Source organism: Streptomyces sp. NPDC037290 (assembly GCF_055603245.1).
This window is the reverse complement of record NZ_JBVJVZ010000003.1, coordinates 312579-368728: the sequence shown is the minus strand read 5'-3', so window position 1 is coordinate 368728 and position 56150 is coordinate 312579. Positions and strand designations below refer to the sequence as shown.

At 72.3% G+C, this 56150-nt stretch carries 51 protein-coding genes and 2 pseudogenes (1 of these 53 only partly in view); 24 read left to right on the top strand and 29 right to left on the bottom strand.

Translation table 11 applies throughout. The features are described from left to right. Positions 1–125: the start of an APC family permease gene (locus ACZ7HQ_RS12440; RefSeq protein ID WP_470987707.1), read on the bottom strand. 1516 nt of this gene lie to the left of the window's left edge; only the first 125 of its 1641 coding nucleotides appear in the window; it begins with the start codon at positions 123–125; its stop codon lies off the left edge, out of view. 123 nt (positions 126–248) lie between these two features. Further along, complete coding sequence (locus ACZ7HQ_RS12435) at positions 249–1262, bottom strand: trypsin-like serine peptidase (RefSeq protein WP_470987704.1); 1014 nt, start codon at positions 1260–1262, stop codon at positions 249–251. A gap of 213 nt (positions 1263–1475) precedes the next feature. Between ACZ7HQ_RS12435 and ACZ7HQ_RS12430 the strand changes: the two genes are divergently transcribed. Together ACZ7HQ_RS12430 and ACZ7HQ_RS12425 are read left to right on the top strand one after the other, a co-directional pair. Further along, the gene (locus ACZ7HQ_RS12430) at positions 1476–1685 is read left to right on the top strand and encodes a hypothetical protein (RefSeq protein ID WP_470987701.1); all 210 of its coding nucleotides are present in this window, start codon (positions 1476–1478) and stop codon (positions 1683–1685) included. 111 nt (positions 1686–1796) lie between these two features. Next, a complete protein-coding gene (locus tag ACZ7HQ_RS12425; RefSeq protein ID WP_470987699.1) occupies positions 1797–2093 on the top strand; it encodes a hypothetical protein in 297 nt (98 codons plus the stop codon). 40 nt (positions 2094–2133) lie between these two features. Here the strand turns inward: ACZ7HQ_RS12425 and ACZ7HQ_RS12420 are convergent, their stop codons facing one another. From ACZ7HQ_RS12420 to ACZ7HQ_RS12400, 5 genes are all read right to left on the bottom strand, one after another. After that, positions 2134–3417 (bottom strand): alpha/beta hydrolase, encoded by a 1284-nt coding sequence (locus ACZ7HQ_RS12420; protein WP_470987696.1) that lies wholly within the window; start codon positions 3415–3417, stop codon positions 2134–2136. A gap of 152 nt (positions 3418–3569) precedes the next feature. Further along, positions 3570–5567 (bottom strand): glycoside hydrolase, encoded by a 1998-nt coding sequence (locus ACZ7HQ_RS12415; RefSeq protein ID WP_470987693.1) that lies wholly within the window; start codon positions 5565–5567, stop codon positions 3570–3572. 204 nt (positions 5568–5771) lie between these two features. Further along, positions 5772–6323, bottom strand: coding sequence for a universal stress protein (locus ACZ7HQ_RS12410; protein ID WP_470987690.1), 552 nt, complete (start codon positions 6321–6323; stop codon positions 5772–5774). 90 nt (positions 6324–6413) lie between these two features. Further along, positions 6414–7673 (bottom strand): polysaccharide deacetylase family protein, encoded by a 1260-nt coding sequence (locus tag ACZ7HQ_RS12405; RefSeq protein WP_470987687.1) that lies wholly within the window; start codon positions 7671–7673, stop codon positions 6414–6416. A gap of 205 nt (positions 7674–7878) precedes the next feature. Continuing rightward, positions 7879–8700 (bottom strand): SDR family oxidoreductase, encoded by an 822-nt coding sequence (locus ACZ7HQ_RS12400; protein ID WP_470987685.1) that lies wholly within the window; start codon positions 8698–8700, stop codon positions 7879–7881. 82 nt (positions 8701–8782) lie between these two features. Here ACZ7HQ_RS12400 and ACZ7HQ_RS12395 point away from each other — a divergent pair, with 82 nt between their 5' ends. Then, complete coding sequence (locus tag ACZ7HQ_RS12395) at positions 8783–9391, top strand: TetR/AcrR family transcriptional regulator (RefSeq protein ID WP_470987682.1); 609 nt, start codon at positions 8783–8785, stop codon at positions 9389–9391. A 20-nt stretch (positions 9392–9411) separates the two neighbouring features. Here the strand turns inward: ACZ7HQ_RS12395 and ACZ7HQ_RS12390 are convergent, their stop codons facing one another. The 8 genes from ACZ7HQ_RS12390 to ACZ7HQ_RS12355 all read right to left on the bottom strand — a co-directional run bounded on the left by ACZ7HQ_RS12390 (position 9412) and on the right by ACZ7HQ_RS12355 (position 17450). Beyond that, the gene (locus tag ACZ7HQ_RS12390; protein WP_470987680.1) at positions 9412–10293 is read right to left on the bottom strand and encodes a DMT family transporter; all 882 of its coding nucleotides are present in this window, start codon (positions 10291–10293) and stop codon (positions 9412–9414) included. 144 nt (positions 10294–10437) lie between these two features. Continuing rightward, positions 10438–12186 (bottom strand): carbohydrate binding domain-containing protein, encoded by a 1749-nt coding sequence (locus tag ACZ7HQ_RS12385; protein ID WP_470987677.1) that lies wholly within the window; start codon positions 12184–12186, stop codon positions 10438–10440. A gap of 160 nt (positions 12187–12346) precedes the next feature. After that, positions 12347–12628, bottom strand: a complete 282-nt coding sequence (locus ACZ7HQ_RS12380) for a hypothetical protein (protein WP_470987674.1) — start codon at positions 12626–12628, stop codon at positions 12347–12349. 110 nt (positions 12629–12738) lie between these two features. Next, a complete protein-coding gene (locus ACZ7HQ_RS12375; protein ID WP_470988909.1) occupies positions 12739–13383 on the bottom strand; it encodes a maleylpyruvate isomerase N-terminal domain-containing protein in 645 nt (214 codons plus the stop codon). 67 nt (positions 13384–13450) lie between these two features. Further along, entirely contained in the window at positions 13451–14266 is an 816-nt protein-coding gene (locus ACZ7HQ_RS12370; protein ID WP_470987671.1) for an ABC transporter permease, read from the bottom strand. Positions 14267–14287: 21 nt separating this feature from the next. Continuing rightward, the gene (locus ACZ7HQ_RS12365) at positions 14288–15181 is read right to left on the bottom strand and encodes an ABC transporter permease (RefSeq protein ID WP_470987669.1); all 894 of its coding nucleotides are present in this window, start codon (positions 15179–15181) and stop codon (positions 14288–14290) included. 3 nt (positions 15182–15184) lie between these two features. After that, on the bottom strand, positions 15185–16381 hold the full coding sequence (locus ACZ7HQ_RS12360) for an ABC transporter substrate-binding protein (RefSeq protein ID WP_470987667.1): 1197 nt from the start codon (positions 16379–16381) through the stop codon (positions 15185–15187). A gap of 37 nt (positions 16382–16418) precedes the next feature. Then, positions 16419–17450 (bottom strand): ABC transporter ATP-binding protein, encoded by a 1032-nt coding sequence (locus ACZ7HQ_RS12355; protein ID WP_470987664.1) that lies wholly within the window; start codon positions 17448–17450, stop codon positions 16419–16421. A 119-nt stretch (positions 17451–17569) separates the two neighbouring features. On the opposite strand from ACZ7HQ_RS12355, the gene ACZ7HQ_RS12350 reads away from it, so the two are divergent. Next, positions 17570–18310 carry a FadR/GntR family transcriptional regulator gene (locus ACZ7HQ_RS12350; protein WP_470987661.1) on the top strand — a complete coding sequence of 247 codons (741 nt, stop codon included), beginning with the start codon at positions 17570–17572 and terminating at the stop codon, positions 18308–18310. A 37-nt stretch (positions 18311–18347) separates the two neighbouring features. After that, on the top strand, positions 18348–19109 hold the full coding sequence (locus tag ACZ7HQ_RS12345) for a PDC sensor domain-containing protein (protein WP_470987659.1): 762 nt from the start codon (positions 18348–18350) through the stop codon (positions 19107–19109). 93 nt (positions 19110–19202) lie between these two features. Here the strand turns inward: ACZ7HQ_RS12345 and ACZ7HQ_RS12340 are convergent, their stop codons facing one another. Next, positions 19203–19811 (bottom strand): flavin reductase family protein, encoded by a 609-nt coding sequence (locus ACZ7HQ_RS12340; RefSeq protein ID WP_470987656.1) that lies wholly within the window; start codon positions 19809–19811, stop codon positions 19203–19205. Between the two features lie 269 nt (positions 19812–20080). Here ACZ7HQ_RS12340 and ACZ7HQ_RS12335 point away from each other — a divergent pair, with 269 nt between their 5' ends. Further along, positions 20081–20863: an EamA family transporter gene (locus tag ACZ7HQ_RS12335; RefSeq protein ID WP_470987653.1), complete on the top strand. Its 783-nt coding sequence runs from the start codon at positions 20081–20083 to the stop codon at positions 20861–20863. A 96-nt stretch (positions 20864–20959) separates the two neighbouring features. On the opposite strand, the gene ACZ7HQ_RS12330 is transcribed toward ACZ7HQ_RS12335, so the two are convergent. Beyond that, positions 20960–21610, bottom strand: coding sequence for an FMN-dependent NADH-azoreductase (locus ACZ7HQ_RS12330; RefSeq protein ID WP_470987650.1), 651 nt, complete (start codon positions 21608–21610; stop codon positions 20960–20962). Between the two features lie 142 nt (positions 21611–21752). On the opposite strand from ACZ7HQ_RS12330, the gene ACZ7HQ_RS12325 reads away from it, so the two are divergent. Next, complete coding sequence (locus tag ACZ7HQ_RS12325; protein ID WP_470987647.1) at positions 21753–22121, top strand: winged helix-turn-helix transcriptional regulator; 369 nt, start codon at positions 21753–21755, stop codon at positions 22119–22121. An 18-nt stretch (positions 22122–22139) separates the two neighbouring features. Continuing rightward, positions 22140–22275: pseudogene (locus ACZ7HQ_RS12320) on the top strand (S41 family peptidase); the annotation flags it as partial. A gap of 6 nt (positions 22276–22281) precedes the next feature. Here the strand turns inward: ACZ7HQ_RS12320 and ACZ7HQ_RS12315 are convergent. Beyond that, positions 22282–23760, bottom strand: a complete 1479-nt coding sequence (locus ACZ7HQ_RS12315; protein WP_470987644.1) for a glutamate-cysteine ligase family protein — start codon at positions 23758–23760, stop codon at positions 22282–22284. 184 nt (positions 23761–23944) lie between these two features. Between ACZ7HQ_RS12315 and ACZ7HQ_RS12310 the strand changes: the two genes are divergently transcribed. After that, a complete protein-coding gene (locus ACZ7HQ_RS12310) occupies positions 23945–25042 on the top strand; it encodes a substrate-binding domain-containing protein (protein WP_470987641.1) in 1098 nt (365 codons plus the stop codon). Positions 25043–25095: 53 nt separating this feature from the next. Here ACZ7HQ_RS12310 and ACZ7HQ_RS12305 read toward each other — a convergent pair whose 3' ends face one another. The 4 genes from ACZ7HQ_RS12305 to ACZ7HQ_RS12290 form a co-directional block, all read right to left on the bottom strand. Then, positions 25096–25806, bottom strand: a complete 711-nt coding sequence (locus ACZ7HQ_RS12305; RefSeq protein WP_470987638.1) for a sulfite exporter TauE/SafE family protein — start codon at positions 25804–25806, stop codon at positions 25096–25098. Further along, on the bottom strand, positions 25803–27344 hold the full coding sequence (locus tag ACZ7HQ_RS12300) for an amidohydrolase family protein (RefSeq protein WP_470987635.1): 1542 nt from the start codon (positions 27342–27344) through the stop codon (positions 25803–25805). Before ACZ7HQ_RS12300 ends, ACZ7HQ_RS12305 begins: the two co-directional genes overlap by 4 nt. A 58-nt stretch (positions 27345–27402) precedes the next feature. Then, positions 27403–28749: a uracil-xanthine permease family protein gene (locus tag ACZ7HQ_RS12295; protein ID WP_470988907.1), complete on the bottom strand. Its 1347-nt coding sequence runs from the start codon at positions 28747–28749 to the stop codon at positions 27403–27405. A 377-nt stretch (positions 28750–29126) separates the two neighbouring features. After that, complete coding sequence (locus ACZ7HQ_RS12290) at positions 29127–29924, bottom strand: SAM-dependent methyltransferase (protein ID WP_470987632.1); 798 nt, start codon at positions 29922–29924, stop codon at positions 29127–29129. Positions 29925–30809: 885 nt separating this feature from the next. Here ACZ7HQ_RS12290 and ACZ7HQ_RS12285 point away from each other — a divergent pair. The 6 genes from ACZ7HQ_RS12285 (at position 30810) to ACZ7HQ_RS12260 (ending at position 39709) form a co-directional block, all read left to right on the top strand. After that, positions 30810–31514 carry an SDR family oxidoreductase gene (locus ACZ7HQ_RS12285; protein WP_470987630.1) on the top strand — a complete coding sequence of 235 codons (705 nt, stop codon included), beginning with the start codon at positions 30810–30812 and terminating at the stop codon, positions 31512–31514. A gap of 275 nt (positions 31515–31789) precedes the next feature. Beyond that, on the top strand, positions 31790–33670 hold the full coding sequence (locus tag ACZ7HQ_RS12280; RefSeq protein ID WP_470988905.1) for an ATP-binding cassette domain-containing protein: 1881 nt from the start codon (positions 31790–31792) through the stop codon (positions 33668–33670). Positions 33671–33869: 199 nt separating this feature from the next. Beyond that, on the top strand, positions 33870–34856 hold the full coding sequence (locus tag ACZ7HQ_RS12275) for an aldo/keto reductase (protein WP_470987628.1): 987 nt from the start codon (positions 33870–33872) through the stop codon (positions 34854–34856). Between the two features lie 150 nt (positions 34857–35006). Next, complete coding sequence (locus ACZ7HQ_RS12270; RefSeq protein WP_470987626.1) at positions 35007–35975, top strand: threo-3-hydroxy-L-aspartate ammonia-lyase; 969 nt, start codon at positions 35007–35009, stop codon at positions 35973–35975. A 275-nt stretch (positions 35976–36250) separates the two neighbouring features. Then, positions 36251–37843: a multicopper oxidase family protein gene (locus ACZ7HQ_RS12265; RefSeq protein ID WP_470987624.1), complete on the top strand. Its 1593-nt coding sequence runs from the start codon at positions 36251–36253 to the stop codon at positions 37841–37843. Between the two features lie 261 nt (positions 37844–38104). After that, positions 38105–39709, top strand: a complete 1605-nt coding sequence (locus ACZ7HQ_RS12260) for an ABC-F family ATP-binding cassette domain-containing protein (protein ID WP_470987622.1) — start codon at positions 38105–38107, stop codon at positions 39707–39709. A 22-nt stretch (positions 39710–39731) separates the two neighbouring features. Here the strand turns inward: ACZ7HQ_RS12260 and ACZ7HQ_RS12255 are convergent, their stop codons facing one another. Beyond that, positions 39732–40517, bottom strand: coding sequence for an SDR family NAD(P)-dependent oxidoreductase (locus tag ACZ7HQ_RS12255; RefSeq protein ID WP_470987619.1), 786 nt, complete (start codon positions 40515–40517; stop codon positions 39732–39734). A gap of 98 nt (positions 40518–40615) precedes the next feature. Between ACZ7HQ_RS12255 and ACZ7HQ_RS12250 the strand changes: the two genes are divergently transcribed. Together ACZ7HQ_RS12250 and ACZ7HQ_RS12245 are read left to right on the top strand one after the other, a co-directional pair. Next, a complete protein-coding gene (locus tag ACZ7HQ_RS12250; RefSeq protein WP_470987616.1) occupies positions 40616–41266 on the top strand; it encodes a TetR family transcriptional regulator in 651 nt (216 codons plus the stop codon). Between the two features lie 136 nt (positions 41267–41402). Then, a complete protein-coding gene (locus ACZ7HQ_RS12245; RefSeq protein WP_470987613.1) occupies positions 41403–42854 on the top strand; it encodes a WGR domain-containing protein in 1452 nt (483 codons plus the stop codon). Positions 42855–43036: 182 nt separating this feature from the next. Here ACZ7HQ_RS12245 and ACZ7HQ_RS12240 read toward each other — a convergent pair whose 3' ends face one another. Both ACZ7HQ_RS12240 and ACZ7HQ_RS12235 read right to left on the bottom strand, forming a co-directional pair. Then, entirely contained in the window at positions 43037–44620 is a 1584-nt protein-coding gene (locus tag ACZ7HQ_RS12240) for a glycerol-3-phosphate dehydrogenase/oxidase (RefSeq protein ID WP_470987611.1), read from the bottom strand. Next, the gene (locus ACZ7HQ_RS12235) at positions 44617–45216 is read right to left on the bottom strand and encodes a TetR/AcrR family transcriptional regulator (RefSeq protein ID WP_470987609.1); all 600 of its coding nucleotides are present in this window, start codon (positions 45214–45216) and stop codon (positions 44617–44619) included. The genes ACZ7HQ_RS12240 and ACZ7HQ_RS12235 overlap by 4 nt, the downstream gene beginning before the upstream one ends. Before the next feature lie 112 nt (positions 45217–45328). Between ACZ7HQ_RS12235 and ACZ7HQ_RS12230 the strand changes: the two genes are divergently transcribed. From ACZ7HQ_RS12230 to ACZ7HQ_RS12220, 3 genes are all read left to right on the top strand, one after another. Further along, the gene (locus ACZ7HQ_RS12230) at positions 45329–46921 is read left to right on the top strand and encodes an FAD-binding oxidoreductase (RefSeq protein WP_470987607.1); all 1593 of its coding nucleotides are present in this window, start codon (positions 45329–45331) and stop codon (positions 46919–46921) included. Between the two features lie 65 nt (positions 46922–46986). Further along, complete coding sequence (locus tag ACZ7HQ_RS12225) at positions 46987–47868, top strand: diacylglycerol kinase family protein (RefSeq protein WP_470987605.1); 882 nt, start codon at positions 46987–46989, stop codon at positions 47866–47868. 102 nt (positions 47869–47970) lie between these two features. Beyond that, positions 47971–48348, top strand: a complete 378-nt coding sequence (locus tag ACZ7HQ_RS12220; RefSeq protein ID WP_470987602.1) for an NUDIX hydrolase — start codon at positions 47971–47973, stop codon at positions 48346–48348. A gap of 18 nt (positions 48349–48366) precedes the next feature. Here the strand turns inward: ACZ7HQ_RS12220 and ACZ7HQ_RS12215 are convergent, their stop codons facing one another. Next, positions 48367–48738 (bottom strand): thioesterase family protein, encoded by a 372-nt coding sequence (locus ACZ7HQ_RS12215; RefSeq protein WP_470987600.1) that lies wholly within the window; start codon positions 48736–48738, stop codon positions 48367–48369. A gap of 370 nt (positions 48739–49108) precedes the next feature. On the opposite strand from ACZ7HQ_RS12215, the gene ACZ7HQ_RS12210 reads away from it, so the two are divergent. Continuing rightward, on the top strand, positions 49109–50053 hold the full coding sequence (locus ACZ7HQ_RS12210; RefSeq protein WP_470987598.1) for a Dyp-type peroxidase: 945 nt from the start codon (positions 49109–49111) through the stop codon (positions 50051–50053). A 125-nt stretch (positions 50054–50178) separates the two neighbouring features. Next, positions 50179–52677 carry an ATP-dependent Clp protease ATP-binding subunit gene (locus ACZ7HQ_RS12205; RefSeq protein ID WP_470987596.1) on the top strand — a complete coding sequence of 833 codons (2499 nt, stop codon included), beginning with the start codon at positions 50179–50181 and terminating at the stop codon, positions 52675–52677. 113 nt (positions 52678–52790) lie between these two features. Here ACZ7HQ_RS12205 and ACZ7HQ_RS12200 read toward each other — a convergent pair whose 3' ends face one another. Continuing rightward, the gene (locus ACZ7HQ_RS12200) at positions 52791–53261 is read right to left on the bottom strand and encodes a GreA/GreB family elongation factor (protein ID WP_470987594.1); all 471 of its coding nucleotides are present in this window, start codon (positions 53259–53261) and stop codon (positions 52791–52793) included. Between the two features lie 153 nt (positions 53262–53414). Between ACZ7HQ_RS12200 and ACZ7HQ_RS12195 the strand changes: the two genes are divergently transcribed. Next, complete coding sequence (locus tag ACZ7HQ_RS12195) at positions 53415–53492, top strand: 50S ribosomal protein bL37 (protein ID WP_373305753.1); 78 nt, start codon at positions 53415–53417, stop codon at positions 53490–53492. 10 nt (positions 53493–53502) lie between these two features. On the opposite strand, the pseudogene ACZ7HQ_RS12190 reads toward ACZ7HQ_RS12195, so the two are convergent. Together ACZ7HQ_RS12190 and ACZ7HQ_RS12185 are read right to left on the bottom strand one after the other, a co-directional pair. Beyond that, positions 53503–53988, bottom strand: a pseudogene (locus tag ACZ7HQ_RS12190) (aldo/keto reductase); the annotation flags it as partial. A gap of 286 nt (positions 53989–54274) precedes the next feature. Then, positions 54275–54889: a YdeI/OmpD-associated family protein gene (locus ACZ7HQ_RS12185; protein WP_470987592.1), complete on the bottom strand. Its 615-nt coding sequence runs from the start codon at positions 54887–54889 to the stop codon at positions 54275–54277. 95 nt (positions 54890–54984) lie between these two features. Between ACZ7HQ_RS12185 and ACZ7HQ_RS12180 the strand changes: the two genes are divergently transcribed. Beyond that, on the top strand, positions 54985–56046 hold the full coding sequence (locus ACZ7HQ_RS12180; RefSeq protein WP_470987589.1) for a YihY/virulence factor BrkB family protein: 1062 nt from the start codon (positions 54985–54987) through the stop codon (positions 56044–56046). Positions 56047–56150 lie beyond the last annotated feature (104 nt).

The following is a 56150-nucleotide window of genomic DNA, read 5'->3' as shown; positions in this document are numbered from 1 at the left end:
TGGGCACCGAACAGCCAGCCGGAACCGATGATGGAGCCTTCCGAGGCCCAGACGAGTCCGATGAAGCCGATCTCGCGCCGTAGCCCGGGTTTGTGGGCCTTGGGACCCGCTTCTGACACGGCCATGGTGTACACCCCCTCGCTAGGGTGATGTTCATCACTATCGTGCCACGGTGACACGGGCATGGCACCGAACGTGCACGCACGGGTTACGGCCGCCCCCGGCCCGCCCGTGAAGCCCGCGCTCGGTCAGGAAACATGGGGTGCGTGTGGTCCGGCCGGCGGGGCGCCGGTGACCGCCGCCCGGTACAGGGCCTCGGTGGCGGTGCCGAAGTAGGCGCTGTAGGAGATCTGCGGGGTGTTGCCGCCGGTGTGATAGCCGCCGATCACACCGATGACCGCCCAGCCGCCGGGCCGGGGTACGAGCATGGGGCCGCCGCTGGTGCCGCCCACGAAGGCGTCGCAGGCGATGCGCGGGAACGTACCGGGGTCCGCCGGGTCGTCGCTGTCCCACCTGGTCGTCCAGCTCCAGCACTCCAGGGGCTTCTCCGCCCCGGCCGGGTAGCCGATCATCCGCACCGGGGCGTGGTGGTAGCCGGTCCCGGTGAGCAGCCGAACCCCGCCGACCGCGTCCTCGATGCGTGTGCCGTCCTCGTTGGGCTCGGTGACCGCGAAGGCGAAGTCGTACCCGGCGCCCGTGTGTTCGCCCAGGTCGTAGTACTGCTGCGGGACATAGACGCCGTTGGTGCGCACCGGGAAGATCCCGAAGGGTTTGCCGGCGTCGTGGTACTGCGGGACGAAGGCCAGATGACGCGCGGGCTGGGTCCCGGCATACCCCTTCAGACAGTGGCCGGCGCTCAGGACCAGGTCGTGGCCGGGGCTGTGCACGACGGATCCGCTGCAGGTGCGGCCGGTACCGGCGGCGTCCGTCCAGAAGAAGGTGCCGGCCTGGGGGATGCCGTCGAAGCTCCGGCTCGGCGGGATGTACTCGCCCGGGCGGGGGCCGTCCACCGCCGGGCCGGCGCCGGGCGCGGTCGTACCGGGCTCGCTCCCCTTGACCGTGTCGGCGGGCAGGGCGTCCGCCATCCGGGCCGGGGTCCAGTAGGCGTCGAGCCGGTGGGCGAGCGGGTTCGGGCCGGCCGTGGGACTGCCGGCGGAGGCCGTCGTGCTGTCGGCGGATGCCGCGGTGGTGACGCCGGCACAGAGCAGCAGGGCTGCCGCGCAGACGGCGGCGTAGCGCGCGATCCTGGTCCCGGGTCCCATCGGTTCCCCTCAGAACGGCCACAACTGACGGCCCACCATAAGCCCGCGGCAGAGGACTGCACAGCGTCCGCTGCCGCAATTCGGCGTTTCGGCGGGAGCCAACCTCTCACTCAGCCCTGTGCGTTCAGGGCATGGGGCGCAGTCGGGGGAAGGGGCGGCACCTGGCGGCGTTCGCAGGTGGGCCGCGCCGGCCGGAAACCCCTCGGGACACTCATGGGTGCCAAGGCCGTCGATGACCGGTTCCTGCCGGAGGCGCGGTGCCTGCTGTGGCACACCGACCCGCCGTCGGCGGCCGTCGGCGACCGCCGCGGCCTCCTCGACGCCGGCGTGATCACGCGGCTTTTCCGGTGGCGCACCGGCGAGATCCCGGCCGTGTTCCGGGCACGGGCCCGCGGCATGACTGAGGCGCGACCCCCTGGGTAGACGCCCCTACCGGCCATGGGAGGCGGTTCGGCGGCCCCCGCCACGGGGGACGGGACCGCCGGTCATGGACCGCCCACGCACGGTCATGGGCCCTACCGGAAGGAGAAGGCCATGAGGAAGCTGATACGGAACGGGGGTGCGGCCGGCGCCGCCACCATGGTGGTCGCGGGTGTCCTCCTCGCCACCGGCGGCTCGGCGGCGGCCGCTCCCAGGCCGACCGCACACGGTGCCGCCGGTACGGCGGCGGTGCACGCCGGTCCTCGCACGCCCTGCCGCAGCGCCCAACGGGCCGATCCCTGGGTCGCCGGCCAGCTGGCGTGGTTCGACCCTGCGGCTCGGCATCGTCTGGCGGTGTACGACCCGTGGGTCAAGGACCAGCTGGCGCGCTTCGCATCTCCCTCCTGTTAGTGCCGGTGCCACTGCCCCTCTCACCCGCAGGGCCCGGTGATCACTTCACGAACACCATGTCCGGATACCTCTTGGACGGGCCCTCCAGCAGCCGTCCGCTGCGGCCGCGCAGCCAGTGGTCGAAGTAGGCGGCGACATAGGCCTCGTTGGTGCGTATCGCGGTGGCCGGGTCGATGGTGCCGATGTCGTCGGTCCGCTCGCAGGGCGGCAGGTGAAGCTGTGGCACGAGCGCCTCGGCGTCGGTGAAGGAGGCGTGCTCCGAGCCGAGCAGGGTGAGCTGACGGTTCCACCCCGGGGTGTGGGTGCGGAACGCCTGCCAGCCGGGCCCGGTGTCGGTGTCGCCGTCCTTGCCCATGAGCAGGAGCGGCCGGTCGAGGCCGTGCTGGGCGACCGGCATCAGCGAGCCGTCGTAGTTGGTCAGGTTGCCGTCCATGTCGATGCCGGCGGTGATCCGGTGGTCGGCGTCCATCGCCAGCGCGGCCGCGGCGCCGCCCATCGAGTGGCCGAACATGCCGACCCCGGCCAGATCCAGCGCCCCGGCAAGGCCTTCCGGCAGTGGCTGTGCGTCCGCGTCGGGATTGCGGCCGCGGTTCAGCTCCTGGAGCTGGTCCAGGACGAAGCCGGTGTCGGTGACCCGGACGGCCAGCGCCTTGCGCAGGAAGGCGTCGACACCGTCCGACGGTAGCGACAAGGTGGCCAGGGAGCCGTCCGGGAACTGGACCTCGGGCGACTCGTAGGTGTTGTCGATGGTGACGACCGCATAGCCGCGGGCGGCCAGAGCGGCCGCCAACGCGGTGCCCCAGGTGCGTGGTTCGCCCAGTCCCGGGGAGTACAGCACCACCGGCAGCCTCCCGCCGTGCCCGGCGGCCACGGGAGCGCTCCGAGCGACGTGGGTGACGGTGTGCGCCCAGTCCGCGCGGCCGGCCGGGACGTGCAACCCGAGGTACCCGTTCGCCGTGACCTCGTCGAAGTGGGCTGCCGCCGCCGGCAGCATGTACGGGGCGGCAGGACGCCCGGCCGTGTGTGTCGTGGGGTAGTACACACTGACCATCACCTCGCGCCTGTTCTGCTCGGAGTGCCAGGGGTCGGACCGTGAGCGGTCCACCAGGTGAAGGTCCACCTCGCCGACCCGGTACGGGCCGGTCGGGGTGGGAAGGGTGAGCGGACGGGAGGGCGATGACGTGGCCGGGCCGGTGGGGGTGGCGCGGGCCGACGCGGCGGCCGGCAGGGCGGCGGTCAGCGTGCAGAGCGCGGCGACGGCGCAGGCGGTGAGCGCTCGCCGCCGGGCGCCCCGGCGGCGAACGCGCGGGAGATGACTGGTCATGGAGCAAGCCTGGCGGCTCGTCGGCTCTCCACACATCCGGGGAACCCCCCGATCTTGCCCCTCAGGGTATCCGTAGGGGTTCCGGGAGACCCGTACCAGGAGCCGGGTGGCCCCCGGCCGAACCAGGCGATCCGCGCGAGGAGTTGGGCGTGTCACAGACCAGCGGGGCACAACCGGTGCTTCTCACCGCCCTTGAGCACCGCGTCGACGCACCCGGCGGGCAGCCCGTCATGGGAAGTGGCGGAGAAGTTGGCCGTCATGCTCAGCACCCCCTTGCCGAACGTGGTGCGCTGCACGAGACCGTCGTCCGTCAGCCGGCGGAAGCCGGTCAGCGGCTCCGTCGCCGCTGCCTTGTGCAGGGGCTCGAAGTACCGTTGCAAGCGGGCGATCTGCCCGCCGTGGCGGTCCAGCTCGGACTGGTCGAGGACGAGGTTGAGGGGCACGTTGTACAGCATCGCGAGCAGGGCGCGGGTGCGGCTCTGGTCCGGCAGCTTCGACCATGACAGCTCCCAGCGCTCGGTGCTGATCACCGAGTCGTGCAGGACCGTCTGGTAGAGCGGCACCCGGTACCTCGGGTCGTACATGGCCTTCGCGAGGTCGGCGGGCAGGTGCACGGGCTTGAAGAAGACCCCCGGCGCGTGGGCGGGCGCGTAACCGCCCCAGGTCGCGCGGTCCCTCTCCAGTTTCCACAGCCGGTCGTCGACCGGTGTCCCCGAGCCATGGCTGAAGGACAGCACTCCGTTCGCCCAGGACCCCGCGCTCTCCGACCCGAGCACCAGCCTGCGGTCGCCGGACAGCCACGCCATGCGCGCGATCCTGTTCCGGCGGTCCTGGGCCTTCGTCATCGGGTGCGCGGCGGAGTGATCGGCGAACAGCTCACCCGCGGCGTCGACATCCAGGAAGTAGCTGGTCGCGCCGCCCGCGGTCATCTCCCTGGTCCGGTCGGCCAGGTAGTGCCGGGTGGGCTCGGCGCGTCGGAGCGCCTCGGAGCTCACGTAGCAGCCGCGGCCGCCGAAACCCGAGACGATCGTGCCGTCCGCACGGCGTACGCAGGCGGCCTGCCACACCGGGGCCGGCCAGCCGAAGACGGGGGTGTCGGCCGACGCCGGGTCCTGTGCGTTGGCCCAGGAGTCGTAGGGTCCGACGAGATAGCCGGCCTGCCGGGCAAGGCGCGTGGCCTTCGGGTCCATGGGGGCGCCGTCGGCGTCGTACCCCAGCCACATCCGGTCGATCCCCAGCTCCCGCAGCCGGCGTACGCCCTCGGCGGTGCGTGCCTGGCCCCAGGTGTAGGCGTGGAACGCGCCCACCAGCCTGGCCACCTCGGGATTGCTCGCGATCTTCTGACGCAGCGTCGTGATGCCACCGTGGTCCTGGAGCCAGGCGCGGTAGTCGCGCGCCGCCGCAACGGGCGAGCCGTCGGTGAGTGCGAAGGTCACGGTGTAGCTGCCCGTGTCCTGTTGTGCCGAGAACGCGTGCTCCGCCTCGGTGTGCAGACGGCCGCCGGAGGAGACGAACCTGAGCGTCGTGCCGATGTCCGACTCGACGATGTAGCTCACGCCGTGCCGTCCGGACTGGCTGGTGCCCCAGAACGGCATGGTCAGGCCCCCGGCCATGTCGGCCTCGGTGCCCGCCAGGCCCGCGGACGCGGAGTTCCACCACCGGTCGGCGACCGGGACGGACAAGCCCTCGCCGCGCGGGACCTGCAGCTCCTGGGTCGTTCGGTCGGTGCCGGAGACCGGCCAGGTCAGGCTGGTCTGCCGAGCCGAGCGCACGGTGACGGCCAGGCGCCCGTGCGGCGCGGACGCCGTGACGGTCAGCCCCCTGTCGCCGTAACCCCAACTGGCCTCCCCGCCGCGGACGGTGACCTTGCCGGGCGCGCCCAGATCACCGGATGCCGGTGCCGAGAGCTGCCAGGCGCGGCCGTCGTCCGCTCGCGCCCGCACCGCCAGGGACGTGATGTCCACCGTGGCGCGGCCACCGTCGACCGGCACGGAGAGCTGGTTGCCGTGCGCTTCGATGCGCCGGTCCCCCTCGGAGGTGCCGAACGCGACGGCCGTTCCGGCCACACCGATCATCAGGAGCGCACCGCTCAGCGCGATGATCTTCGTCTGTGTCTTCGTCTTCTTGAGTTTCCTCGCCTTCACGGCCATGGAATCTCGCGGCCGAAGATAAGAGAGATGTGAGAGCCGACGGCGCCGCCCCCTTCCAGAAGCGGGCATCCGGTGCGGCCGCAGCGGTGACGACACTCGCGAGGTCTGCTCCCGGACCGCGCGGACTTCGAGCTCTGCAGGCCGGTGCAGGCCCACCGCTGCCGAGGTGCACGCCCGTCGCGTCGTGAGGCGAGGAACGGGGGCTCAGCCGCCGCTGGTCGCGCAGTGTCCCGTACCTCTCACGGGGCGGTCGCGGCGCAGGATCCGTGCCTCCCTGGGCAGCAGCCGGGGGCCGGCCACGATCAGGACCTCGCACTCGGCCCGGGCCGGTACGTGCCGGTGTACGGGCCTGCGGTGCAGCCCGGCCAGCGGACCCCGGGGTCTGGCCTTGCCGATGACCAGCAGGTCGTCCGGGGACGACGCGATGGAGCACAGCACCGGCCCCGCGGGCCCCCTGACGATCCGCCGTACGATGCGAAGGTCGGCCGGCGGCCCGCCGCACGCCAGCTCGAAGACCCGGTCCAGCAGCCGCCGCGCCTCGTCGGACCACAGCCGGGCCCAGGACGGCTCCGGCCTGCGTCGGTAGAGCGCATCGCCCTCCGGCGGCTCCCAGGCCCGGACGGCCACCAGCGTGCGGCCGGTTCTGCGGGCCTCCAGAATGCCGCGGCGCAGGGCGGCCAGGCCGGCGAGCGAGTCGCTCACCCCGACGACCACAGCCCCGGCCGGTGCGCCTCCTGACGTTCCCCGTGGTGCCATGACGCACACGTTAGGAAGCCAACACCGCCCCGGCAAAGTCCAATGGACGGAAAGTGGCCTTCCTTGCCGTCCGCTGCGAGGCGCCGCGGCTCAGGTGCGCTTCTCCGGACCGCCATTCATCGTGCCGCCTTTCTCCTGACCGCGCTTCTCGGGACGCAGGAACGTGTTCCAGCCGCCGTCCGGCTTCTGGCCGACCTCGAGGGTGCGCAGTTTCGCGAGGATCCCGGGGTCCTGGGCGTCCAGCCAGTCGACGAACTGCCGGAAGGAGACCAGGCGCACATCGTCCCAGCCGGCGATCTGCCTGAGTGCCTCCTCGGCCGCGTCCATGTAGATGCCGCCGTTCCACTCCTCGAAGTGGTTGCCGATGAACAGCGGCGCCCGGTTCGTCTCGTACGCCCGCTGGAAGCCCGCCACGTAAGCCTGTGCCGCCTGCGCGCGCCAGTAGGGGTAGTTGTAGGAGGGCGCCCGCGTCGAGTTCTTGGACTGGTTGGCCATCATGTTGTAGTCCATGGACAGCACCTCGAACCCACGCCCGGGGAACGGGATGCTCTGCAGCGGCAGGTCCCAGACGCCGTCCCGCTTCCTCGGCCAGCACTGCAGCCCGCCGGGTGAGGAGGCGTCGTAGCGCCAGCCCAGTTCCCGCACCACCGGCAGCAGGCTCGTCTGCCCGAGCAGGCACGGGGTGCGACCGCCCACGAGCTCCTTGTCGTAGTCGAAGGGGAGGGGCGGATCGTCGTGCCAACCGGTGTGGGTGCGCCAGCCCTTGACGAAGGCCCGCGCCTGCTCCACCTCCGAACGCCACTGCCGCGGCGTCCAGTTGGCAACGGAACCCGGGCCGACGCAGAAGTGCCCGTTGAAGTGCGTACCGATCTCGTGGCCGTCGAGCCAGGCCTGGCGCACGTACTTCAGCGTCGCCCTGAGGTGTTCGCCGGTCAGGTAGCCGATGTCCGAGGCGCCGACCGGGTTGTTCGGCGGATCGTAGAGCCGCTTCTTCTCCTCCGGCAGGAGATAGAGGCCGGACAGGAAGAAGGTCATGTGCGCGCCGTGGGACCGGGCCAGCTCCAGGAAGCGCGGGAACAGGCCGGTGCCCAGCTCGCCGGCGCCGTCCCAGGAGAACACCACGAACTGCGGCGGAGTCTCGCCGGGTTCGAGGGGCCTGGGCGGCGCCGGCTGGTGGGGCTGCCGTCCGGTGTACGACGTCGATCCGTCACCGATCAGCCGGGGCGGCCCCTCCAGGGGCACCGCACCGTCCTCGTCGGAGCCCGCGCATCTGACCAACGAGGCGGCAGCCATACCGATGCCGGCGCCGAGACCGAGGCGAGCCACGCTCCGGCGGCTGATTCCACTCATGGCCATTCCAACCCGCGCCCCGTCGCCACGCCCGGTGCGCCACCTCGGCCGACACTCCCAACACCTCGCACCATAGAGCTGATAAAGGTATAAAACGGCTAATTTGGTGCGGTGTGGCGTGCAAAGGGATCGCCGAGCGCCGCTCGCGTCACCCGGCCGGCCCTGTGATGCCGGACGCCGGACCGTCCTCGCGGCGTCGCGCGGTTCAGCGGAACGCCGCCACGTTGCGTGCCGCCCACGCGTAGAAGGGGGCCGCGGGCCGGCCGAGCAGACGCTCCACGGCGCCGTCGACCGCCTGTTCCTCTGGGGTCGGTGTGCCGAGGACGGCGAGCGTGCCCTCGACGACGGCCGGCGGCATGAACCGGATCATCTCCGCGTGGGCCTCCTCGCGGCTCTGCTCGACGAAGGCCACCGGCTCTCCGAGCGCGGCGCCGATGGCGGCGGCCCGCTGTCGTGGAGTGGTGGGTTCGGGGCCGGTCAGTGTGTGGACGGCGCCGTCGTGTCCGTCCCCGCGGAGCACGGCCGCCGCCACCGCGGCGACGTCGTCCGGGTCGACGAACGGCAGCCCCACGTCGGCGAAGGGTGCCGCCGCGGTGCGGTGCCGGCGCACCGGCTCCGCCCACGCCAGCGCGTTCGAGGCCAGCCCGCCCGAACGCAGCACGGTGAACGGCAGCCCCGACTCGGCCACGGCCGCCTCGAAACGCGCCGCGTGCGCGTACGCCGTGGGCCTGGTGCCCGCACCCTGCGAGGACAGCAGTACCACCTTCGCCACTCCGGCTGCGGCGGCCCGCTGCAGGACGCCGGCCGGATCCTCGCCCGCCACCAGCAGGAACAGTGCCTTGGCGCCCTCCAGTGCGGGAGCGAGGCTCTGCGGGTCGCCGAGGTCGGCGGCCACGGCCCGGACTCCCGGTGGTACGTCGCCGGAGCCGATGTGCCGGGCGACGGCCGTCACCCTCTCCCCGGCCCCGGTCAGTGTGGCGACCAGGGCCCGTCCCACGTTCCCCGTGGCACCCGTGACAACGATCATGGCGATCTCCTCGACTTAGTTAGTTGACTGACTAAGTGGGGACCTTAGTCGGCGGAGTCGCCGGTTGTCTATCCTTAGTCAGGTGACTGACTCAGAATCCGCCGCCTCGACCGCGACGCCGAGGCGTTCCAGCCGGGGCGGCAAGCGTGAGCGCCTGGTCCGGGCGGCCGTCCAGGTCTTCCATGAGCAGGGCGTGGAGAAGACCACCCTCGGTGACGTCGCCCGCGCGGCCGAGGTGCCGCTCGGCAACGTCTACTACTACTTCAAGACCAAGGACCAGCTGGTCGAAGCCGCGGTGGACGCCCACTGCGAGCAACTCGACGTGCTCACCACCCGCTTGGACACCCTCCAGGACCCGGCCGCCCGGCTGACGGCGCTCGTCGCCGGCTGGGTCGACCAGCGTGAGACCGCGGCCCGTTTCGGCTGCCCCTTCGGTACCCTCGCCACCGAGCTCGACAAGCGCGACGACGGCCTGGACCGGGCCGCCGCGAAGGTCATGCGGGCCCTGCTCGACTGGGTGGAGTCCCAGTTCACCCAGCTCGGCCGTGCCGACGCCGCCGCACTCGCCGTCGACCTCGTCGCCGCCTACCAGGGCATGTCCGTCCTCACCAACACCCTGCGCGACCCCGGTCTGATGGCCGCCCAGGGTGCGCGCCTCCAGTCCTGGATCGAGGCCATCGCGGGGCGGTAGGAGGCGCGAGAGCCGGGACGTCAAGCAGCCGGGTGCCGCTGTTCGGCCGCGACCGGCACCACGGTGATGTGCTGGACGGCCCGGCTGAGCACCACCACGCCCGCGACGATCAGCAGGGCGCCACACGCCTCCGGTACGAGCCACCAGCCGGTGCGGATCCGCTCCCCGAACAGGGTCATGCCGAGCGTCAGGCTGACCATCGCGTCGCCGATGGTCAGCGCGGGCTGCGCCGCGGCCAGCGGCCCGGCCTGGAGCGCGTTCTCCAGGAGGATCACGGCGGCGACACCGGCGAGTGCGAAGCCGTACGTCTGCCAGGACCGCAGAAACGCCACGAAGCCGTGGTCGGCGAAGGTGCCGGAGGCCGACTTCAGCAGGGCGGCGGTGAGCGCGTTGCCCGTGGCGGAGGCGGCCGCGAGCAGTGCGGCGCGGCGGGCCGGCGAGCGGTCCTGCCGGGCGAGCAGAACGGCCACGGCCATCCCGCCCAGGCCCAGGCTCAGGGCCGGGACCCAGCGGGTGAGGGGCGCGTGGTCGGTGGCGCCGTGCGGGGCCGCGGCGATGAGCAGGACGGCGAGGCCCACCACGCAGCCGCCCACCCCCCACCACCCGGAGCGGGGCAGCCGTCTGTGCATCAGCGGGGCGGCGACGAGCAGCGCGAAGGGAAGCTCCAGGATGAAGAGCGGCTGGACGAGCGCCAGCGGGCCGTTGACGAGGGCCAGGCTCTGGAACAGCGCGGCGCAGACCACACCGCACATGCCGATCACCCAGAAGGGCCGGCGCACCAGCTCCGCGAGCAGCTTCAGCCCGCCGCGGCTGCTCGCGGACGCGGCCCTGCGCTGGAAGGCGGTGCCCACGGCGTTGCTTGCGGCTCCCGCGACGGCGAACGCCGCGGCCAGTTCGATCACGGCCGTCTCCTGCCCTCGGGAGGCCTCCCGGAGGAGCTTCGGGTCCTTTCAGCCTACGGACGGCGGCGCCGGGGCGCCGGGTCCGCGCACCCACCGGACGGCCCCGCCCGCCGGTCGGCGAGCGGGGCCGTCCGGCGCGGTGGGTCAGCTCAGGGTCAGGTCGTCGGCGTACACCGCGCCCTGCCCGTACCAGCCGTGCACATACACCGTGACCGTGCCCGAGGCGCCGGTCGTGAAGGGCACCGTCAGCTTCGACCACGACGAGGACGGGGTCCAGGAACTCGCCGTCGCGTCACCGCTGACGCCGAGGTAGGCGTACGGGCCCCGCGCCCAGCCGCTCAGCGTGTAGGAGGTGTGGGGCTTCAGGGTGAGGGTCTGGGCGCACTGGCCGGTCTGCGAGGCGGAGGGCACGGTCTTCAGCGCGTGCGTTCCGCCGTGCACCGGGGAGGAGACCACCGCGGCCCCGCTGTCGCAGGCCCACGGTGTGAGCGAGCCCGTCTCGAAGTCGCCGTTGCCGAGGACGGCCGTGCCGCCGGAGCCCCTGACCGTCAGGGTGAGCGTGGAGCTGTGCCGGGTCGAGCCCGCGGTGCCCGTGACGGTCAGGGTGTAGGTGCCCGGTGCCGTGGCGGCACCGGTCGTCACGGTGAGCGTGGAGGTGCCGCCCGCGGTGACCGAGGACGGGCTGAGGGAGGCGGTCGTCCCGCTCGGGGCGCCGCTCACCGTCAGGCCGACCGTCCGTGCGCTGCCGGAGGTCACCGAGGTCCGCACCGTCGCGGTCGTACTTTCGCCGGGGTCGACCGAGGCGGTGGTGGGGGAGAGGGCGACGGAGAAGTCGTCGGCGGGCGGGGTCGTCGTACCGCCGGTGAAGGGCGCGAAGGTGTGGGTGAAGTACCAGGTGTCCTGGGCGATGCCGGAGCAGGTGTCGGAGGCGCCCGAGCCGGGGCAGCCGCCGTTGTCGCGCTGGAGGGCCCAGAAGGACAGGGTGTTGACGCCCTTGGCGACCGCCCAGTCGTACACCGTGGTGGCGTCGGCGGTGGTGAACGTCTCCGCCGGGCCGTAGTCGTCCACGCCGGGCATCTCGGTGACGCCGACCGTGTTCCACAGCTGGGTGTCCGACAGGTTCGGGTACAGCTCGGCGAGCTGGTCGTGCAGTCCGCTCGCGGCCGTCTCGGTGTCCGTGGCCATGTGGTGCGTGGCGCCGTCGTAGTAGTCGAACGTCATGATGTTGACCACGTCGATCCTGGCGCCCGCGTTCTTCGCGCTGCGCAGCACGGCGAGGCCGCTGTCGGCGAGCCCGGTCGTGGTCGTCGGCAGCGTGTAGGAGAACTGCACCGCGCGGCCGTTCGCGGCGGCCCAGTCCTGGACCTTCTTGATGGCCTGGTTGCGGCGGTCGATGCCGGCCGTGTTCGTGAGGGAGTTGTCCTCGACGTCCATGTCGAGCCGGGAGACGTCGTAGGTGGTGATGATCTTCTCGTAGGCGGCGGCGATGGAGTCGACGCTGGTGCAGCTGTCGGCGATCTCGGTGCCGCCGTCGTCGGCCGCGTATCCGCCGAGGGAGGGGATCACGTCGCCGCCACGCGAGCGGATGGTGGCGAAGTCGGCGCCGAAGACGGAGGAGTCGACGGGCGTGCTGGTGGCGCCGTTCCAGTAGGGCGTGCAGGAGCCCTTCTTCTCGGTCTGCAGGAAGGCCATGGTCAGGTACTTGGCGCCGGAGGCCTGGGCGAGCGCGGCGGGGCTGTCGCCGTTGTAGGCCTCGAAGTAGGGCGCGAAGACATGCGTGGGCAGCGGGGTCGCCGCGTGCGCGGTGCCCTGGGTTCCCAGGGCGAGCCCCGCCGAGGCGGCCAGCGTGGCCAGGCCTGCGAGCAGGGCGCGTACGGGTCTCGGACGTGTCATCGGGTACTCCCGGATGGTGAACGGCGCTGTGCGGCCCGGCCGGGCTATTGGTCTAGGCCATGATTGGTCTGGACCAAACGTCGGTCAAGGTGCGGGAGCTTCCTTTTGCGTGTTCATGAGGGAGTCAACCGGCGGGACACCGACGGGAGTTGGCGCCGGCTCAGGTGGCCCGGGTGCCGCCTCCCCTGCGGATACGGCCCAGCAGATCCCGGTGGTAGGCGGCGAGTTGCCCGGCCGGCACGGGCGCGGGACCGCCTGCGAGGGTGTACCAGGTGTCACTGCCGGAGTGCTGGATGGCGACGCGCACGCTGTGGCCGTCGGACAGCAGGATGGTCGCGACGGTCAGGTCACCGGTGATGACGCCGACCTCGTCGGTCATCGCTCCGCCGGGACCGGCGGTGACCCGGTCGACGTACCTGTCGATGCTGGGCGGGTTGCTCATGGGGCGCAGGCTTTCATCAACCCGGCCGGGCAGCCCCGCGCCGCGCAGGTGGCGCCGTGTGTGTCCCCGTGTTGGGTGCGCGGCCGGGGCCGGCGGAACCGGCAGACCCGTCAGCCGAACAGGGGGAACCGATCCGCCGCCGCACCCAGGGCGGTCCGTTCGGCGTCGGTGAGCGCGGCGCGCCCGGTGCCCACGCGCGCGTAGTGCTCGTCCGTCCATTCCGGAAGGCCCGGTCGTCCGAGCAGGCCGTCGAGCGTGGCACGCACCGCCGCCAGCCCCTCGGGCGCCGGTCCCGGCGCGTCCGGCAGCCGGACCGTGAGATCCAGGTGGTGGACGGTCGCCTCCACCGCCAGGGTGCTCAGCAGGTCTCCGGCCGTCAGCACATGCCCCTGGGTGGCGACGTGCTGTGCGGGGTCGGCCGCCTCCGCTGCGTGCGCGGCCGCCGCCAGGGTCTCCAGGTACAGGCCCTGGAGCTGACGGAAGTCCAGGAACATGCTGCCGTTCACCCGCACCCAGCGCCGGCCGTTCGCCGCTCCGACGGTGTCCGGCCGCCAGTCCTGCCAGTAGCTCACCGCGTCCCGGTCCACCGGCTCACGCGCCGGTGTGTGCAGGGCCACGAGGGCGCGCTGGGCGTCCGTCACGCAGTGGAAGACGAGGTCGCGGACCGCCCAGCCGGTGCAGCCGGTCGGCAGCCACGACTCCTCGTCACCCAGGCCGGCGACGACGGCCGAGGCCGCCTCGTACGCCGCGCGCACCGCCCGTGCCGGGCCGGCGGCGTTCCCCGTCCTCATGCGTCCCCCCGTTCGTCCGCCGTGCAGGCTCTCACACCCGGCTCGACGTCGCCGTGTCCGCGGACAGCCGCTGGGCGACGTAGATCGGGATCACCGACAGCAGGACGAGTACCGCGGCCACCACGTTCACCACCGGGGCCTGCTGCGGCCGGGTCATGTTGTCGAAGATCCAGATCGGCAGCGTCTCGATGCCGGGTCCCGCGGTGAACGTGGTGACCACGATCTCGTCGAAGGACAGGGCGAAGGCGAGCAGCGCGCCGGCCAGCAGCGCGGAGCGGACCAGCGGGAAGGTGACGTCGGCGAAGGCACGGAAGGTCGTCGCGCCGAGATCCATGGCCGCCTCCTCGTACGAGGCCGCCGTACGGCGCAGCCGCGCCACCACGTTGTTGAAGACCACCACGATGCAGAACGTGGCATGCCCGACGATCACCGTGAAAAGCCCGAGGCCCACCCCGAGCGGCTCCAGCACCGTGCTGAACGCAGAGTTGAGGGCGATACCGGTGACGATGCCGGGCAGCGCGATCGGCAGCACCACGATGAACGACACCGTGTCGCGGCCGAAGAAGCGGTGCCGGGCCACGGCGAACGCGATGAGCGTGCCGAGGACCAGCGCGATCGCGGTCGCCCCGAGCCCCGCCTTCACGGACACCCACAGGGCCTGCCGGGCACCGGAGTTGTGCACGGCCACCGACCACCAGTGCAAGGTCAGCCCCGGCGGCGGCCAGCTGGCGCTGCGGTCGGGACTGAGCGAGTTGACGAGCACGAGCAGCAGCGGGACGTAGATCACCGCGAAACCGAGCACGGCGCCGGCGCGCAGGGCGATGCGCGCGGTGCGGCTGAGATGCATGGCGCTCTTCTCCTGAGGGTCCTACAGGCTGTTGAGGGCGCCCGAACGGCGGATCGCCAGCAGGTACAGCACGATCACGACGACGGGGACGGTGCCGAGGGCGGCGGCCATGGGCAGGTTGAGTTCGATGTTGGAGTACACGAGGTTGCCGATCAGCTGGGTCTTGCCGCCGACGATCTGCACGGTGATGTAGTCACCGAGGCTCAGCGAGAAGGTGAACACCGAGCCGGCCGCGACCGAGGGCAGCACCATGGGCAGGACCACCGACCGGAAGGTCCGCCCCGCCCGCGCCCCGAGGTCGGCCGAGGCGTCGAGCAGGCTGGCCGGGAGCTGTTCGAGCGCCGTGTGGATCGGCAGGATCATGTACGGCAGCCACAGGTACGTCAGCGTCAGGACCGTGGCGGGCAGGCCGAAGCCGGGGCCGCTCAGCCCGAACGGAGCGAGCATCCAGTCGGCGAGGCCGCCCTGGGACAGGATCAGCCGCCAGGCGTACACCTTGACCAGGTAACTCGCCCACAGCGGGGTGAGGATGGCCACCACGAGCAGCGGGCGCCACCTGGGCCGGGCCACGCGTGCGGTGTAGAAGGCCACCGGAAAGGCGATCAGCGCGCACAGCACGGTCACCGCGAGCGCCACGCCGACACTGCGCAGGATCACCTCACGGAAGACGGGCGTGGTGAACAGCTCGTGGAAGTTGTCCGTCGACCAGACCTTCACCACCTGGGAGGTGAAGGAGTTCGTGGTCCAGAACGCGGAGACGAACAGGACCGCCAGCGAGCCGAGGTACAGGACGGCGAGCCACAGCAGCGGGGCGGAGAGCAGCAGGGCCAGCCGCAGCCGGGGTCTGCGGTGCAGGCTTCCGGCCAGCCGCCGGACGGTTCCCCGGCCGGCGGCGGTCGTCGCGTCGGTCGTCACGGCTCAGCCCTTGATCTCGGTCCAGGCCTGCACCCACTTGGCGTACGGCACGCACGTGACGTCCTTGCGGCCGTCCAGGCACTGCTCGATGGGCGTGTTCCAGAAGGCGATCCTCTTCCAGTAGCTCTCGTCGGCCGCGTGGAAGACGGTGCAGAAGTTCTTGTCGCTGGTCTCGGCGCAGGCCTTGGAGTTGGCCGGGGCCTCACCGAAGTACTCGGCGACCTGGGCGTTGACCTTGGGCGAGACGATCCAGTTCAGCCATTTGTAGGCGCAGTTGGGGTGCTTGGCCTTGCTGGAGACCATCCAGGTGTCGGACCAGCCGGTCGAACCCTCCTTCGGCACCAGCGCCTTGACCTTGGCGCCCTCGGAGGACGCGAGGTTGGCGATGACCTGCCAGGTGGTGCCGACCACCGAGTCACCGCTCTTGAAGGCGGAGACCTCCTTGAGGTAGTCGCTCCAGTACTCGCCGACGTCCTTGTTCTGCTGCTTGAGCAGGGCGACGGCCGCGTCGAACTGCTTCTGGTCCAGCGCGTACGGGTCCTTGATCTTCAACTCCGGCTTGGTGGCCTTGAGATAGAGGGCCGCGTCGGCGATGTAGATCGGCGAGTCGTACGCGGTGACGTGCCCCTTGTACCGCGCGGCGTCGTCGAAGACGGCGGACCAGGAGGTGGGCGCGGGCTTGACCTTCTGGGTGTTGTACATCAGCAGGTTGGCGCCCCGGCCGTGCGGGATGCCGTACATCTGGCCCTTCACCGAGTTCCAGGCGCCGTTCTTCAGCCCGGTGAAGATGTCCTTGTAGTTGGGGACCAGCGCGGTGTTGACCGGGGCCGCGTCACCGGAGGCGATCAGCCGCAGGGAGGCGTCACCGGAGGCGGAGACGGCGTCGTACTCGCCGGTCTTCATCAGCTTGACCATCTCGTCCGAGCTGGCGGCCACCTTGGAGTGGACCTGGCAGCCCGTCTGCTTCTCGAAGTCGCCGACCCAGTTCACCTTGGGGTCGTTGGAGCCGTCCTCGACATAGCCGGCCCAGGCGATCAGATTGACCTGGCCCTCCGTCTTGCCGAGCTTCGTCGGGGCCTTGAGGTCGGGCGGGTTGAGGCCGGTGGCGGACGAGCTGCCCGAGCCGGAGGAGTCACAGGCGGCGGCGAGCAGCAGCGCGGCGGCACAGGCCGCGGCGCGCAGGGTACGGGTGGGACGCACGGCGTTCTCCATGGGGACGTGAGGGGCGGGGGAGAGGTCAGGAGGGCAGACGGACGGCGTGCCGGCGATGCCACGTCAGGCGCACCCGGGTGCCGCGATAGGCGGCGACGTCCTCGGAGGAGGTCTCCAGGTTCTGCTGGAGCGCGGTGAGTCGCCCGCCGCCGTCGAGGTCGACCAGGAAGCGGGTGGCGTCGCCGAGATAGACGACCTCGGCGACGGTTCCTGTCGCGGTGGCGTGCTCCGGCTCGTCCGCCTCGGCGGACTCCTTCATGACCCGGATCTTCTCCGGCCGGATGTTGTAGGTGCCCGGGGTGCCGACGATCCGGTGGGCCCGCTCCCCGTCGAGGAGGTTCGAGGTGCCGACGAAGGAGGCGACGAAGCCGGTCGCCGGGCGCTCGTAGATCTCCGCGGGCGTGCCGACCTGGGCGATGCGGCCCCGGTCGAAGACGGCGATGCGGTCGCTCATCGTCAGGGCCTCCTCCTGGTCATGGGTGACGAAGACGAAGGTGATGCCGACCTCCCGCTGGATCGCCTTCAGTTCGACCTGCATCTGCTCGCGCAGCTTCAGGTCGAGGGCGCCGAGGGGCTCGTCCAGCAGCAGCACCCGGGGCCGGCCGACCAGGGCGCGGGCGAGGGCGACGCGCTGGCGCTGGCCTCCGGAGAGCTGGGCCGGGCGCCGCTGCCCGTAGCCCTCGAGGCGGACCTCGGCGAGGGCCTTGCGGGCGCGGACCAGGCGTTCGGCCTTCGGCACCCTGCGGACCTTCAGTCCGTAGGCGACGTTCTGCTCGACCGTCATGTGCGGGAAGAGGGCGTAGTCCTGGAAGACCGTGTGCACGTCCCGCTCGAACGGGGCGAGGCCGGTGACCTCCTGGCCGGCGAGTTCGATCCGGCCCCGGTCCGGTGTCTCGAACCCGGCGACGAGCCGGAGGACCGTCGTCTTCCCGGAGCCGGAGGGACCCAGCATGGAGAAGAACTCCCCGTCCCGTATCTCCAGGTCGACCCCGGCCACGGCGGTGGTCTCGCCGAACGACTTCCGCAGGTCCTGCAGCCGGATCGCAATTCCCTCCATACGGGAACCTTTCTGGCGCGCTGTACGTTGAACCGCTTGACGGCAAACATATGAAGTCATAGTTCTAAGCTCAAGGTCCCCTTGAGGTAAAGCTTGAGTCAATGCACGAGGTGGTGACCGTGAGCCAGCACGAGATCGAGGGCGGCGCCCGCAGGGCCGTCTTCAGTCCGGTGGACAGCCGGGCCCGGGTGGACGCGGTCGTCCGGCGTATCGGCGACGCCATAGAGCTGGGACTCCTGGCCGACGGCGAGCAGCTGCCCGGCGAGACCGAGCTGGCCGGCCAGCTCGGCGTCTCCACGGTCACCCTGCGCGAGGCGCTCATGGCCCTGCGGCAACAGGGCCTGGTCACCACGCGCCGGGGCCGCGGCGGCGGCAGCTTCGTCTCCCTGCCCGAAGTCCCCGCCGACGACCGCCTCAAGGCCCGGCTGCGCGGCTGGAGCACCGAGGAACTGCGCGACCTGGGCGACCACTGGGCCGCCCTGTCCGGCGCCGCCGCCCGGCTCGCCGCGCAGCGCACCGAACCCGAGGACCTGCGTCAACTGCGCCGCACGTCAGAGGAGTTGACCCGCGCGGCGGACGCGGCGGCGCGCAGCCGTCTGTACGGCCGCTTCCACGTCGAACTCGCCGCGGCCGCCCAGTCCGCCCGGCTCACCCGCGAACAGGTCGCCCTGCAGCGCGAGATCGGCGCACTGCTGTGCCTCGTCCTCGCCGACGACGCATATCGTGAAGAAGTTGCGGACCGTCACCGCTCCGTGATCTCCGCCGTGCAGGATGGGGCTCACGAAACGGCCGGCACGCTGGCCGAGCGGTGCGTCAGGGAGTCGACGGCGCGACTCGTCGCCGTACGTCTCACCCTCTGACCGTGCCACGTCCGGTTCCCGTGCGCTGGAGGACACCATGGGCTGGAGCCCCGGGCTCGCCACCCTCGACACGGAGCCGGAGACCTGGGTGGCCGCGCAGGTCGGCGGTGCGCTGGAAGCCGTCTTCGAGACCGTCGCCGCCACCCGCGCCGACACCGAGGCCCTGCTCGACCGGGCGGCCGCGCAGGACCGGCCGCCCGCCAGCGCCGACCTCGCCGCCCTCCGGCCCGGACTGCACCTGCACCTCACCCGCGAGGAACTGGTCTCCGGCGTCGGATTCGTTGCGGCCCCCGGTCTGCTGTCCGACGTACCCGCCTGGCTGGAGTGGTGGCAGACGGGCGCCGGCGGTGACGTACGCCCGCTCGTGCTCGACCTCGATCCCGGCCAGTCGGCGTACTCCGACTACACGCACTGGGACTGGTTCGCACTGCCCCGTGACACCGGGCGCCGGGCGGTGGCCGGACCGTACGTCGACTACCTCTGCTCCGACGAGTACAGCCTGACCCTGTCCGAACCGGTGCTGCTGCAGGGCCGGTTCGCCGGGGTGGCCGCCGCCGACGTCTACCTACGGCACTTCGAGGCGGCCGTCCTTCCGCTGCTGCGGCGTCTGCCCCGCCCCGCCCACCTGGTCAACGCCCGGGGCCGGGTCGCCGCCTCCGCAGACCCCACCCATCTGGCCGGCTCCCTCACCAAGGGCCCGGACTTCGGTGAACTGCTCGGCACGGCCCGGCCCGGCACGTACGACACCCTGCGCCTGGTGCCGTGCCGGGGTGTGCCGCTGGTACTGGTGCTGGCCTGAACCGGCGGCCGGGCCGGTTCCGGCGGTGCCGGTCCGCCGCGCGGCCCAGGTCGCGGGACGGGTGTGCCGGTGCCCGCCGAGTGGTCGGGCGGCTCAGTCGTGCTTCCGGGCCCGGTACGGTACGCGGGCCAGTTCACGGATGTCGCCGGTCGTTCCCCACTCGTTGCCGCCGAGCCGGGAGAGCGGCCGGAGCCGTCCGATGTCGGGCCGGCCGTCCACCAGCACGTCCTCGTCGACGGCGGCGTGCACCACCCGGCCGAACACCACCGTCGAATCGCCCAGGCGCAGCGTCGAGTGCAGTGTGCATTCGAGCGCGACCGGAGACGCGGCCACGCGCGGCGGCCGCACCCGCAGCGAGGCTTCCCGCGCGATGCCCACGGCGTCGAACTCGCCCCGGTCGCGGGGGAAGTCGGTCGCCGTCGCGTTGATCTCGGCGAGGAGCGGCTCGGGGGCGAAGTTCACGACGAACTCACCGGTCTCCTCGACATTGCGCAGCGAGTCCTTCCGGCCCACCGAGGTGAACTGGACGACCGGCGGATCGGTGCAGGCGACGGTGAAGAACGAGTGCGGGGCCAGGTTCGCCGTCTCGCCGTCCGCAGCGAGGGTCGAGACCCAGGCGATCGGCCGGGGGACGACGACGGCCGTGAGCAGGCGGTAGAACGCTCCGGCGCCCATCGAATCGGGTGAGTGGTCGACGCGCATGACAGCACGCTAAGCGGTACCGCCGCCGGCCGTGCCACCCACCCCACCATTGATCATCAACGACCGTCGCCCTAGGGTGCGAGGGCAGCCGCACAAGGAGCCCGGTAACCATCAGCTCGTACCCCACCCCGCGCGCACGCGCCGCACTCGCTCTCGGCCGGGGACTCGGCACCGTACCCGCCCCGGGGCTCGTCCTCGGCGGAATCCTCGGCCTGCAGGGCGGAGCCGCACTGACGACCCGGCTCTACCCCGCCGTGGGACCGGCCGGCGTGGTGACCCTGCGGCTGGCCGTCGCCGCCATCGTCCTGACCGCTGTGTGGCGGCCCCGGATCCGCGGTGACCGGGCAGGCCTCGGTATCGCGGCCGTCGCCGGAACGCTGCTCGCCGTGCACCATCTCGCGTACTACGAGGCGGTCGCCCGGCTGCCGCTGGGCGCCGCCACCACCCTGGAGTTCCTCGGTCCCTTCGCCCTCGCCCTGTGCGGCTCGCGCCGCGCCCCCGACCTGCTGTGGGCGGCCCTCGCCGCGACCGGCGTCGTCCTGCTCAGCCGCTCCGGTACGGCCCTGGACGCCGCCGGCATCATGTGCGCCACCGTGGCCGGTTGCTGCTGGGGCGGATACATCCTGATCGGCAGACGGCTGGCCGAACGCCTCCCCGACGGCCGCGGTCTCGCGCTGGCCGTCACCTGGGGAGCGCTGCTCAGCCTTCCCTGCGGCATCACGCAGGCGGGCACCCGCCTTCTGGACCCGGGCACGCTCGCCCTGGCCGCTGCGGTCGCCGTCCTTTCCAGCGTCGTTCCCTACACCGCCCAGCTGGAAGCCCTGCGCCGCCTCACGCCGCGCGTCTTCGGGATCCTCACCAGCCTGGAACCGGCCATCGGGGCCCTGATCGGCCTGTTCTTCCTGGGCCAGCACCTCGCCGTCGCCCAGTGGGCGGGGGTGGCGGCGGTGGGGTTCGCCTCGGTGGGGGCGACGCGCACGGAGGCGGCCCGCACCTCGCCGGACATCCCGGCCGGCCGGCCGGGCCCGTCGCCCCCCTGCCGCCACCGCTGAGCCCTTCCGTCCGCGGACCCGGGGTTGCACACCCCGTGCGCGGGCGACCGGCCCGGGCACCCTCCTCGCGGCGGCGCCCGGGCCGGGATGCGCCGGTCAGGCCGCGAGGCGCTCCGCGAGCTGCTTGGCCTTCGCGGTGGCCTCCTCGAAGGCGCGGTCGCGGGAGGCCTCGTACAGCGGGACCAGCTCGGCCATCGCCGGGTTCTGCGGGGCCATGGTCAGCTCCGGGACGATGAAGTCGACGTCCAGGCCGAGGGCGTCGGCGAGGACGGCGGTGAGGTAGTTCTGCACGTACTCGTACCCCTCGCGCGGGGTGCCGGGTCCGTACGCGCCGCCCCGGCTGGCGACGACGGTCACCGGAGTGCCCTTGGCGGACGGGGCCTCACCCGCGGTACGGCCGATCAGGATGACGTTGTCCAGCCAGGCCTTCAGGGTCGAGGGAACCGAGAAGTTGTACATCGGGGCGCCGATCAGCACGGCGTCGGCCTGCTCCAGTTCCTCGATCAGCTGGACGCGCTCGGCGAAGGCCGCGGCCTGCCCGGGCGTGTGCGAGGCCGGGTCGGCGAAGCCGGCGGTGTGCGCGTCGGCGGTGATGTGCGGGACGGGCTGTGCCGACAGGTCGCGGTAGACGACCGTGCCGTCGGGGTGCTGCTCCTGCCAGTGCGCGCGGAAAGCCGCGGTCACGGCGCGCGAGGCCGAGGCTTCGGCCGGGAGCACGGACGAGTCGATGTGCAGCAGGGTGGCCATGGTGACTCCGAAGGGGTGCAAAAGGGATAAGGGGTTGCGCACCCCGGCGGTGGGACGCCGCCGGGGTGATTTTTCGTACTGGACTATCTCTAACACAGGAGCTTACTTTTTTTCACCTACGACGGGGTAGTACCCTGATCGCATGGCGGCGGACGTGACCCACGACAGTGCGGCGTGCAAGCGGGTGGACGATGGCATCACCCGGGTCTTCCAGCTGCTCGGAAAGCGCTGGAGCGGCCCCATCGTGGCCGTCCTGGTGGAACAGCCCGCGCATTTCGCCGACCTGCGCCGGGCCGTCCCCGGCATCAGCGAGCGCATGCTGTCCGACCGGCTCGCGGAACTCGGCGCGGCCGGGCTGGTGCTCCGGGAGGTCGACGAGGGCCCGCCGCTGCGGGTGTCCTACCGGCTGACCGAGGCGGGGGCCGCCCTGGAGCCGGCGCTCCAGGAACTGGCCCGGTGGGCGAAGTCCCACCTGCCGGACGCCCCGGCGTGTCCTGGTATGGAGCGCTAGGTGTATTGACCTGCAGCGTTGACCCGCACCGGCCGCACCTTCGGCGGCACGGGCATCCCGCCGCAGCTGACCGAACGGGTCTTCATCCGGGAGGAGTTCGCCGAGAAACCGCGACTCCGCCTTCGACCGCGCCGTGAACCTCCTGGGCCGCTGAGCCGGCTCAGTCCACCGGCCAGGTGTGCACCGGGGCGTTGAGGTGCATGTAGTCGATGTACAGCTGGGTCATCCGGCGCAGCACCTCGTGCCGGCCGGCGTGCGCGGTGGCGTCGAGGTGGTGGAACGTCTCCTTCTGCCACACGGCACCGTTGCGTGCCGTCACACAGCGCTGCTCGATGATGCCGAGCAACGGCTCCCGCCACGCGTCGTCCATGCCGGAGTGTTCGAGGCCTCGGTGCGCCAGCGGCAGCAGCCGCCGCAGGACCAGTTCCGGCACCGGTACCTCGCCCATCCCGGGCCAGTACAGCAGGGCGTCGATGCCGTGCCGGGCGGCGGTGTGCAGGTTGTCCTCGGCGGCCGCGAACGACATCCGCGACCACACCGGCCGGTCCTCCTCCACCAGGGCACGGGTCAGCCCGTAGTAGAAGGCACCGTTGGCGAGGGTGTCGGCCACGGTCGGACCGGCGGGCAGGACCCGGTTCTCCACCCGGATGTGCGGGACGTCGTGCGAGACGGCGTACACCGGACGGTTCCAGCGGTAGATCGTGCCGTTGTGCAGGGTCAGTTCGCCGAGTTCGGGGATGTCCCCGCGGTCCAGCGTCTCCACCGGGTCCTGCTCCTCGCACAGCGGAAGGAGAGCCGGGAAGTAGCGCAGGTTCTCCTCGAAGAGGTCGAAGACGCTGTTGATCCACCGCTCCCCGAACCACACCCGGGGCCGTACGCCCTGCACCTTGATCTCCTCCGGCCGGGTGTCCGTGGCCTGTTCGAACAGCGGGACACGGGTCTCGTGCCACAGCTCCTTGCCGAACAGGAACGGCGAGTTCGCCGCCAGCGCGACCTGCACCCCCGCGATGGCCTGTGCCGCGTTCCAGTAACCGGCGAACTCCTCGGGCGAGACCTGCAGATGGAACTGCGTGCTCGTGCACGCCGCCTCGGGGGTGATGGTGTCGGCGTAGGTGCGCAACCGGTCCACGCCGTCCACCTCGATGCGAAGGTCCTCGCCCCGGGCCGCGAAGATCTGGTCGTTGAGCAGTTGGTAGCGAGGGTTCTCCGACAGGGTCTCCTCGCCGATGTCCTCCTGGCGCAGGGTGGGCAGGATCCCGATGATGATCAGCCGGGTGCCGATCGTCCGGGCCCGCTCGTCGGCGTGGTTCAGTGCGGCGCGGATCTCCGACTCCCACGCGTCGGGGCCGCCAGCCGTCAGCCGCCGGGGCGGCACGTTGATCTCCAGGTTGAACCGGCCCAGCTCGGTGGACCAGGCGGGGTCGGAGATCGCCTTCAGCGCATCGGTGTTGCGCATCGCCGGCTCGGCGTCGTCGCCGACCAGGTTCAGCTCTATCTCCAGGCCGACCTGCGGCCGCTCGGCCTCGAACCGTGACTCGCGCAGCATCTGCGCCAGCGCGTCGAGGCACTTGTGCATCTTGATCCGGTACCGGCGGCGGTCCTCGCGGGTGAAGACGAGCGCCGGGACGTCGCGTCCCATCGGCCCTCCAGGATTCCCCTCGTCGCAGACCTCTCCACCCAGAGTCGCACCATCACGTGGGCCTCACCACGCGCGGCCCCCGGCTGCCCCGCGGCGGGCGACGGTCTCCGCGATGAGTAGGTGCGGTACCCGGGCCACGGGGTCGTGGTGGCTCCCCGCGGCACAGGTTGCGAAGATGGGGCCCATGACCAGCTCGCACGGCGCTCGCCGGCCCACGATCGCCGACGTCGCCGCGGCGGCGTCGGTGTCGCGGACCACGGTGTCCCACGCCCTCAACGGCATCGGCAAGGTCGACCCGCGGACCCGGGAACGCATCAAGAAGATCGCCGCCGAGCTGGGCTACCGGCCCAACCTGCGCGCCCAGCGGCTGCGCCGGGGCCAGGCCAAGGCCATCGCGCTGGCGTCCTCGATGCCGTTCGCAGTGGCCGGCGGTCCCTCGCGGCTCGGCTTCTACATGGAGGTGGCCGCCGCCGCGGCCGAGCGGGCCCTCGTCCACGACTACGCCCTGGTGCTGATCCCGCCCGTGCAGTCCGGGTCGGCGCTGTACTCCGTCGACATCGACGGCGCGATCGTGGTCGAGCCCGAGGCGGACGACGCGGCCGTGGCCCAACTGCGCGAGCGCGGACTGCCGTACGTGGCGCTGGGCCGGCCCACCGCGCCCGACGACGACGCCCCCTACGTGGACCTGCACGGCGGCGGCGTGGTCGAACTCCTCCTGGACCATCTGCGGGAGCAGGGCGCCCGCAGCCCCGCGCTCATCGTCGGCGCGGGCACCCGCCACTCCTCCGTCGACGCCCGCGCGGCCTACGAACGGACCGCCGCCGCGCACGGCTGGCCGCCGATCGTCGCCACCGCCCCGGAGGACGGCGGCGAGCAGGCGGGGTACGACCGCTGCGCCGCGCTGCTCGCGGAGCACCCCGGCACCGACGCGCTGTGCGTGCTCGTCGACGCCTTCGCCGTGGGCGCCGTACGGGCGCTGAGGGAGACGGGACGCCGTATCCCCGACGACGTCATGGTCGTCACCCGGTACGACGGACTGCGCGCCCGCACCTGCGAACCGCCGCTCACCGCGGTCGACTTGCGTCTGGACCGGGCCGCCGCGGACGCGGTGGAGCTGCTGCTCGCCCGGCTGGGCGCGCGACCGGCCACCGGCGCGGCCGACCCGGCGGACACCGAAGGCGAGGTGTCCTCCGGGGAGCCCCGGCTGGTGCCGCGCGCCTCGTCGCTGCGCCACCCGCCGACCGCGACCGGCGGGCCACCCCCGACCATGGGTACGGAGTAGACCAGGTCAGGTCCGCCGGCAGACGCGGACCCGGTCTGTCCGGCAGGGCGGTGTCACGTCCCCGCCATCAGTACCACCCCCGACACCAGGGCGAAGACGAGGACGAGGGCCCGCATCCGCTTCGCGTCGACGCGCCGGTGCACGAGCCGGCTCAGCCAGGCCCCCGCGGCGAGCGCGGGCAGGAGCAGGAGTGCCCAGCCCATGTCGGCCGGACGTCCCCGCCCGGTGACGAACAGCAGGAGGAGTGAGGCGACTTCGCCCACCAGGAAGCAGGCGGCGACCGTCGCCCGCAGCTCGCCCGGCGGCCGGTGCTGGTAGACGAGGGCGAGGGGCGGGCCGCCCACTCCCGTCGCGGTCTCGGTCAGCCCGGTGACGACACCGGCCCCCACGTAGGCTCCGCGCCCGGGTACGAACGACGGCACGACGAGGCTCACCACGGCCGCCAGTACCGTCGCCGCGCCCACGACGGGTCCCAGGGCGCCCGGGGGGATCGCCCAGAGCAGTGCCAGACCCGCCGGCGTCGCGGTCAGCCGCGCCGCCGTGATCCACCGGGCGCCGCGCAGATCGAGACTCTGCCGCTCGCGCCAGGCGACGTACAGATTGAGCGGGATCATCGCGGTCAGCACGAACACGGGCAGCAGCGCCGGGTCGAGCAGGCCGGCGACGGGCGCGACGATCAGCGCGAACCCGAGACCGCTGGCACCCTGCACGAACGCGGCCGCCGCGACCGTCAACGCCAGCACCGCCAGCGTGCCCCCGCTCATCGCCGGCCACCGGGACAGGACGTGGGCTCCGCGGGAGACGGGGTGGGGAGGACGGAGCGGTGGGCATGCTCATGAGGCGACGAAACCGTGGCCCCGTCCCCCGTCGCGAGCGTGGTGGGCGAGGGCGGGGAGGCGTTGGCCGCCGCCGTCCGCTGCCGCGCCGTCACCGACGTCGGGTGGGCCCGCGTCACCCCTGCGCGGCCCACCACGCGTGGCCCCAGTTCGGCGGCCCGTCGGACCAGTGCCGGACCGTCCCAGTCCGGCGGCCAGCCCTGCCACAGGCGCAGCCGGCCGGCGACGAACACGGCGGTGAGCTGGTCGCGGTTGCCGCGCCGGACCAGTTCCCACGGCAGGTCCCAGGAGGGCTGCATCTCCGGTCCGCCGACGTCCACCAGCAGGAAGTCCGCGGCGGCACCGGGCACGATCCGGCCCGTGCGCCGGCCGAGGCCGACCGCGTCCGCGCCGCCCGCCGTGGCCCGCTCCAGCCAGGTCCACCCGGCACCGCAGGAGGAGTCTCCGCTGGTCAGGCCGTAGGTGAGTCGCTGAGCGAACTCTGCCGCGTCCGTGAGCCGGAAGCCGTCCCCGCGTGTCCCGTCGGTGCCGAGCCCGAACCGGACGCCGCGCTCGGCGAAGGTGACCGCGGGGGCCACCGCGTTGCCCTTCCACGCGCTGGCGACCGGGTTGTAGCTCACCGCCGTGCCGCTGTCCGCGAGCAGCGTGACCTCGGCGGGAGTGAGCAGCGTCGCGTGCGCGGCCAGCAGCTGCGGTCCCAGGGCGCCCACATGGTGCAGATACTCCAGGGGCCGCAGCCCGTGCCGGACGAGGGAACGCTCGACGGCGACGAGGTGTTCGTTCACGTGGATCTGTACGACCGCGCCCGCGTCGGCGGCGAGCCGCGCCGTAGCGGCCAGTGTGGGTGCGGTCGCGGCCTCCGGCACGGACACCGCGAGTGAGGGATGCACCAGGTCGTCGGCGTCGTAGCGCGCGAGGTGCTGCTCGGCGGCGGCGAGCACGGCCCGCGGATCCGCGTCGTCGCCGGTGCCGTCCGAGGCGTCGTTGCAGACCAGCCCCAGCACGCAGCGGATGCCCGCGTCACGCGCGGCCGACGCCAGCACGTCCACGTCCACCGCGGCCCGGGTCCCCGCCTCGGCGACCGTCGTGAAGCCGCCCCGCAGGGACTCCAGCGCGGCCAGTTTCGCGGCGACGTACGCCGACTCCTCGTCCAGAGCGCGCTCCAGCGGCACCCACACCCGGCGGAAGATCTCCGACGGTTCCCCGAAGGCGAGGGCACCGCCGAAGCTCTGCGTCAGATGGTGGTGGGTGTCGACGAAGCCCGGCATCAGCACATGTCCGGGCAACCGGACGGGCGTCAGCGACGGGTGCGCACGGACGATCCGCTCGACCGGGCCGGCATCGTGGAACACGCCGTCCCGCACGACCACCGCGTGCAGTTCCAGCGGGCCGTCGGGGGTGAGCGTCACGTCGGGGACCAGCAGCAGCGCGTCATGGCGGAGCCGGTCGGGGGGCAGGCCGGTCATGGTTCTCCGTTGTTCGTCGTTCGGGCGTTCGTCGTGCGAGAGGGGGCCGTGCGGGAGGTCAGGCACGGGTGGCCCGACCCGGCGCCTCGGGCGGCGCGACGGCGCCGGTGGTGTCCGCGGAGTGCCGCCCCAGGTGGTGGAAGAGGACGTTGAGGACGGCGGCGACGAATGCGCCCACGGCGACCCCGCTCTCCAGGAGGATGCGCACGCCGGACGGGAATCCGGCGTACACACCGGGGACGAGGATCGGCAGCAGCCCCAGCGCGAGCGCGACCGCGCAGGTCATCGTGGCCGTGTGGTCCTCCAGCCGGGCCCGGCCGAGCATCTGCACGCCGAGGACGGTGATCACCGCGAAGACGACCATCGCGGCGCCTCCGACCACCGCCGACGGCATCACGCTGATCGCCCGCGCGACGGGTGTCAGAAAGCCGAGGACGACCAGGATGAGGCCGGCGGCGGCCGTGACGTACCTGCTGCGCACGCCGGTGACCCGGACGATGCCGATGTTCTCCCCGCTGGTCACCATCAGCGGCAGCCCGAAGAAGCCGCCGAGCAGGGAGGTCAGGGCGTCCCCGCGGACCGTGCGCGGCACGTCGGTCCGCACGTCGATGTCCTTGCCGACCGCCTCCGCGTTGATGACGGTCTGCCCGGTCGCCTCCGCCATGGACGCGAGGCTGTAGAGCAGCAGCGGCAACGCGGCGAGCAGGTCGAAGACGGGTGCGCCGAACGGCAACGGCCGTGGTACGCCCACGAGTTGGCCCGACAGCGCGGAGCCCAGGTGGGCCTGCCCGAGCGCGAAGGCGAGGGCGGTGCCGGCCGCGAGGCCGAGCAGAACGGCGAGTTGCCGCAGGATCCCGCGCAGCAGCCGGGTGAAGACGACGATCAGGGCGATCGTGGCGAAGGCCGGCCCGAGGCGGGCGGGATCGGCGAAGCCGGGCGTGCCGGGCTGCCCGGTGACCAGCAGCGCGCCGACCTTCACCAGGTTGACCCCGACGATCACGATCATCGTGCCGATGACCAGCGGCGGGAAGAATCTCAGCAGGCGCGCGAACAGGGGCAGTGCCAGGAAGGTGAAGGCGGCGGTGAGCAGTACCGCGCCGGTCGCCGTGCGCAGTCCGTGCTGCTGCGCGATGGACAGGAACAGGATCAACGGGGCTCCGCCCGGCAGCATCACGAACGGCAGCCGTGGCCCGAACTTCCAGGGGCCGAGGGACTGCACGAGCGAGCCGATCCCCGACAGCAGCAGGGCCGCCGAGAGCAGGTCGACGGTGGTGCCCGGGCTGAGCCGGAGGGTGGCGCTCATCAGGAAGATCGCGGAGATCGGGGTCGCCGCCATGACGAGGACGTGCTGCACGCCGAAGAGCAGGATCCGCCCGAGGGGGCGGGACTCGTCCACGGGGTGCACCGCACCGGCGACGTCAGCCGGCGCGGAGGTGGGGTGGTCGGGGGGCAGGGGAGTGGGGTCGGCGGGATGTACGGGACTGGACACGCGCGGGCTCCGTTCGGCTCGCTCGGCTCAGGCCTCGACGATCCGGCCGTGGACGGCGGCCAAATCGATGTGGCCAAATCGATTTGGCCGCCAGTATGGAGCCGGGGATGGGGGTCGGTCAAGGGGCTGGCGGCCACGTCGAGGAGGGGCCGGCCACGTCGAGGAGGCGCCGGGCAAAAGGGACCCCGCGCCGGCGCGGCCCCGGCCCGGAGACGGGGTGCACGGGCGCGGTGGGGCGAGCGGATACCGCGGTTGCGGCTGCGTCGTGATAGGTGTGCCGGAGATCCTGGGGATCAGGCGTTCTTGCGGGCCACGCCGCCGTAGAAGCCGATCTCGGCGGAACGGGGCGAGGGCGGGGCGTCCGGGCGCCAGAACGGGACCTGTGCCAGCCCCGGCTCGACCGGCTCGAAGCCGTCGAAGAACCGCTCGATCTCGGCACGGGAGCGCAGGTTCAGCGAGGCGGTGGCCTTGTGGTAGACGGCCTGGGCGGCCCTGCGGTCGGCGAAGTCGCCCGTGGCGTGCGAGAGCACCAGCAGGCTGCCGGCCGGCAGTGCCTCGCGCAGGGTGGCGACGATCTCGCCGGGCCGCTCCGCGTCCGTGAGGAAGTGCAGGACGGCCACGAGGAGTACGGCGACGGGCTGCTCGAAGTCGATGATCCTGTGGACGTCGGGGTGCTCCAGCACGGACCGTGGGTCGCGCAGGTCGCCGAGGACGATGCTGGTCGTGCCCGAGCGGCTGAGGAGCGCGTTGCCGTGCGCCGCCACGATCGGGTCGTTGTCGACATAGGCGACGCGTACGTCCGGGGCCGCCTCCTGGGCGACCTCGTGCACGTTCGGCGAGGTGGGCAGCCCGGTGCCGATGTCGAGGATCTGCCGCACCCCGCTGCCGACGGCGTACCGGACGGCGCGGTGCAGGAAGGCGCGGTTCGCCCGGACCCCGATGCGCACCTCGGGTGCCGCGGCGGCGAGTTCGTCGCCCGCCAGCTGGTCCACCTCGTAGTGGTCCTTGCCGCCGAGCAGATAGTCGTAGATCCGCGCGGGGTGTGGCTTGCTGGTGTCGATGTGCACGGACTGGACGCCGTCCTGTGTCACGCTGAGCTCCTCTCGGTGACCGTCACGGCCTCGGGCCCCGCACACGGCCGGCCATGGTTTTCCCTGTCAACTGCGGAGTGGGCGCCCGTAGTTCCCGGAGGGGTTCCCAAAGACCGGTGACGCATCAGCGGCCGCGCCAGGCGGTGCGGGGCGGGGCGGGCCGGCCGCCGGGAGGCGCGCCGAGGTGCCCGTGCGGCATGTGCGCGTCACCCGGCCGGACCGGCTCCGCTGGCCTGTGGGCGGCCGGCGTCGGAGGGTCGGTAGCTAGATCGGTGAGTCGAAGTCACGTCCGACCGGTCGTCGAGTCGTCCCCCTGTGTCTGTGACGAGGCGGGCCGGCCCATCGGGGCGGGGAACGGTGAATCCATGCGCTCGGTTCGTTCCCCGCCCCACCCCCTTCCGTCCCGGCTCCGGACCCGGGCCCGACCGCGCCCGGCCCGGATCCCGCCGTACGGCCCCGAGCGGAGCGGTGCCCCGGCGCTCAGTGCCCGTCGGGCATGTCCGCGCGTTGCCTCCCCGGAGCGCGCCGGCCGCCGGAGACGCGTTCTCCGGGTCGGTGACCCGGGAGCGGAAGTCGTCGGCGTCGTCGCTGTCGGCCACGGTCTGCGCCCAGTCGGTGAACCCGCTCATGAACTCCCGGTAGTTGTGGGTGGCGCAGGCGAGGGCGACGAACGAGCCCTCCTTGCCGATCGCCACCAGACCGACGAACCGGTCAACGCCGCGACCCGTACTTGCGCGTCGCTCCGGTCACCGGACGACCGGGCGGCGAGGACGGCTCGCACGGACGGTCCCCGCCCCTTCCAGGCCTCTCGCTCGTGCGCTTGTGCTTCGAAACCGATCGGTTTACGGTGGTGGAAACCGATCGGTTTCCCATGGGGAGATGAACATGACTTCGATCAAGGACTCCGTCGTACTGGTCACCGGCGGCAGCCGTGGCCTGGGCAAGGCGCTGGTGGAGGAGCTGTACGCGCGCGGAGCCGCCAAGGTGTACGCCACGGCTCGCGACCCGCGCACCGTGACCCACCCCGACGCAGAGCCGCTCGCCCTGGAGGTCACCGACCCCGCGTCGGTCGAAGCCGCGGCGGCACGGGCCCAGGACGTCACCATCCTGGTCAACAACGCCGGCGTCTCGCTCGGTGCGAGGTCCTTCCTGGAGGCGCCCCTCGACGACGTACGCCGCGAATTCGAGATCAACTTCTACGGTCCACTGCTGCTCACCCGGTCCTTCGTTCCCGTCATTGAGCGCAACGGCGGCGGACACCTCCTCAACGTCCACTCCGTGCTCTCCTGGCTGGGTGTCGCCGGCTCCTACAGCGCCACCAAGGCCGCCCTGTGGTCCCAGACCAACTCCCTGCGCCTGGAACTGCGTCCGCGCGGCATCGCCGTCACCGGGCTGCACGTCGGCTACATCGACACCGACATGGCCTCGGACGTCGACGCGCCCAAGTCCACTCCGGCGGACGTCGCCGCTCAGGCGCTGGACGGTGTCGAGGCCGGGGCGTACGAGGTGCTGGCGGACGACCTCACCCGGAGCGTGAAGGCGGGGCTCTCCGGAGACCTGGCGGCGCTGTATCCGCAGCTCGCCGAGTAGCGAAACCTCACCGGCCACAGAGCCTCACCGGCCACAGAGCCTCACCGGTCCCAGAACCTCACCGGTCACAGCCGTCACAAGCACCGGCGTTTCGGCCACTCGCCACCACCGCGGAGGCCTTGCACCACTGCGACCGCGCGTTCGACGCCCCCGGATTCACGGGGCCGCTCTTCGTCCGGAAACGCGTGCGTTCGATTCGCCCGCGCCCTCGTTGAGCCTGGCACCGCCGGACCACCCAGGTGCGGTGCCGACCCGAGGGAGGGACGCAGGTGACCGTGACCGACGCCTCGACAGAAGATGCCCCGCCGCCCCCTCCACCGCCGGCTGCGATCACCTACGAGGGCAAGTCCGGCAAGAACCCCCTGGAGGAGGCCAGTTTCCGGAGGATGTGCGGGCGCCTGCCGTCCGTGCTGCGCCGCACGGCGAGCATGGCGTGGTCCGTCGACCGGACCGGTGTCGTCCTGCTCCTCGGCTGCCAGCTCCTCACCGGCGTCGCGGCCGCCGTGGTCCTCGGCTGCACCGCACAGGCCATGACCCACATCCTCGGCGCGGGCCCCGTGTCCGAACGTCTGCGCGGGGCCCTGCCCGCCCTCGCGGTCGTCACGGCCGCTGCGGCGGTCGGCCGGATCAGCAGGGCGCTGGCGGCCTACGCCGACGGGCGGATCACTCCGCGCCTGGTGACCGAGGCCGACGTGGCGCTCGTCTCCGCCGTCTGCCGGGTGGAGGCCTCCGCCCAGGCCGAGGACGGGTTCGCCGACCGGCAGGAGGCCGCCGAGGTCGGGGTCACCCGCACCACCACGATGGTCAAGGACGCGCAGCAGTTCCTGGCCTCGCTCATCCGCATGATCGCCGCCGGCGGGGTGATCACCGCTCTGCACTGGCTGATGCTCCCGCTGTTGCTGTTGGCCGTCCTCCCCGCGGGGCTCGGGGCGGTGCTGTCCGCCCGCGTCGACTACGAGACGCACTACGCCAACGTCGGCGACCGCAACGTACGCGGCATGATGCGCTGGTGGGCCACCTTTTCGCGGCACGGCGACGAGGTCCGCGCGAACGGCATGACCGACTACCTCGTCTACTGGTACCGCGCGCTGTCCGAGCGCATCGACCGGCGCACCCTGACCGCCGCGCCCCGCATGCTCCGTATCGTCCTGGCGACCTCTGCCATCGGCGGTGCGTTCCTGCTCCTCACCTGGGCCGCCCTCGCCTGGCTCGCGATGACCGGGAGGGTCGCGCTGCCCGTCGCCGCGACGGCGGTGGTCGCCGTGCAGGCCACACTCGCCGCACTGTCCCAGTCCGTGCAGTACGGCGCCGCGATGTTCCACACCTCCCTCTACCTCGCCGACATGCGTTCCTTCCTCGACATGGCCGCCGAACGCGCCCCGAAGCGCGGCCAGTTGCCGATCCCCGACCAGGTCGAGGAGATCCGGCTCGAGGAGGTCGTGCACCAGTACCCCGGCAAGGACGAGCCCGCGGTGGACGGCGTCTCGCTCACCCTGCGGCGCGGTGAGATCCTCGCGGTCGTCGGCGAGAACGGCTCCGGCAAGTCCACGCTGACCAAGCTCATCACCGGCATCCTCCTGCCGGACAAGGGACGTGTCCTGTGGGACGGCGTCGACCTCGCCCGCGCACGGCCCGACTCCGTGTGGAGCCGCACCGCGCTCGTCCCGCAGAACTTCGCGTGCTGGCCCTTGCGCGTGCGGGAGAACATCACGCTCGGCCAGCCGCGGACCCACGACGACGGACCGGTGTGGGAGGCCATCGACGCCGTCGGCATGCGTGAGGCGGTCGAGCGGCTTCCGCACGGGCTCGACACCCTGCTCGCCCGCGAGATCTTCGGCGGTGCCGAGCTGTCCGGCGGCCAGTGGCAGCGGCTGGCCTGCGGCCGCGCGCTGTACCGCCGTACCCCGCTGCTCATCCTGGACGAGCCGACGTCCCAGATGGACCCGCGCGGCGAGCACCAGATCTTCCTGGAGATCAAACGCATCGCGTCGCGGCGCATCACCATCGTGGTCACCCACCAGTTGGAGAACACCCGCCTCGCGGACAGGATTCTCGTCCTGCGGGGCGGCCGTGTCATCGAGCAGGGCAGCTACGACGACCTCGTGCGCGCCGACGGCCTCTTCGCCGAACTCGTGGCCCTGGCCAAGGACCGGTGACGCGGCGGAGAGGGGCCAGGGCGGGGGCCGGACCGGGAAGACATGGCCCGAACCGGGGGAAGTGTGGCCCGGACCGACGCGGTGTCGGCCGGGGCCGCCCCGATACGATCATGATCACGCTGACGGAGAAGTCCCGCCCCGGCCCGCCCCGGCGCCGTGGCGTACGGGAGGGGACCACACCGACGAGGGGAACCGCACGATGGAGTACGTCAAGCTGGGCACGAGCGGCCTGGAGGTCTCCCGGCTGGCGCTGGGCTGCATGAGCTACGGCGTCCCCGACCGGGGGCCGCACCCGTGGACCCTGGACGAGGACGCCGCCCGCCCGCTCATCCGCCAGGCGCTGGACGCGGGCATCACGTTCTTCGACACCGCCAACAGCTATTCCGCCGGCACCAGCGAGGAGATCGTCGGCAGGGCGCTCGGGGAGATGGTCCGGCGCGAGGACGTCGTGATCGCCACCAAGGTCTACTTCGCGGTGGACAACGGCGCGGCCCGCAGCGACCGTCCCAACCGTTCGGGGCTGTCCCGCAAGGCGATCATGACCGAGATCGACCACAGCCTGCGCCGCCTCGGCACCGACTACGTCGACCTCTACCAGATCCACCGCTTCGACCCGTACACCCCGGTCGAGGAGACGATGGAGGCGCTGCACGACGTGGTCAGGGCGGGCAAGGCCCGCTACATCGGGGCGAGTTCGATGTACGCCTGGCAATTCGCCAAGCTGCAGCACACCGCCGAGCGGCACGGCTGGACGGCGTTCGTGTCCATGCAGAACCACTACAACCTCCTCTACCGCGAGGAGGAGCGCGAGATGCTGCCGCTCTGCGCGGACCAGGGCGTCGGCGTGCTGCCGTGGAGCCCGCTCGCCCGCGGCCGGCTCACCCGCGACTGGGACGCCGCCAGCGTCCGCAGCGAGACGGACGCCTTCGGCCGGACGCTGTACCAGCCGGAGGACAAGCGGATCGTCGACACCGTCGCCGCGATCGCCGCACGCCGTGGCGTCCCGCGTGCCCAGGTGGCCCTGGCCTGGGTCGCATCCCGCCCGGGCGTCACCGCGCCCATCGTCGGGGCCACCAAGCCCCATCACATCCCGGACGCGCTCGCCGCGCTCGACCTCCGGCTCACCGACGACGAGGTGCGGGAACTCCAGGAGCCGTACGCGCCGAGGGGGATCAGCGGCCACTGAGGCCGACCGCGCGACGCCACCCCGTCGCCCGTCCGGCCCTTCCCTGGACAGACGGGCGGCGGGGTCCTTAGAGTTCTTGTCCAGGAATGGAAAATCAATCCAAGCGCCCGCCGTGCACGGTGCGGGACGCGGACGGCAGAGGAGACCGCCATGGCCGCCGCTCCAGGCGTAACGTTCGACGACGTCCGTGCGGCCGCCGCGCGCATCGAAGGCGTCGCCCACCGCACCCCCGTCCTCACCTCCCGCACCCTGAACGCCCTCGCCGGCGCCGAGGTGTTCATCAAGTGCGAGAACTTCCAGCGGGCCGGCGCCTTCAAGATCCGCGGCGCCTACAACGCGGCCGCCCGGCTCACCCCGGAGCAACTGGCCAAGGGCATCGCCGCCTACTCCTCCGGCAACCACGCCCAGGCCACCGCCCTGGCCGCCCGTGAACTCGGCACCAGCGCCGTCATCCTGATGCCCGAGGACGCCCCTCGCTCCAAGCGCGAGGCGACCGCCGGATACGGTGCCGAGATCGTCACCTACGACCGCTACACCCAGGACCGCACCGCGCTCGGCACGGCGCTGGCCGAGGACCGCGGCCTCGTCCTCATCCCGCCCTACGACCACCCCGACGTCATCGCCGGACAGGGCACCGCGGCCCTCGAACTCCTCGACGAGACCGGCCCGCTCGACGCCCTGGTCGTCCCCGTCGGAGGCGGCGGTCTGATCGCCGGAAGCGCCACCGCCGCCAAGGCCCTGCACCCCGGCATCCGGGTCGTCGGAGTGGAGCCGGAGGAAGGCGACGACACCAAGCGCTCCCTGGAGAGCGGCGCCCGGGTCACCCTGCCCGTGCCCCGGACCATCGCCGACGGGCAGGCCCTGCCCACCCCCGGCGAGATCACCTTCGAGATCAACCGGCGCCTGGTCGACGCCATCGCCCTGGTCAGTGATGCGGACATCGTCGACGCGATGCGCTTCGCCTTCGAACGCCTGAAGATCGTCCTGGAACCCAGCGGCGCCACCGGCCTGGCCGCACTCCTGGCCGGCCGTGTCGACAACCTCCCGGCCCGCGTCGGCATCATCGCCTCCGGCGGCAACATCGACACCCGGCGGTTCACCCAACTCGTCGGCGACTGAAGGGAATTGAGGCACCGCGCAAGCCGAGCCGCCCAGCGGCCGGGCCGGTCGTGACAAGCGCCCACCGGTCCGTGACCGTCGTCGGACCGGTTCGCCCGCATGCCGGCGTCTGCCGGCCGGCCGACGTCACCGGTGGCGAAGGCGCCGCGGACGCGCGGCCGTCCACGTCGCCGGTCCGAGACGCCGCCCGCCGACCGGGTCACCGCAGTCCGACATCACCGACGCACACGCCACATTTCCCCCTATCGCGCTGCAAATTGTGTCTTATTACAGCCATGCACACACCTTCGCGGCGTACTCTGCTCCGTGCCCCGCTCGCTGCCGCCGGCGTGGGACTTCTGCCTGCCCGTCCCGACCTCGTTCTCCGCCCCGACCACCGCCCCGAGGGGACCACACTCGGCGCGCCCGGCTTCGGCCCGCCGGGGCCCGGGGCGTACGTCGACCCGTCGGGTCCGGAAGTCCTGGCCGCCGAGCGGAAACGCGCCTCCGGCGGCACCGTGCGCAGCCTCGGGTTCACCGCCCGCCCGGCCACGCTGGACCTCGGCGGGCGGATCGTCCGCAGCTGGGCCTACGACGACACGCTGCCCGGCCCGGTGGTGCGCGTCACCGCGGGTGACGTCCTGAGTCTCACCCTCGCCAACCGGCTGCCGGCCTCCACCACGCTCCACGCACACGGAGTGCGCCTGCGCAACGACATGGACGGCGTTCCCGCCGTCACGCAGAACGCCGTCCGCCCGGGCGCCGACTTCACCTACCGCTTCACCGTCCCCGACCCGGGCACCTATCTGCTCCACTCCCACGTCGGAGTCCAGCCCGACCGTGCGCTGTACGCCCCGCTCATCGTCGACGACCCCAGGGAGCCCCTCTCCTACGACAAGGAATGGGTCATCGTCCTGGACGACTGGGTCGACGGCGTGGACGGCTCCACCCCGGACCGCGTGCTCGACCAACTCCAGCCCGGCGCGGGCACCTCCATGGCACACGGAGGCATGGCCATGGGGCCCGCGCGCAGCGGCCTGCCGACCGGTCCCTCCCGGGTGCTGCGCACCTCGTACAGCCGCATGCTCAACAGCCCCGGCGGCAGCGTGGCCTATCCGTACTATCTCGTCAACGGCCGGCTGCCGGACAACCCCGCGGTGTTCCGGTGCAGCCCGGGCGACCGTGTCCGGCTGCGCATCATCAACGCGGGCTCCGAGACCGCCTTCCGGGTGGCGCTCGGCGGCCACACCATGACCGTCACGCACACCGACGGCTATCCCGTGGAGCCCGAGGAGACCGACGCCCTCCTCGTCGGCATGGCCGAGCGGTACGACGTCCTGGTCACCGCCGAGGACGGCGTCTTCCCCCTCGTCGCACTCGCCGAGGGCAAGAAGGGCCAGGCCCTCGCCGTGCTGCGCACCGACGGCGGAAGGAGCATCCCCCCGCGCAACGTCCGCCCGGACGAACTGGAGGGGAGGGTCGTACCCGCGCGTCGCCTCGCACCGGACGAGTCCGTGGCGCTGGACGACCGCGACCCCGACCGTGAGCTGCGCATCAGGCTAACCGGCGGCATGCGCAGGTTCGACTGGGGCTTCGACCACCAGCCCTACGACCCGCGCAGGCGCCACCCGGTGCGCGCCGGTGAACGGGTACGGCTCACCCTCATCAACGCCACCGACATGTGGCACCCCCTGCACCTGCACGGCCACACCTTCGCGGTCACCGGCCTGGACGGCGTGGGAACGCGCAAGGACACCGCGCTGGTGCTGCCCCACCGCAAACTCGTCGTCGACTTCGACGCCGACAATCCGGGCCTGTGGATGCTCCACTGCCACAACCAGTACCACTCGGAGAGCGGCATGATGACGGTGCTCGGCTACCTCAGGTGACCGGCTGATCCGAGGCCCAGCGGCCCACCGCCCGGAACGGGCCGCTTCTCCTGCCCGGCGCGGGTGCGCCTTCCCGCGCCGGGCACCTGCGCGCCCACGGGTACGAGGGGCACCGGCCGGAGGTGCCGAGCGGCGGAAAATCGCATGTGCCGCTCAGGGCACGTCAGTTACCGTGAGGGCATGTCGACGCCCCGAATTTCCTAGCTGAGGACCCGCTTCCACGCCAGAAGTGTGTCCTCTTGCTATTTCGGAGCGTTACCCATGATCACCGCCCGTGATGTCGAGCTGCGTGCCGGCGCGCGCCTGCTCCTGACCGGTGTGTCCCTCACCGTCTCCCCCGGGGACCGGATCGGTCTTGTCGGCCGCAACGGCGCCGGCAAGACCACCCTGATGACCGCCCTCGCCGGACGGTCCCGGCCCACCGCCGGCACGATCACGCACACGGGGCCGGTCGGCTTCCTCGCCCAGGACTCCCGTGCCGCCGACCCCGTCACCACCGTCACCGACCGGATCCTGTCCGCCCGTGGCCTCGACACCGCCCTGCGCGACCTGCGCCGGGCCGAGGCGGCGATGGCCGACGCCACCCGTCCCGCGGCACTGGAGCGGGCGATGAACGCCTACGCCCGCGCCGACGCCACCTTCCAGGCGGGCGGCGGCTACGCGGCCGAAGCCGAGGCCGCCCGCGTGGCGGCCGGGCTCGGCCTGCCCGAACGGGTCATGGGGGAGCCCGTCGGCGCCCTGTCCGGCGGACAGAAACGCCGCGTGGAACTCGCCCGCGTCCTGTTCGCCGCAAGCCACGGCACCCTGCTGCTGGACGAGCCCACCAACCATCTCGACAGCGACTCGCTGACCTGGCTGCGCGGCTTCCTCCGGAGCCATCAGGGCGGCCTACTGGTCGTCAGCCACGACATCGCGCTGCTCGCCGACGTCGTCAACCGCGTCTTCCACCTGGACTCCGGACGGGCCGCGATCGACGTCCACAACACCGGCTGGAGCGCGTACACGACCCGACTCGGGACGGAGGAACGACGCCGCACCAGGGAGCGGGCCGGTGTCGAACGCAAGGCGGCCGCCCTGCACGCGCAGGCGGACCGGATGAAGGCCCGCTCCGCCACCGCCACCACGGCCAGGAGCATGGCCCGCCGCGCCGACCGGATGCTGGCCGGGCTGGAACCGGCCCGGCGCACCGAGAGGACCGCACGGATCCGGCTGCCCGAACCCGCCCCCTGCGGGCGGACACCGCTCGGCGCCATCGCCCTGGCCAAGTCCTACGGCGGCCACCGGGTCCTCGACGGCGTCGACCTGGCGGTGGACCGGGGCAGCCGCATGGTCGTGCTCGGTCCCAACGGCGCCGGCAAGACCACCCTGCTGCGGATCCTCGCCGGCGCCGAGCAGCCGGACACCGGACGCGTGGTGCACGGGCACGGGCTGCGCCTCGGCTACTTCGCCCAGGAGCACGACACACTCGACACCGGGCGCACCGTCCTGGAGAACCTGCGCGCGGCCGCACCGCACCTGGACACCGGTGAGGCACGGCGGGTGCTGGGCGCGTTCCTGTTCAGTGGCGACGACGCCGACAAGCGCGCGGGTGTCCTCTCCGGTGGCGAACGGACCCGGCTCGCGCTGGCGGGACTGGTCCACTCGGGGGCGAACGTCCTGCTGCTGGACGAGCCGACCAACAACCTCGACCCGCTCTCCCGCGACGAGGTCCTCGCCGCGGTCGGCTCGTACCCCGGCGCCCTCGTGATGGTCACCCATGACGAGGGCGTCCTCGACGCCCTCCGCCCCGAGCGCGTCCTGTTCCTGCCGGACGCCGACGAGGACCTGTGGAGCGAGGACTACCGTGAACTGGTCCGCAGCGCCTAAGAGCTCGACAGGTTCCACCCGGTCAGAAGTGGGTGCCGCCGTCGACGCGGATCTCCGTGCCGGTGATGAACCTCCCGTCCGCCGAGGCGAGCATGGCGACGACCGACGCCACCGTCTCGGGACCGGCGAAGCCCTCCCCGAGCGCCGGTGACAGCTTGGCGAACAGGGTCATGTCGGCGTCCTCGGGCAGCCCCGGCCCGGTGCTCTGCCCACTGGCGCCGCTGCCGTCGGTCATGCCGGACGAGATGGAGCCGGGCTGGACGGCGGTGAACCGGATGCCGTGCCGGGCGTACTCGGCGGCGAGGGCGTGCGTCATCGACTGGATGCCGCCCTTGCTCGCCGCGTAGGCCGCCATGTAGGGGTGCGCGAACTGGGCCGATGTGGAGCTGAAGTTGACGACCGCCGCGTCCCGGCCCGCCAGCAGCGCCGGTATGGACTCGCGGATGACGAGAAAGGTGCCGACGACGTTGACCTGCAGGATGCGGTTGAACTCCGCAAGGCTCGTCTCGTGGGTGTGCGAGGAGCGCAGGATCCCGGCCGCGTTGACCAGCACGTCCAGTCCGCCGAGCGTGGCGGTCGCGGCGGCGACCCCCTCGCGTACCGAGGTCTCGTCGGCGACGTCCACGACCAGCGTGGTGAGGCGGTCCGCGTGCGCGCCGGCCTTCCCGGCCGTGTCCCTCAGGCCCCGCTCGCTCACGTCCGCGGCCACCACGGTGCCGCCCTCGGCGAGCAGGCGCAGCACGGTGGCCTGGCCGATGCCCGATCCGCCCCCGGTGACGAGCGCGCGGCGGCCTTCGTAGCGGTTCATGTCTTCTCCTCCTGTGCTTCACGTTACGCCTGGGTGGCACATCTTGCCATCACGGCAACATGTGTCACGCACCTCGTCGGGGCCGTACTCTTTCTGGGGTGAGCACCAAGCCGCCCTCCTCCTTGACCGAGCGCCGCAAGGCCGCCACACAGCTCGAGATCGCGCACGCGGCGGCGGAGCTGTTCGCCGCGAGGGGACCGCACGCGACCACGGCCGAGGAGATCGCCCGGCACGCGGGTGTCGCGCTGCGGACCTTCTACCGCTACTTCCGCTCGAAGCAGGACGCGGTGAGTCCGCTGCTCGCCGATGGGGCCGACCGGTGGCGGGCGCTGCTGGAGACGGCGGAGCCGGGCACGGACCTGTCCCGGGCGCTGGAGAGGGCGGTGGAGCAGTCGTTGACGGCACCCGACCGGGAGGCCGCCCGGGCGCTGCTGCGGACCCGAGGGCTGCTGCGGGCGGCGGCCGACGACGCCGCGCTGCGCGCGGTGTGGTACCGCGTCAACCAGGAGTCGGAGGAACGGCTGGTGCCGGTCGTCGCCCGCCTCGCGGACGGACGTCTCGAGGCGGTGCAGGTACGCCTCGTGGCGGCGGCGGCCACGGACGCGATCCGGATCGCGCTGGAGACCTGGGCCGACACGGAGGCCGGGGTCACGGGCGAGTCCGCACCGGCCGCCCTGGCGGTCCACTGCCTGCGTCAACTGGTCGGCGGAATGGGCGCCTTGGCGCCGGACGGCGACAGCCAGGGTTAGCCGGCGGGCGCCTGCCGGGTGGACCGGGGGCCGTGCGGCCCGGCGACGGCGGCCCGTTGTCAGTGGTCGCCCCTACGGTTTGATCAGTGAGGACCTGCCGGAACGGCCGCGGGTCCGCCCTGGGGAGGGGTCTGCCATGACCACGGCGTCCGCGGTGTCGACGACGTATCTGGAGCTGTCGCAGGAGGGCGACGGCGCCCACAAGCTCTACGAGGTGACGGTCGACGGCCAGGTGGTGACGGTGCGGTACGGAAGGATCGGCGCCGCGGGGCAGACCCAGACGACGACCTTCCCGACCGCCGAGAAGGCCAAGGCGGCAGCCGCGAAGAAGGTGGGCGAGAAGGTCCGCAAGGGCTATGCGCCGGCCGTCCAGGGGCAGCGGGCTCCGCGCGCGGTGACCCGGCGTCAGGTCAGCTCGGCCCCGTCCACCGCGCGTGCGGTGGCACCCGTGCTGTGGCGCTTCCGCACCGGCTCCGCCGCCTTCGGCATCCATGTCGACGACGAGCACTGCTGGGTGGGCAATCAGGCCGGCGATGTCTACACCCTGGGCCACGACGGCTCCGTCCTCTCCCGGTTCAGCCTGCCGGACGGAGTGAAGTGCCTGGTCGCCGACGACTTCTGGATTTACGCGGGCTGCGACGACGGCAAGGTCTACGACCTCTCCTCCAAACTGCCCTTCGCCGCCTACGACATCGCCGCCGACGTCGACATCTTCTGGCTGGACATCCACGAGGGCGTCCTGAACGTCTCGGACCGCGCCGGCCGGCTCACCGTCATCGACCACGAGGACGAACACCAGTGGGCCCGCCGCAGCCAGGGCGAACACGCCTGGATGGTCCGCGCCGACGACCAGGCCGTCTACCACGGCCACCACAGGGGCGTCACCGCCTACGCGCCCGACGGCGGCCGCGAGTTGTGGCACACGGGCACCAGCGGCAGCGTGCTGTTCGGCTGGCAGGAGGACGACGCCGTGTACGCGGGCACGGGACACCACGTGGTGCAGCGGCTGGCGAAGGCGACCGGCGCGATCGAGGCGACGTACCGCTGCGACAGCGCGGTCTACTCGTGCGCCACCTCGCCGGGCGGCCGGTTCGTCTTCGCCGGGGACGCCGCGTCGTCCGTCTACTGCTTCGACCAGGACGGCACGCGTCTGTGGAAGCTCGGCACGGGCGGCGGCTCGGCGCTGTCGATGCAGTACCGCGACGAGCGGCTGTACCTGGTGACCACCGACGGTTCGCTGGTGTGCGTGGACGCGAGCGAGACGGCCATCAGCGCGGCCCAGCAGGGCTCGGTGCCGGTGGCGCGGGACGTCAAACTCGCCGCCGCCCTGCCGACCTACGCACCCGCCACCGCCGTGGCCGCGGTGGCCACCGTCGCCCAGGCCCCGGCCGGGGCCGTCGTGGTCGAGTGCGTGCAGGACGGCGGCCGGCTGCGGGTGCACGTGGTGTCCGAGGGCTACGAAACCTCCTGGAACGTCCAGTTCCCGCGCGCGATACGCCAGCCCGGCGCCCGCTACGTCGTGGACGCCCTGCACCCGGCGGCAGGCGGCTTCTACCGCGTCCGCGGCGACATCCGCCGCCTGCTCTGAGACTCCCGCTCCCTTGCCGCTCCGCCTCGGGGGCCGCGCCGGGTGCGCAGGGGCGCTTCCCCCGCCTGCCCGGCGGGCCCACTGCCCGGCCGGCCGCCTCGGAGACATACTCCGGCTGCCGCAGCCGGCGATGCCCGCCGCGGCGAGGCGCCGGCGTCACCCGGGCCATCCGGGCGTGCCCCTCAGCGCAGCGCCGCTCCCGCCTCCGCCAGCACCTCCCGCGCCACGGCAAGCGCCTCGGCCCGGTCTGCGGGCACCAGACCGATGCGGGTACGGCGGTCCAGGAGATCCGACTCGTCCAGCGCGCCCTCGTGCAGGACCGCCCACAGCAGTTCCGCTCGGGTGACGGGATGGCCCGGCAGCACCGGCTCGGCCAGGGTGGGGTCCTGTGCCGCGAGGGCGTGGACGGCCTCGGCCTCGGCGCCGTAACGGCGGACCAGGCGCGGGGGTGCCGACAGGGCGCGCAGCCGGGCGGGTGCGGCGGCGCCGACCAGCGGCAGCGCGGCGGTGGGGGAGGCGGCGGCGGGAAGGCCCCGGGCCGCGGTCGCGGCGTCCACGGCGTCCTGGGCCATCCGCCGGTAGGTGGTGAGCTTGCCGCCGACGATCGTCGTGACGCCGTCGGGCGACGTCAGCACCGCGTGCCGGCGGGAGATGTCGGAGGTGCGGGCCGGTGCGCCGGCGCGGCCGTCGTGCCCGGACATGTCCAGCAAGGGGCGCAGTCCGGCGAAGGCGCCGACGACCTCTTCCCGGGCCACCGGCGCGTCCAGGGCCGATCCGAGCACGTCCAGCAGGAAGCCGATGTCCGTCTCGGGCACGTCCGGGACGTCCGGGATCCCGCCCTCGACCGGCTCGTCGGTCAGGCCGACGTACACCCGGCCGTCACCCTGCGGAAGGACCAGGACGAAGCGGTTGGTCTCGCCGGGGATCGGGATGTGCAGACCGGCCGGCAGGGCGCCGAGCCGCTCCGAGCGCAGGACCAGGTGGGTGCCGCGGGACGGCCGGATCCCGATGCCCTCGACGAGTTCTCCCGCCCACACCCCGGCCGCGTTGATGACGGCGCGGGCCCTGATCTCGCCCTCCTCGCCGGTGAGTTCGTCACGGATGCGGGCGCCGGTGCCGGTCAGCTCCAGCACCCTGACCCGGGTCAGCACCCGTGCGCCGTGCGCGGCGGCGGTCCTGGCCAGCGCGGTGACCAGCCGGGCGTCGTCGGTCACCTTGCCGTCCCAGGACAGCAGTCCGCCGCGCAGTCCGGCCGCGCGCACCGACGGCGCCAGGTGCCGGGCCTCCGTCGCCGACAGCCGGCGGGGCGCGGGCAGCACCTGGCGCGGGGTCCGGGCGGCCAGCCGCAGCACGTCCCCGGCCCGGAACCCGGCCCAGGCCAGCGAGGCCTGGGACTTGGACACCAGCGGGGTCAGCGGCAGGACGAACGGCTGGGCGGACACCAGGTGCGGAGCCGTCCGGGTCATCAGCACCCCGCGTTCGACCGCGCTCTCGTGCGCGACGTCGAACTGCGCGGAGGCCAGGTAGCGCAGTCCGCCGTGGATCAGCTTCGAGCTCCAGCGGGAGGTGCCGAAGGCCAGGTCGTGGGCGTCCACCGCGACCACGTCCAGCCCGCGGGCCGCCGCGTCCAGTGCGGCTCCGGCCCCTGTGGCGCCGAGGCCGACGACCAGGACGTCGGCGACCCTGCCGTCCGTGGCCTCGGCCAGTTCCCGACGGCGGCGGTGGGCGCTGAGGGACGAGCCGGAGTCGGCCGTGGTGTGGGTCATGGCGTGAGGGTCCTCTCCAGGAGGGTGCGCAGCTCGGTGAGGAAGGCGGCGGAGTCCAGCTCCGGATCGTCCTCGTCGGTCATCGTGCGCAGGGACAGGGTGAAGGACTGCACGGTCAACAGCAGGGCACGTGACTGCCGTTCGACATGACCGGCCCGTACCGAACCGTCCGCGTGACCCGCGCGCACCGCGTCGGCCAGCAGCCCCAGCAGCGCCTGCTGGCTGGCTCCGCGCCGGTCGAGCACATACGGCAGCAGCAGTTCCGGATCGACGTCGACGATCTTGCGGAAGAGAGGGTGTGCCCGGAACGCCTCGACCCCGGCGACCAGCCCGTCCACGATCCGGGTGCGGGTGTCCGTGCCGGCCGCGGGCTCGGGGATCGCCCGGGTGGCCACGTCGATCCACTCACGGGTCATCAGATCGCCCACCAGCGTGCGCAGGTCCGGCCAGCGCCGGTACAGGGTCATCCGCGACACGCCGGCGCGGCGGGCCACGTCGGCGAGGGTGGTGCGGCGGACTCCGACGGCCAGCACACAGTCGCGCACCGCGTCGAGCACCTGATCGTTGTCCGAACCGTTGTGACGAATAGGCGTCATGTGTCACAGTGTAACGCCCCGGGCCGGACACGAGCAGCACACCGTCGCTCCGGGGGCGGCCGCGGGGCCGTCGCGTGAACCGAGCACACCGACCTGTGAGGACGACCGTTCAATGGACATGCTGTGGAACGGCTGGGGCGACCCGGCCAAGGCGGCACCGCTGCCCGACTCGGTGACCGGACTGCTGCGCGACCTGCTCGGCGTCAAGCCCCGCACCACCGCCGCCCTGACCCTGGAGGACATCCGCCTGCCCGCCACCACGGCCGGCACGGCCGCCCTCAAGGAACTCGCCGAAGCCGTCGGCGGTGACGTCCACGTCCGCACCGACAGCGAGAGCCGCATCCGCCACACCCGCGGCAAGTCCACGCCCGACCTGCTCCGCGTCCGCGCCGGGGACTTCTCGGACGTTCCGCAGGCCGTGGTCCTGCCCGCGTCCCACGACGAGGTCCTCGCCGTGCTGCGCGCATGCGCCGTGCACGGCCTCGCCGTCGTCCCCTTCGGCGGCGGCACCTCGGTCGTCGGCGGACTCGCCCCCCAGCGCAGCGCGTTCATCGCCCTGGACCTGCGCCGCATGAGCGGCCTGCTCGACCTGGACCCCGTCTCGCGCACCGCCGTGCTCCAGCCCGGTCTGCGCGCACCCGAGGCCGAAGCCCTGCTCGCCGAACACGGCTTCACCCTCGGCCACTTCCCGCAGTCCTTCGAATGGGCCACCATCGGCGGCTTCGCCGCGGCCCGCTCCAGCGGCCAGGCCTCCGCCGGCTACGGCCGCTTCGACGAAATGGTCCTCGGTCTGACCCTCGCCACACCCGAGGGAACGCTCGAGACGGGCCGCGCCCCGCGCTCGGCCGCCGGACCCGACCTGCGCCAGCTCGTTCTCGGCTCCGAGGGCGCCTTCGGCGTCATCACCTCCGTGACCGTACGGATCCGCCCGCTGCCGCAGGAACGGATCTACGAGGGCTGGCGGTTCGCCTCGTTCCAGGAGGGCGCCGCCGCGCTGCGCAGACTCGCCCAGGACGGGCCCCGGCCCACCGTGCTGCGGCTGTCCGACGAGACCGAGACCCTCATCGGCCTGGCCCAGCCGGACGCCATCGGCGGCCACCTGGGGCAGAGCACGGCCGGCTGCCTCGCCATCACCGGCTACGAGGGCACGGCCGAGGACACCGCGCTGCGCCGGGAGCAGGCGGCGGCCGTCCTCACCGCCTGCGGCGGCACCCTTGTCGGAGCAGAACCGGGCGAACGCTGGGCCCACGGACGCTTCTCGGCACCGTACCTCCGCGACGCCCTCCTCGACGTCGGCGCCTTCGCCGAGACCCTGGAGACCGCGGCCTTCTGGTCCCGGATCCCCGACCTCTACACGGCCGTCCGCACCGCGCTCACCGACACCCTCACCGAGGCCGGCACCCCGCCCTTGGTCATGTGTCACATCTCCCATGTCTACGAGAACGGCGCCTCCCTGTACTTCACGGTCGTCAGCGCCCAGGGCGAGGACCCGGTGGCCCACTGGACGCCCGCCAAACATGCGGCCAACGAAGCCGTCCTGACCGCCGGCGGCACCATCTCCCACCACCACGGGGTCGGCACCGACCACCGCGACTGGTACGTCCGCGAGGCCGGACCGCTCGGCATCTCGGCCCTGCGCGCCGTGAAACGCCGCCTGGACCCCGAGGGCCTGCTCAACCCCGGCGTCCTGCTCCCCACCGACTGACCCCACACGACTCATCCACCAGGTCCGGCCGACCCACCAGATCCGCCTGCTTCGGAGGCACACCGATGCGACAGTTCACCGCCGTCGTCAATCCCACCGCGGGCGGCTCCACCGGGGCGGCGACACTGCTGCACCTGGCCCGGCTGCTGCGCGAGGCGGGAGCCGAGCTGGAAACGGAGTACAGTCACAGCCTCGCCCACGCCCAGGACATCGCACGCCGCGTCGGCGAGCGCGGCCGAATCGTGCTGGCCGTGGGCGGCGACGGGATCGCCGGCGGCATCGGCGGCGCGCTGAGCGGCACCGGAACCGTCCTGGGCCTGGTACCCGCGGGACGCGGCAACGACTTCGCCCGCGCCCTGAAGCTGCCCGCCGACCCCGCCGCACTCGCCGACATCCTGCTGCACGCCGAGCCACGACCCGTCGACACCGTCGAGGTCGAGTCGGCCGTGCATCCGCGCACCGTGGTGCTGGGCAGCGTCTACGCCGGCGTGGACGCCGTGGCCAACCGGCACGCCAACCACGCCCGGCTGCTGCGCGGCGCCGCCTCCTACTACGCGGGCGGCCTGCGCGCCGTCACCACCTGGCGGGCGGCCGACTACCGTGTCACCGTCGACGGCGAGGAACACACCCACCGCGGCTACACGGTCGTCGCCGCCAACTCCCCTTACTACGGCTCCGGTCGGCTCATCGCCCCCGACGCGCGCGTCGACGACGGACTGCTGGACGTGGTGATGATCCGCGAGGCACCACGCAGGCTCTTCTTCGCCCTCATGAACGAGTTGAGGACGGGCGGCCACATCCACCGCCCCGAGGTGCGCGTCCTGCGCGGCAGGGAACTGCGCATCGAGGCGAACCGGCCCGTCCCCTACGGTGCGGACGGGGAGGTCGACGCCACACTGCCCGTCACGGTGCGGGTCCGGCCCGCCGACCTCCCGGTGCTGTACTGACCACCCGCTCACGGGAGATGACACGGCGTCGGTGCACGAGCGGCCGGACCTGGGTAGGGGAGGGGGGTCCGGCCGGGCGCGCCGGGCGGAGGGTGGTCGGTCATGAGGCTGGAGCCTGCCGAGGGCGTGGTGCAGGCGGTCGTCCTGTACGACGGACGGCTGCTGCTGGTGCAGGACGGCGGCGGATGGACGCTGCCGTCGGGCAGCCCCCAACCGGCCGAGTCGGCGGAGGCCACCGCGGCGCGCGTCGTCTACGAACTCACCGGCTACCTCGTCGACGGCACCGAGTCACTGGCCCCGCACGACACGGCTCCCGCGGACGGGGCGTCGGCGGTGGTGTGCCAGCTGTTGAGCGAGTCCCCGTCGGACGGAGCCGCCCTGGCACCGGAGCGCGTGTGGTGGGCACCGATCCCCGAGGCCGTCGGCACCGCGCTGCCGCCGGCCGTACGCGAGTACCTGCGGGGACACACCCCCGTGTGAGACCTGCCGGGCCTGCGGTCAGCGATCCGCCGCCGGGTCCGTCGTGCGCGCCAGAAACCGTTTCCGGTCGACGATCGCCCGGTCGATCTCACCCGTCGCGACCTCCCGGCCCGAGCCGTCGACGGCGCGCACCGCGAACGTGAGCCGCCGGCCCGCCACGCAGGCGGCGGGCTCGGCGCTCACCTCCACCCGGCCGCCGACCGGTGTGGCCCGCAGATGCCGGACCCGCACCTCCGTGCCGACGGTGGTCTGGCCGGACCCGGTGAAGGGGGCGGCCGCCCGCACGGTGGCCGCCTCCATCCACGCGATCAGCCGCGGGGTCGCCAGCACCGGCACATCACCGCTGCCCACCGTCACCGCCGTGTCGGCCTCGGTCACCTCGTGGCGCATACCACCACGCTAGGGCCTGCCTGGCGGATCCTCTCGCAGACGCGGGGTCCGGCACGCACATCTACCGCGTTGTCGTCGGTTGCCGACGCTCCGCGGGACGCCCTCATCCGCCTTGCGGCTCCACGCCGGCCCCCCGCTCACCGGCGCCTCCGGCCTGATCCGCCGGACAGGCCCCGGCGCCGGCGGGCCGGGCGCGCAGCACGACGGCTCCGCGGCTCAGGGCGGCCGTGAAGGGGTCCGGTGCGCTGCCGGAGGCACGTCACCCCTGCGTCCGGCAGCCGAAGGCCCGCGTACGACCTGCCGGGTCGGCGGGCCGGCGGCATGCTGGAACGACTGGGTTTCCAAGGACCTCATGAGGAGGCGGACTCCCGTGGCCGAACCGCAGCCCGTCGTCGTCCCGCCGGCCAGGGCGGCCGTGTTCCTCGTCGCGACGATCGTGCCGGGCGGCGAGGAAACCGTCCGCGACCTGCTCGAGGACGTCTCGGGCCTGCGCCGCTCGGTGGCCTTCCGCGCGCCCGCCCAGCAACTCAGCTGTGTCGTCGGCATCGGATCCGACGCATGGGACCGCCTGTTCAGCGGGCCGCGCCCCCGCGCACTGCATCCCTTCGTGGACCTGGAGGGCCCACGCCATCGAGCCCTCGGCACCCCTGGCGACCTCCTCTTCCACGTCCGTTCCCAGCGTATGGACCTCTGCTTCGAACTGGCCCGGCTGCTGGGCGAGCGGCTGGAGGGAGGGGCCACCGTGGTCGACGAGGTGCATGGTTTCAAGTTCTTCGACGAACGCGATCTGCTCGGTTTCGTGGACGGCAGCGAGAACCCGGAGGGGAGGCTCGCGGACGACGCCGTGTTCATCGGCGACGAGGACGCGGACTTCGCCGGAGGCAGCTATGTGATCGTGCAGAAGTACCTGCACGACATGGCGGCCTGGCACGCCCTGCCGGCCGACGAGCAGGACAAGGTCATCGGCCGTACCAAACTGGCCAACGTCGAGCTTCCCGACGAGGTGAAGCCCGCCGATTCCCACGTGGCGCTCACCACCGTCACCGACGAGAACGGTGACGAACGCAAGATCGTACGGGAAAACATGCCGTTCGGTCACATCGGCACAGGAGAGTTCGGCACGTACTTCATCGGTTACGCCCGTACCCCGGACGTGACGGAGGAAATGCTGAGGAACATGTTCCTCGGCCGGCAGCCGGCCCGGCACGACCGAATCCTCGACTTCTCGGTGCCGGTCACGGGCGGCCTCTTCCACGTACCCACGGTCACCTTTCTCGACGACCTCCCCGCCGCCCCGCACGGCTCTGATCTGTGACTCAGCGTTACCGGAACGGCAGGGCGCGCCTTCCGTTTGCGGTGCGGTGCACCGCGCGATTCAGTGATTACGGACCCTGGAACAACGACCCCCCGAAGTGCTTGCCCCCGCGCCCAGGAGCTGTCATGTCGATGTCGTTCGGTGCACCGTTCGGTTCGTCGGATCCCTTCAGTGAAATGTTCAGCCGATTCTTCGGGATGTCGCCGGCGTCGTCGCCTCCCGCGGTACAGCGTGTGCCCATAGGCCGGCTGCTCACGGAGTCGTCGCAGGAACTGCTGAACCTGGCCGCGCAGCGGGCGGTCGAGGACGGAACGTCCGACCTCGACACGGAACATCTGTTGTGGGCGGCCACGAAGGTCGAGCCGTCCCGGAAGCTGCTTTCCCAGGTCGGCGTCGAACCAGACACGCTCGCGGCCGAGATCGCCAAGATCCTCCCCCGGGAGTCCGGCGAGCCGTCCTCGCAGCCGGGCCTCACCCCCGCGGCCAAGCGCACGCTCGGTGCCGCCTACGCCCATTCCCAGGCGGCCGGCGTGTCCTACATCGGCCCCGAGCACATCCTCAGCGCCCTGCTGGGCGACAGCGACACGGGAGCCGCCAAGCTGCTGCGCGCCGAGGGCATGGACACCAGGAAACTCACGGACCTGACCGAACAGGCCGCCCGCAGCGACGCACTCCCCACGGAACGGAAGAAGGCGCCGGCGACGACACTGGACGAGTTCGGCCGGGACCTGACGGAGGAGGCCAGGGCGGGGAAGCTGGATCCGGTGGTGGGGCGCGGCGAGGAGATCGAGCAGACGATCGAGATCCTGTCGCGGCGGTCGAAGAACAATCCGGTGCTGATCGGTGAGCCGGGCGTGGGCAAGACCGCGATCGTGGAGGGGCTGGCGCAGCGGATCGTGGCCGGTGAGGTGCCCGACACCCTGAAGGACAAGAGGGTCGTCGCGCTCGATCTGTCGGGGATGGTGGCGGGGGCCCAGTACCGGGGACAGTTCGAGGAGCGGCTGAAGAAGGTCATCGAGGACGTCCAGGCGGCCAAGGGCCAGATCATCCTGTTCATCGACGAGTTGCACACCGTCGTCGGCGCCGGCGCGACCGGCGAGGGCTCGATGGACGCGGGCAACATGCTCAAGCCCGCGCTCGCACGCGGAGAACTCCGTGTCGTGGGGGCCACCACGATCGACGAGTACCGCAAGTACGTGGAGAAGGACGCGGCGTTGGAGCGCCGCTTCCAGCCGGTGATGGTGCCGGAGCCGACCGTGGAGGAGACCGTGCAGATCCTGGAGGGGCTGCGGGACTCCTACGAGGCGCACCACCAGGTCCGGTTCGACGACGCCGCGTTGGCGGCGGCCGCGGAGCTGTCCGACCGCTATGTCACCGACCGGTTCCTCCCCGACAAGGCCATCGATGTGATGGACCAGGCCGGTGCGCGGGTACGGCTGCGCAGCGCGGGGCGTTCCACGGAGGTCGTCAGCCGCGAGGACCGCATCGCCAAACTCCGCCGTGAGCTCGAACAGGCCGTCTCGGTGGAGGACTTCGAGAAGGCGTCGGAGCTGAAGCGGGAGATCGCCGAGGTGGAGGGCGAACTCGCCGGCATCGAGGAACGCCGGGAGGGCGTCGTCTCCGTCACGGCCGCGGACATCGCCGACGTCATCTCGCGCCGCACGGGCATCCCCGTCTCCCAGCTGACGGCGAGCGAGAGGGAGAAGCTGCTCAGGCTCGAGGAGGAGATGCACGCCCGGATCGTCGGCCAGGACGAGGCGGTCACGGCCGTGTCCCAGGCGGTGCGCCGCAACCGCGCCGGCATGGGGGACCCGAACCGGCCGGTGGGCTCCTTCCTCTTCCTCGGTCCCACGGGCGTGGGCAAGACCGAACTCGCCAAGACCCTCGCCGCGCTGCTGTTCGGCGACGAGGACCGGATGATCCGCTTCGACATGAGCGAGTTCCAGGAGAAGCACACGGTGGCCAGGCTCGTCGGGGCCCCTCCCGGATACGTGGGGTACGAGGAGGCGGGCCAGCTGACGGAGAAGGTGCGCCGCCAGCCCTACAGCGTGGTGTTGTTCGACGAGGTGGAGAAGGCGCACCCGGACGTCTTCAACACGCTGCTGCAGATCCTGGACGACGGCCGGCTCACCGACGCCCAGGGCCGCACCGTCGACTTCCGGCACTGCGTCATCATCATGACGTCCAACATCGGCGCGCACCGGATCCTGGACCACAAGGGTGATGTGTCGGAGCTGAAGGACGAGCTGATGGAGGATCTGCGGGGCAGGTTCCTGCCGGAGTTCCTCAACCGGATCGACGACATCATCATCTTCCACGGGCTGACCGAGGACGACCTGGGCGAGATCGTGGACCACCTGCTGGACCAGAGCAAGCGCCGCGTCCACGCCCAGGGCATGACGCTGGAGGTCACCGAGGCGGCCAAGAAGCTGCTCATCGCCCACGGTCACCAGCCGGAGTTCGGTGCCCGGCCGCTGCGCCGCACGATCCAGGCCGAACTCGACAACCGCATCGCCACCCTCCTGCTCAGCGGCGAGGCCGGCCCCGGAGACACCATCGTCGCCGACGTACAACACGACTCACTGCACTGCACGGTGCGCAAGGGCAGCGGCTCCGGCGACTAGGTCGTGTCCGGCGGCGGCGGATCAGGCCGGCTCCGGGCAACGGCGTCGTGTCGGCGCGGGCGTGCCATGCCCCGCGACTCCCGCATGATCCGCCGGACAGGTCCTGCGGCCTGTCACGGCTGACCGTCTCCGATCGACACCACCACCGCGCTCGACGGGCCGTCCGGTGTGTCGAAGTGCACCGAGTCACCGGCACGGCGTCCGAGCAGCGCGCGGCCGAGGGGGCTGTCCGAGGTGACCAGGTTCTGGTCGAAGGCCTCGGCGGCCTCGCCGATCTGCAGCGTCTCCTGCGTGCCGTCCGTGAAGCGGACCGTGACCGTGCTTCCCACGCCGACCTCGTCCGTGGGGGGAGGCCCGGCCAGCTCCGCTTGGCGCAGCCGCTCCGTGATGGTCTCGATCCGGCGGTCCAGCCGGTCGAGCTGAGCGGCACGCCGCAACTCGTCGGCCTGGTCCGCCTGATCACCCACATCGGCACTGTCGTGCAGCGTTCCGGCGACGAGCCGGCGCTCATCGCGCAGATCGGCGAGCTCCTGCTCCAGCGCCTGACGGGCCGTGGCGCTGATCGGCTTCGGGTCACCGGCCATTCCGGCTCCTCTGGTCCAGGGGAGGATATGCGCGAGTCGGGCATTTTTCGCATCGTATCAACGGGCGCGGTGAGTGGAGAGGTGATCAGTCCGGAGGTAGCGTATTCATGGATGGTCCGTATGTATCGGCTTCCTTTCGAGCAGGAGGTTCCCATGTCCTCGAAGCGGCGCAGGAAGAAGAAGTCGCGACGCGGCCACGCCGCCAATCACGGGAAGCGCCCCCAGTGCTGACGCGCCGGCCCTATGCCTGCGACTCCCTGGCCGCCGAGGTGAGGGACATGTCCGCGTAGCGGTCGCCCGCCACCTGGCTGGCGATCGGCTCCAGCAGGGCCAACTCGTCGGCGCTCAGCGTTATCCGGGTGGCCCCGGCGTTCTCGAGCAGGCGGCTGCGCTTGCGGGTCCCGGGGATCGGCACGACGGTCAGACCGTGCACCTCGGCCCGCTGCTGCACCCAGGCCAGAGCGATCTGCGCCGTGGTCGCACCGTGCTCGGCCGCGATCTTGTGCAGAGGGGCGAGGAGAGCCGCGTTCGCCTTGGCGTTGTCGCCGGAGAAGCGGGGCAGCAGCTGCCGGAAGTCACCGTCGGCCAGTTCCTTGCCGGCGTCGGAGAACGACCCGGTCAGAAAGCCCCGGCCGAGCGGCGAGTACGGCACGAAGGCGACCCCCAGCTCGGCGGCGGTGCCCACCACACTGCGCTCCACGTCCCGGCTGAACAGCGACCACTCCGACCCTCGCCCAAGCGGTCCTCGGCCGAGCGTGGGGACCCCCATCTCGCCGCCGCGCACCACCCGCCGCAGCTCGATCAGCGACTGTAGAAGCCCAGGGCACCTGAAGCCCAGGGCACCCGCGACCAAGGCCCAGACCGGCGACACGCTGATCAGCGGCAGCACCGGTGGGCGCGGCGCGGCCGGCGCAGATCGGCGAGCCTGCCGGGCTCGTGGACCCCCGGGCGCGGGGCGAAAACCGCGGGCGCGGCGTGCCTGAGGCCCGACGGCCACGCTGCGTGGCCGCGGCTCAGGGATAGATCTTCTGCCGCGCGGCGAGCATGGCGACGAACTTCTCGATCCGCGCCGCCCGGGTCGCCGGCTTCCTGGCGTCCTGGATCCGGTAGAGGATCGCGAACCGGTTGCGGCTGTCGAGGACGGCGAAGAAGTCCCGCGCCTCCGGGGCGGCCGCGAGGGCGGCCTGGAGGTCGTCGGGCACCGTGGCCGCGCTCTGATTCGCGTACGCCGCGTCCCAACGGCCGTCCGCCCTGGCCTTCTCCACCTCCCGCAGGCCGGCCGGTCGCATCCGGCCCCGCTCCGTCAGCTCGGTGGCCTTCCGCCTGTTCACCATCGACCACTTGCTGCCCTGCCGGCGCGGGGTGAAGCGCTGCAGCCAGTGCTGCTCGTCCAGCTTCTTCTTCTGCCCGTCGATCCAGCCGAAGCACAGAGCCGACTCCAGTGCTCCCGCGTAGTCGACGCCGGCGATCCCGGAGTCCTTCTTCGGGATCTTCAGCCAGACACCCCGTACACCGGCGTGATGCTCCTCCAGCCACTCCTCCCACGCCTCCTGCGAGGCGAAGGCCAGGACCGGATCGGCCGCGTCCCGTGCTCCGTCCGTCTGCGCTGCACCCGACATGCGCCACATCCAAACCCACCCCGGTGGTGCGGTCAATCGGACGGTACGGCCGATCCCCGCGAACCCCCGGGCTTGAGGCGGCGCGGCCGGGTTACCCGAGCGGCATGGCGAAGCTGCATCTTTCCCGGCACCACCACCACGGCGGCGACCCGACTCCGGCCCCGCGCGCACCGGCGCCCGAGGAGGCCGGCCCGGACCAGCAGATCGAGCGGGCAGCCCCCGACACACCGGCCGAGCTCCCCAAGCGGGCATGGGGCGCCGTGCTCAGGGGCTCCCTGCGCGAGTTCCGGGACGACGAGCTGACCGACCGGGCCGCAGCCCTGACGTACTACGGCGTCCTCGCCCTGTTCCCGGCGCTGCTGGTCCTCGTGTCACTGCTGGGCATCGCCGGCAGGTCGGCCACCGACAAGGTGCTGGCCAACCTCAGGCACCTCGCTCCCGGCTCCGCCCGGGACATCATCACCAGGGCCGTGGAGCAACTGCAGAACAGCGCCGGCACTGGCTCCGTGATGGCCGTCGCCGGCCTCGTCCTGGCCGTCTGGTCGGCCTCCGGCTACGTGGCCGCCTTCATCCGCGCCGCCAACGCCGTCTACGACATGCCGGAGGGCCGCCCGGTGTGGAAGATCCTGCCGGTGCGGATCGGCGTCACGGCCGTCCTGATGGTCCTCGCCGTGGCGAGCGCGCTGATCGTCGTCTTCACCGGCGGCCTGGCCCGCCACGCCGGTCAGGCGCTGGGCGTCGGCGACATGGCACTGACGGTGTGGTCGATCGCGAAGTGGCCGGTGCTGGTCCTGCTGGTCACCGTGATGATCGCCATCCTGTACTGGGCGACGCCGAACGCCAGGGTCAAGGGCTTCCGGTGGATCACCCCCGGCAGCGTCCTCGCCCTGGCGATCTGGATGATCGCCTCCGCCGGGTTCGCCTTCTACGTCGGGAACTTCGCCTCCTACAACAAGACCTACGGCACCATGGCCGGCGTCATCGTCTTCCTGGTCTGGCTGTGGATCAGCAACCTGGCGATCCTGCTGGGCCTCGAGTTCGACGCCGAGACGGTACGGCAACGGGCCGTCGCCGGCGGGCATCCGCCCCAGGCCGAGCCCTACACGCAGCCTCGCGACACCAGGAAGTGGGACGAGGAGGACGTACGCCGGCTGAACGAGACGTGAGGCCGGTGGGGGGGGGGGGGGGGGGGGGGGGGGGGGGGGGGGGGGGGGGAGAGGGGGGGGGGAGGCGGACGGTACGATGATGGATCGCCAGACGCGCCGAACAT

Bases quoted from the DNA above. Each gene is read 5' to 3' on its own strand.
- ACZ7HQ_RS12265 (WP_470987624.1), top strand. From the start codon at position 36,251: ATGCACACACCTTCGCGGCGTACTCTGCTCCGTGCCCCGCTCGCTGCC.
- ACZ7HQ_RS12330 (WP_470987650.1), bottom strand. From the start codon at position 21,610: ATGGCCACCCTGCTGCACATCGACTCGTCCGTGCTCCCGGCCGAAGCC.
- ACZ7HQ_RS12180 (WP_470987589.1), top strand. From the start codon at position 54,985: ATGGCGAAGCTGCATCTTTCCCGGCACCACCACCACGGCGGCGACCCG.
- ACZ7HQ_RS12235 (WP_470987609.1), bottom strand. From the start codon at position 45,216: ATGACGCCTATTCGTCACAACGGTTCGGACAACGATCAGGTGCTCGAC.
- ACZ7HQ_RS12305 (WP_470987638.1), bottom strand. From the start codon at position 25,806: ATGAGCGGGGGCACGCTGGCGGTGCTGGCGTTGACGGTCGCGGCGGCC.
- ACZ7HQ_RS12325 (WP_470987647.1), top strand. From the start codon at position 21,753: ATGGCGGCGGACGTGACCCACGACAGTGCGGCGTGCAAGCGGGTGGAC.
- ACZ7HQ_RS12215 (WP_470987600.1), bottom strand. From the start codon at position 48,738: ATGCGCCACGAGGTGACCGAGGCCGACACGGCGGTGACGGTGGGCAGC.
- ACZ7HQ_RS12200 (WP_470987594.1), bottom strand. From the start codon at position 53,261: ATGGCCGGTGACCCGAAGCCGATCAGCGCCACGGCCCGTCAGGCGCTG.
- ACZ7HQ_RS12345 (WP_470987659.1), top strand. From the start codon at position 18,348: ATGGGCTGGAGCCCCGGGCTCGCCACCCTCGACACGGAGCCGGAGACC.
- ACZ7HQ_RS12205 (WP_470987596.1), top strand. From the start codon at position 50,179: ATGTCGATGTCGTTCGGTGCACCGTTCGGTTCGTCGGATCCCTTCAGT.
- ACZ7HQ_RS12225 (WP_470987605.1), top strand. From the start codon at position 46,987: ATGCGACAGTTCACCGCCGTCGTCAATCCCACCGCGGGCGGCTCCACC.
- ACZ7HQ_RS12310 (WP_470987641.1), top strand. From the start codon at position 23,945: ATGACCAGCTCGCACGGCGCTCGCCGGCCCACGATCGCCGACGTCGCC.
- ACZ7HQ_RS12380 (WP_470987674.1), bottom strand. From the start codon at position 12,628: ATGAGCAACCCGCCCAGCATCGACAGGTACGTCGACCGGGTCACCGCC.
- ACZ7HQ_RS12255 (WP_470987619.1), bottom strand. From the start codon at position 40,517: ATGAACCGCTACGAAGGCCGCCGCGCGCTCGTCACCGGGGGCGGATCG.
- ACZ7HQ_RS12240 (WP_470987611.1), bottom strand. From the start codon at position 44,620: ATGACCCACACCACGGCCGACTCCGGCTCGTCCCTCAGCGCCCACCGC.
- ACZ7HQ_RS12340 (WP_470987656.1), bottom strand. From the start codon at position 19,811: ATGCGCGTCGACCACTCACCCGATTCGATGGGCGCCGGAGCGTTCTAC.
- ACZ7HQ_RS12315 (WP_470987644.1), bottom strand. From the start codon at position 23,760: ATGGGACGCGACGTCCCGGCGCTCGTCTTCACCCGCGAGGACCGCCGC.
- ACZ7HQ_RS12420 (WP_470987696.1), bottom strand. From the start codon at position 3,417: ATGACCAGTCATCTCCCGCGCGTTCGCCGCCGGGGCGCCCGGCGGCGA.
- ACZ7HQ_RS12430 (WP_470987701.1), top strand. From the start codon at position 1,476: ATGGGTGCCAAGGCCGTCGATGACCGGTTCCTGCCGGAGGCGCGGTGC.
- ACZ7HQ_RS12275 (WP_470987628.1), top strand. From the start codon at position 33,870: ATGGAGTACGTCAAGCTGGGCACGAGCGGCCTGGAGGTCTCCCGGCTG.
- ACZ7HQ_RS12415 (WP_470987693.1), bottom strand. From the start codon at position 5,567: ATGGCCGTGAAGGCGAGGAAACTCAAGAAGACGAAGACACAGACGAAG.
- ACZ7HQ_RS12435 (WP_470987704.1), bottom strand. From the start codon at position 1,262: ATGGGACCCGGGACCAGGATCGCGCGCTACGCCGCCGTCTGCGCGGCA.
- ACZ7HQ_RS12220 (WP_470987602.1), top strand. From the start codon at position 47,971: ATGAGGCTGGAGCCTGCCGAGGGCGTGGTGCAGGCGGTCGTCCTGTAC.
- ACZ7HQ_RS12270 (WP_470987626.1), top strand. From the start codon at position 35,007: ATGGCCGCCGCTCCAGGCGTAACGTTCGACGACGTCCGTGCGGCCGCC.
- ACZ7HQ_RS12385 (WP_470987677.1), bottom strand. From the start codon at position 12,186: ATGACACGTCCGAGACCCGTACGCGCCCTGCTCGCAGGCCTGGCCACG.
- ACZ7HQ_RS12245 (WP_470987613.1), top strand. From the start codon at position 41,403: ATGACCACGGCGTCCGCGGTGTCGACGACGTATCTGGAGCTGTCGCAG.
- ACZ7HQ_RS12260 (WP_470987622.1), top strand. From the start codon at position 38,105: ATGATCACCGCCCGTGATGTCGAGCTGCGTGCCGGCGCGCGCCTGCTC.
- ACZ7HQ_RS12405 (WP_470987687.1), bottom strand. From the start codon at position 7,673: ATGAGTGGAATCAGCCGCCGGAGCGTGGCTCGCCTCGGTCTCGGCGCC.
- ACZ7HQ_RS12425 (WP_470987699.1), top strand. From the start codon at position 1,797: ATGAGGAAGCTGATACGGAACGGGGGTGCGGCCGGCGCCGCCACCATG.
- ACZ7HQ_RS12300 (WP_470987635.1), bottom strand. From the start codon at position 27,344: ATGACCGGCCTGCCCCCCGACCGGCTCCGCCATGACGCGCTGCTGCTG.
- ACZ7HQ_RS12285 (WP_470987630.1), top strand. From the start codon at position 30,810: ATGACTTCGATCAAGGACTCCGTCGTACTGGTCACCGGCGGCAGCCGT.
- ACZ7HQ_RS12230 (WP_470987607.1), top strand. From the start codon at position 45,329: ATGGACATGCTGTGGAACGGCTGGGGCGACCCGGCCAAGGCGGCACCG.
- ACZ7HQ_RS12400 (WP_470987685.1), bottom strand. From the start codon at position 8,700: ATGATCGTTGTCACGGGTGCCACGGGGAACGTGGGACGGGCCCTGGTC.
- ACZ7HQ_RS12410 (WP_470987690.1), bottom strand. From the start codon at position 6,323: ATGGCACCACGGGGAACGTCAGGAGGCGCACCGGCCGGGGCTGTGGTC.
- ACZ7HQ_RS12185 (WP_470987592.1), bottom strand. From the start codon at position 54,889: ATGTGGCGCATGTCGGGTGCAGCGCAGACGGACGGAGCACGGGACGCG.
- ACZ7HQ_RS12355 (WP_470987664.1), bottom strand. From the start codon at position 17,450: ATGGAGGGAATTGCGATCCGGCTGCAGGACCTGCGGAAGTCGTTCGGC.
- ACZ7HQ_RS12195 (WP_373305753.1), top strand. From the start codon at position 53,415: ATGTCCTCGAAGCGGCGCAGGAAGAAGAAGTCGCGACGCGGCCACGCC.
- ACZ7HQ_RS12370 (WP_470987671.1), bottom strand. From the start codon at position 14,266: ATGCATCTCAGCCGCACCGCGCGCATCGCCCTGCGCGCCGGCGCCGTG.